At 68.7% G+C, this 40,942-nt stretch carries 34 protein-coding genes and 2 pseudogenes; 15 read left to right on the top strand and 21 right to left on the bottom strand.

Translation table 11 applies throughout. The features are described from left to right. From ON26_RS04045 to ON26_RS04020, 6 genes and pseudogenes are all read right to left on the bottom strand, one after another. Positions 1–293, bottom strand: a pseudogene (locus tag ON26_RS04045) (hypothetical protein); the annotation flags it as partial. Positions 294–410: 117 nt separating this feature from the next. Further along, a complete protein-coding gene (gene glmM / locus ON26_RS04040; RefSeq protein ID WP_040794602.1) occupies positions 411–1,787 on the bottom strand; it encodes a phosphoglucosamine mutase in 1,377 nt (458 codons plus the stop codon). Positions 1,788–1,941: 154 nt separating this feature from the next. Next, on the bottom strand, positions 1,942–2,454 hold the full coding sequence (rpsI, locus tag ON26_RS04035) for a 30S ribosomal protein S9 (RefSeq protein ID WP_040794601.1): 513 nt from the start codon (positions 2,452–2,454) through the stop codon (positions 1,942–1,944). Next, entirely contained in the window at positions 2,451–2,894 is a 444-nt protein-coding gene (gene rplM / locus ON26_RS04030) for a 50S ribosomal protein L13 (protein WP_040794600.1), read from the bottom strand. Before rplM ends, rpsI begins: the two co-directional genes overlap by 4 nt. Before the next feature lie 158 nt (positions 2,895–3,052). Beyond that, entirely contained in the window at positions 3,053–4,447 is a 1,395-nt protein-coding gene (locus tag ON26_RS04025; RefSeq protein ID WP_245545711.1) for a hypothetical protein, read from the bottom strand. 79 nt (positions 4,448–4,526) lie between these two features. Beyond that, positions 4,527–7,109, bottom strand: a complete 2,583-nt coding sequence (locus tag ON26_RS04020; protein WP_040794598.1) for an FHA domain-containing protein — start codon at positions 7,107–7,109, stop codon at positions 4,527–4,529. 111 nt (positions 7,110–7,220) lie between these two features. On the opposite strand from ON26_RS04020, the gene ON26_RS04015 reads away from it, so the two are divergent. Then, positions 7,221–8,660 carry a neutral zinc metallopeptidase gene (locus ON26_RS04015; protein WP_040794597.1) on the top strand — a complete coding sequence of 480 codons (1,440 nt, stop codon included), beginning with the start codon at positions 7,221–7,223 and terminating at the stop codon, positions 8,658–8,660. 29 nt (positions 8,661–8,689) lie between these two features. Here the strand turns inward: ON26_RS04015 and ON26_RS04010 are convergent, their stop codons facing one another. After that, positions 8,690–10,021: an FHA domain-containing protein gene (locus tag ON26_RS04010; RefSeq protein WP_040794596.1), complete on the bottom strand. Its 1,332-nt coding sequence runs from the start codon at positions 10,019–10,021 to the stop codon at positions 8,690–8,692. 163 nt (positions 10,022–10,184) lie between these two features. Between ON26_RS04010 and ON26_RS04005 the strand changes: the two genes are divergently transcribed. The 7 genes from ON26_RS04005 to ON26_RS03975 all read left to right on the top strand — a co-directional run bounded on the left by ON26_RS04005 (position 10,185) and on the right by ON26_RS03975 (position 17,926). Further along, complete coding sequence (locus ON26_RS04005; RefSeq protein WP_040794595.1) at positions 10,185–11,390, top strand: DUF7373 family lipoprotein; 1,206 nt, start codon at positions 10,185–10,187, stop codon at positions 11,388–11,390. A gap of 204 nt (positions 11,391–11,594) precedes the next feature. Continuing rightward, on the top strand, positions 11,595–12,800 hold the full coding sequence (locus ON26_RS04000; RefSeq protein WP_040794594.1) for a DUF7373 family lipoprotein: 1,206 nt from the start codon (positions 11,595–11,597) through the stop codon (positions 12,798–12,800). Beyond that, positions 12,797–13,990, top strand: coding sequence for a DUF7373 family lipoprotein (locus ON26_RS31455; RefSeq protein WP_169333678.1), 1,194 nt, complete (start codon positions 12,797–12,799; stop codon positions 13,988–13,990). The genes ON26_RS04000 and ON26_RS31455 overlap by 4 nt, the downstream gene beginning before the upstream one ends. A 16-nt stretch (positions 13,991–14,006) precedes the next feature. Continuing rightward, positions 14,007–15,224 carry a DUF7373 family lipoprotein gene (locus ON26_RS03990; RefSeq protein WP_083883714.1) on the top strand — a complete coding sequence of 406 codons (1,218 nt, stop codon included), beginning with the start codon at positions 14,007–14,009 and terminating at the stop codon, positions 15,222–15,224. A 137-nt stretch (positions 15,225–15,361) separates the two neighbouring features. Next, positions 15,362–16,927, top strand: coding sequence for a serine/threonine-protein kinase (locus tag ON26_RS03985; protein ID WP_040794592.1), 1,566 nt, complete (start codon positions 15,362–15,364; stop codon positions 16,925–16,927). A gap of 345 nt (positions 16,928–17,272) precedes the next feature. Then, positions 17,273–17,602: a WXG100 family type VII secretion target gene (locus tag ON26_RS03980; RefSeq protein ID WP_040794591.1), complete on the top strand. Its 330-nt coding sequence runs from the start codon at positions 17,273–17,275 to the stop codon at positions 17,600–17,602. A 33-nt stretch (positions 17,603–17,635) separates the two neighbouring features. Further along, on the top strand, positions 17,636–17,926 hold the full coding sequence (locus ON26_RS03975) for a WXG100 family type VII secretion target (protein WP_040794590.1): 291 nt from the start codon (positions 17,636–17,638) through the stop codon (positions 17,924–17,926). Between the two features lie 108 nt (positions 17,927–18,034). Here ON26_RS03975 and ON26_RS03970 read toward each other — a convergent pair whose 3' ends face one another. Together ON26_RS03970 and ON26_RS03965 are read right to left on the bottom strand one after the other, a co-directional pair. After that, entirely contained in the window at positions 18,035–19,489 is a 1,455-nt protein-coding gene (locus ON26_RS03970) for a type VII secretion-associated protein (protein ID WP_040794589.1), read from the bottom strand. Then, positions 19,489–23,532 (bottom strand): type VII secretion protein EccC, encoded by a 4,044-nt coding sequence (locus ON26_RS03965; protein ID WP_040794588.1) that lies wholly within the window; start codon positions 23,530–23,532, stop codon positions 19,489–19,491. The genes ON26_RS03970 and ON26_RS03965 overlap by 1 nt, the downstream gene beginning before the upstream one ends. A gap of 190 nt (positions 23,533–23,722) precedes the next feature. On the opposite strand from ON26_RS03965, the gene eccD reads away from it, so the two are divergent. Both eccD and mycP read left to right on the top strand, forming a co-directional pair. Further along, positions 23,723–25,174 carry a type VII secretion integral membrane protein EccD gene (eccD, locus tag ON26_RS03960; RefSeq protein ID WP_245545710.1) on the top strand — a complete coding sequence of 484 codons (1,452 nt, stop codon included), beginning with the start codon at positions 23,723–23,725 and terminating at the stop codon, positions 25,172–25,174. Positions 25,175–25,215: 41 nt separating this feature from the next. Next, a complete protein-coding gene (gene mycP / locus ON26_RS03955; RefSeq protein ID WP_040794608.1) occupies positions 25,216–26,583 on the top strand; it encodes a type VII secretion-associated serine protease mycosin in 1,368 nt (455 codons plus the stop codon). Between the two features lie 166 nt (positions 26,584–26,749). Here mycP and eccB read toward each other — a convergent pair whose 3' ends face one another. Continuing rightward, entirely contained in the window at positions 26,750–28,237 is a 1,488-nt protein-coding gene (eccB, locus tag ON26_RS03950; protein ID WP_040794586.1) for a type VII secretion protein EccB, read from the bottom strand. Positions 28,238–28,348: 111 nt separating this feature from the next. On the opposite strand from eccB, the gene eccE reads away from it, so the two are divergent. Further along, entirely contained in the window at positions 28,349–29,995 is a 1,647-nt protein-coding gene (eccE, locus tag ON26_RS03945; RefSeq protein ID WP_051026647.1) for a type VII secretion protein EccE, read from the top strand. Between the two features lie 49 nt (positions 29,996–30,044). On the opposite strand, the gene ON26_RS03940 is transcribed toward eccE, so the two are convergent. Together ON26_RS03940 and ON26_RS03935 are read right to left on the bottom strand one after the other, a co-directional pair. Then, positions 30,045–30,605 (bottom strand): NADPH-dependent FMN reductase, encoded by a 561-nt coding sequence (locus ON26_RS03940; protein WP_040794585.1) that lies wholly within the window; start codon positions 30,603–30,605, stop codon positions 30,045–30,047. Positions 30,606–30,622: 17 nt separating this feature from the next. Next, a complete protein-coding gene (locus tag ON26_RS03935) occupies positions 30,623–31,432 on the bottom strand; it encodes an S-methyl-5'-thioadenosine phosphorylase (protein ID WP_040794584.1) in 810 nt (269 codons plus the stop codon). 143 nt (positions 31,433–31,575) lie between these two features. Here ON26_RS03935 and ON26_RS03930 point away from each other — a divergent pair, with 143 nt between their 5' ends. Both ON26_RS03930 and ON26_RS03925 read left to right on the top strand, forming a co-directional pair. Beyond that, positions 31,576–32,523, top strand: coding sequence for an EamA family transporter (locus ON26_RS03930; RefSeq protein ID WP_157171778.1), 948 nt, complete (start codon positions 31,576–31,578; stop codon positions 32,521–32,523). Between the two features lie 68 nt (positions 32,524–32,591). Beyond that, positions 32,592–32,954, top strand: coding sequence for a metal-sensitive transcriptional regulator (locus ON26_RS03925; RefSeq protein WP_040794605.1), 363 nt, complete (start codon positions 32,592–32,594; stop codon positions 32,952–32,954). Between the two features lie 34 nt (positions 32,955–32,988). On the opposite strand, the gene ON26_RS03920 is transcribed toward ON26_RS03925, so the two are convergent. After that, positions 32,989–33,816 (bottom strand): LLM class F420-dependent oxidoreductase, encoded by an 828-nt coding sequence (locus ON26_RS03920; RefSeq protein WP_040794583.1) that lies wholly within the window; start codon positions 33,814–33,816, stop codon positions 32,989–32,991. 224 nt (positions 33,817–34,040) lie between these two features. Between ON26_RS03920 and ON26_RS03915 the strand changes: the two genes are divergently transcribed. Further along, positions 34,041–34,484, top strand: coding sequence for an Hsp20/alpha crystallin family protein (locus ON26_RS03915; protein ID WP_040794604.1), 444 nt, complete (start codon positions 34,041–34,043; stop codon positions 34,482–34,484). 92 nt (positions 34,485–34,576) lie between these two features. Here ON26_RS03915 and truA read toward each other — a convergent pair whose 3' ends face one another. The 8 genes from truA to infA form a co-directional block, all read right to left on the bottom strand. Next, positions 34,577–35,428, bottom strand: a complete 852-nt coding sequence (gene truA, locus ON26_RS03910; RefSeq protein ID WP_040794582.1) for a tRNA pseudouridine(38-40) synthase TruA — start codon at positions 35,426–35,428, stop codon at positions 34,577–34,579. 16 nt (positions 35,429–35,444) lie between these two features. Next, positions 35,445–35,966, bottom strand: a complete 522-nt coding sequence (gene rplQ, locus ON26_RS03905; protein ID WP_040794581.1) for a 50S ribosomal protein L17 — start codon at positions 35,964–35,966, stop codon at positions 35,445–35,447. A 122-nt stretch (positions 35,967–36,088) separates the two neighbouring features. Continuing rightward, positions 36,089–37,147, bottom strand: coding sequence for a DNA-directed RNA polymerase subunit alpha (locus tag ON26_RS03900; RefSeq protein ID WP_040794580.1), 1,059 nt, complete (start codon positions 37,145–37,147; stop codon positions 36,089–36,091). Positions 37,148–37,255: 108 nt separating this feature from the next. Beyond that, positions 37,256–37,861, bottom strand: coding sequence for a 30S ribosomal protein S4 (rpsD, locus tag ON26_RS03895; RefSeq protein WP_040794579.1), 606 nt, complete (start codon positions 37,859–37,861; stop codon positions 37,256–37,258). Positions 37,862–37,881: 20 nt separating this feature from the next. Next, positions 37,882–38,295, bottom strand: coding sequence for a 30S ribosomal protein S11 (rpsK, locus tag ON26_RS03890; protein WP_040794578.1), 414 nt, complete (start codon positions 38,293–38,295; stop codon positions 37,882–37,884). Positions 38,296–38,304: 9 nt separating this feature from the next. After that, a complete protein-coding gene (rpsM, locus tag ON26_RS03885; RefSeq protein WP_040794577.1) occupies positions 38,305–38,676 on the bottom strand; it encodes a 30S ribosomal protein S13 in 372 nt (123 codons plus the stop codon). A 217-nt stretch (positions 38,677–38,893) separates the two neighbouring features. Further along, complete coding sequence (rpmJ, locus tag ON26_RS32050) at positions 38,894–39,007, bottom strand: 50S ribosomal protein L36 (protein ID WP_025347279.1); 114 nt, start codon at positions 39,005–39,007, stop codon at positions 38,894–38,896. A gap of 158 nt (positions 39,008–39,165) precedes the next feature. Continuing rightward, complete coding sequence (infA, locus tag ON26_RS03880) at positions 39,166–39,387, bottom strand: translation initiation factor IF-1 (protein WP_003418601.1); 222 nt, start codon at positions 39,385–39,387, stop codon at positions 39,166–39,168. Positions 39,388–39,736: 349 nt separating this feature from the next. Here infA and ON26_RS03875 point away from each other — a divergent pair. Continuing rightward, positions 39,737–40,942, top strand: a pseudogene (locus ON26_RS03875) (hypothetical protein); the annotation flags it as partial.

Here is a 40,942-nt window from a genome sequence, read left to right as displayed (position 1 = left end):
CCCCCGAGCACATGGGTCACCGGATCGTCGAAGACGGGCAGACCGTGCAATCGCGCGGCGGTGCCGTACGCGGCCACGAGTCCGGGGACCCCGAGGCACAGTCGTGCCGCCTCCACCCGCAGGCGAGCCGTCGGCGGGGTCGGCGCCTCGCGGAAGACACCGCGCAAGACCCGCACCCATAGTCCGCGGTCGATGTGCTCGCGCATCTCGGCCCGGCTGTACTCGCACAGCACCTGCCAGCCGGTGAACACGCCGAACTGTGTGTCGCGCACCTGCGCCAATCCCGGTCTCATGCGTCGAAGCATGCACCGCAACGGATCCGCAGCGGCTCCGCCGACCAGGGCGAACGCCGGACCTGTGGACAACCCGGTGGCTGTGGACAACTCACACCGGGGGCCTCACCGGCCGGATCAGATCGAGGCGACCAGCTTGGCGAGCTCGCCGGCCAACTGCTCGGCCTTCACCTGATCGGTGGCCTCCACCATCACCCGGACCAACTGCTCGGTACCGCTGGGCCGCAACAGAACTCGCCCCGAATCCCCCAGGTCGCGTTCGGCCTCGAGCACCGCCTCGCGTACTTCCCGCGCCGTGGCGACGGCCGCCTTGTCGCTCACCGGAACGTTCAGCAGCACCTGCGGCACCGTGGTCAGCACGCCTGCCAGATCCGCCAGCGAACGACCGGTCTGCGCCATGCGCGCCATCAGTTTCAGGCCGGTCAGCACACCGTCGCCGGTGGTGCCGAACTGCGGCAGGACGACATGCCCGGACTGCTCGCCACCGAGCGTGTATCCGCCCGCGCGCAGATCCTCGAGCACATAACGGTCGCCGACGGCGGTGGTGCGCAGGGTGATTCCGGCCTCGCGCATGGCGATGTGCAGGCCCAGATTGCTCATGACGGTCGCGACCAAGGTGTTCTGCGCCAGCTGTCCGGCTTCCTTCATGGCGATGGCCAGCACCGCCAGGATGGCGTCGCCGTCCACCACGGAACCGTCCGCGGCGATGGCCAGGCAGCGATCGGCGTCACCGTCGTGCGCCAGTCCGAGGTCGGCGCCGTGCTCGACGACAGCGGCGCGTACCTGGTCCAGATGGGTGGAACCGCAGCCCTCGTTGATGTTGAGGCCGTCGGGTTCGGCGTTGATGGCGATGACGGTGGCGCCCGCCTCCCGGTAAGCCGCCGGTCCGACCTCGGCGGCCGCGCCGTTGGCGCAGTCCACCACCACGGTCAGCCCGCTCAGATCCTGTCCGGTCGCTTCCACCAAGTGCTCCACGTAGCGCTCGTGGGTGCCCTCGACGCTGTACTGGTCAGGAATGATCACACCGTGATCGCGGGCGCCGGAGGCATTGAGCACCCGGCCGATCCCGGCGCCGGTCGGGCGAAACGGCTCGTCTGCGGCGACGAGCGCCTCGATGCGGTCCTCGGCGGCGTCGTCGAGCTTGTGCCCGCCCGCGGCGAAGATCTTGATGCCGTTGTCGGGCATCGGATTGTGTGAGGCGGAGATCATCACGCCCAGACACGCGTCGTACAGGCCGGTGAGGTAGGCGACGGCGGGAGTCGGCAGCACGCCCACCGACAGCACGTTCATACCGGCCGCGGTGAGCCCGGCGGTGACGGCGGCCTCCAGCATCTCCCCGGATGCCCGCGGGTCCCGGCCGACCAGCGCCAGTGCGCGTGCCCGGCCGCGACCGAGCACCTGCGCGGCCGCGCCCGCGACGCGCAGCGCCAGTTCCGGACTCAGCGATTCGTTGGCGAGCCCGCGCACGCCATCGGTGCCGAACAACCGTCCCATACCTAGCCCCTATCGCGATGAAGATGCGTCGATACAGAACGAGAGCAGGCGACCAGCGATGCTGGAAGCCTGCTCTCGGACTGCTGTAGGCCGTCGGCCGTGAAGGCATCCGGCACCGCGGGGGTGCCGGACACCGGGGCCACGGACCTGGGAATCAGCGCTTCGAGTACTGAGGCGCCTTACGGGCCTTCTTCAGGCCGTACTTCTTGCGCTCGGTGGCGCGCGGGTCACGCGTCAGGAAGCCGGCGCGCTTGAGGGCGGGGCGGTCCTCCGGGGTGACCTCGATGAGGGCACGCGCGATGGCCAGACGCAGGGCGCCTGCCTGGCCCGAGGGGCCACCGCCGACGAGACGGGCGTGGATGTCGAAGGACTCGGTCCGCTCGACGGTCACCAGCGGCGACTTGACCAGCTGCTGGTGCACCTTGTTCGGGAAGTAGTCCTCGATGGTGCGGCCGTTGAGCACGAAGTTGCCGGAGCCGGGCACCAGGCGGACGCGCACGACGGCTTCCTTGCGGCGGCCGACGGTCTGCACGGGGCGGTCGATGACGACCGGCGCGGCGTAGATCTCGCCGTCGCCCTCGGCCTCGTAGCCGTAGTCCTCGTCCACGACCTCGACGGCCGCGTCCTCGGCCACGAAGTCCTCGTTGAATTCCTCGGGAGCGGTCACTGGGCCACCTGCTTGATCTCGAACGGAACGGGCTGCTGAGCCGCATGCGGATGGTTCGGGCCTGCGTAGACCTTGAGCTTGCCCGCGATGGCGTTACCCAGCTTGTTCTTCGGGATCATGCCCTTGACGGCCTTCTCCACGAGACGCTCGGGACGGGTCTCCAACACCTGGCCGACAGTGCGCGACTTGAGGCCGCCCGGATGCCCGGAGTGGTGGTGGATCAGCTTGTCCTGCCGCTTGTTGCCGCTGATGGCAACCTTCTCGGCGTTGATGATGATGACGAAATCGCCACCATCGACGTGCGGGGCGTAGGTCGGCTTGTTCTTGCCGCGAAGCAGCGTGGCTGCCTGCACGGCGAGACGGCCGAGCACTACGTCAGTGGCGTCGATGACGTACCACTGCCGGGTGACGTCACCCGCCTTGGGGCTGTACGTAGGCACAGTGCATCCCTGTCTGTCGTCGGTGTTGCCGGCCCAGCGTGCGGTCGAGGTGATCCCGGCGGCCGGTTGAGACCCGGGCCCCGATAAGGCCCACACGCCAGCGAGCCACGATACCAGGCGGGTATCGCCGGGAAAGAATCGCCCGCGACAGCGTCCCGCTAGATACGGACCGGCGGCCCGGGATCGGTCGCGCCGGGCGGGCCGGGCACCACGTAGCGCAGCGTGTCCATATTCGGCCGGTTGCATCCCTGATCGGTATCGGTATCGCGCACCGTGGCGATGCCCTGCCGCGACCGGTCCCGCTCGGTCCGCGGGGCGTCGACGCAGGAGTGCTGCGCCTGGCCGACGCTCTGGATCGTCTGTCCCGCTCCCGGCGCAGGCGCCGGCTCACCGGGGGCGGCCACCACCGCCAGCGCCATCGCGCCGAGCACGGCGGGCACCCCGAACAGGCTGTCCTTGAGCGCCGGAAAGAGCCTGCCCCGGTCCTGACCGCCACCCGCGGCCCGCGCGGGCTCCGCGCGCGTGACCCGGGTGGTCGGCGCCTCGCTCGGCGCGGGCGCCGCGGGATATCCCGGACCGTGGGTGACGACCGGCGAGCCGGACGCCTGTGGCGGATGCCCGGGCGCGGGCGGCTGCCGCGGGTCGGCAGGAGCGGGCCGCACCGGCTCGGCCGGATACTGCGGGGCGGGTGCGACGCCGCGCGATTCGTCGTCCTCGCTCTCGGTCACCAGCAGATGGGTGGCGCCGAGCACCAGCGCGTGCATCGGATGCGCGGCGACGTGCAGCCGGTGTCCGAGATGGTTCTGGAAGGCCAGCCGCAGCGCCTCGTTGAAGCAGGCGTTGCCGCTGAGCAGCACCGTCGAGGTATCCGCCCCGATCGAGCGGGCAGCGGCCATCGCCTCGATCACCACGTTGTCGGCCGAGCGGGCGTCGCGCATGGCCTCGGTGGTGACGGGCACCTCGATCGATTCGGTGGGCTGCTCGTCGTCGCCGTGTACCGCGACCACCAGCATGGTGCGGCCGTCGCAGTACACCCCGGCCGCGCCGATACCGCGCGGATCGCGCCCGTCCGGCGGACGCACGAGTCCCAGCGCCCGTACGTACCCCGACAGTGCGACGCTCTCCGGCAGCGGCTCCACCACGACGTCGAGCTTCTCCACGAGATCGGCGTAGAGCTCGACCTTCTCGTCGGGCCAGCCGTCCGGGAACGGCAGCGCGATCACTTCGGGCTTGCCGCGCAGGAAGGCGCCGATGGCCGCCAGCGGGTTGTACATCCTGGCGTGGAAGACCAGTTCCGCGGGCCAGGTCGCCCCCGCGACGACGATCTGTGGATAGCCGAGGATGTCGCGCACATCGGAGATGGCCATTCCCAGATCGGGCCTGCTCCGTTCGGCTCCGGCGGTGTGCAATCTGCCCGACGCGTCGGCCAGCAGATACGCGGGCGGCGTATAGGTGCCCTCCACCTTCACCGGACGGATCGGGGTGCCGCCCCCGCCCGCCGCCACGGACACCACATCCCAGCCGAGATGTACTGCCCCTACTCGCACTGTCACAGGCTCAAGTGTGCCTGGTGCGTGCGCGGCGCGCGCGGGATGGCCGCCCACAGCACACCGCCGCGGTTCGGCGCGGCGCTCATCCGGCCGACCTCTTCAGCCGCAGGTTGCGCCGGACGATCACCGCGAGCACCAGGGTGATGACGACCATCGCCGCGATATCGATCGCCCACCACTGCACGGTGTGCTGCCACAGCGTGTCGGGTTCGGCCTTCACGAACAGGGTGGTCAGCTCGACCGTCGAAGCACCGGACGCGAAGCCCCAGCGCGCCGGGAACAGCCACGAGAGTTGTTCGAGGCCGGGCCGTCCCGCCACCGGGATGAAGCTGCCCATCATCACGAGCTGCACGATGATCGCCAGGATGAGCACCGCCATCATCTGCTCGTTGGATTTCACCAACGACGAGATCAGCAGACCCAGCACCACGCTGGATATCGCGAGCAGGGTGATATCGAGGAACAATTCGACCGCGCCCGGAGGGATGACCACGCCCTCGCGCGGCCCCGCCTTGCCGACCAGCACGATCGCGAGCATCACCGCGACCTGATAGACCGCGGCCAGGCTGAACACCAGAATCTTGGCCATCAGGTACGACGAGGGCGACAGTCCGACGGCGCGCTCGCGCAGGAAGATCGTCCGCTCGCCGACCAGGTCGCGCACGCTCAGCGAGATGCCCATGAAGCAGGCGCCGATCACCAGGAACGACAGCAGCGTCTGGGCTTCGGAGCTGATCGCGGGACCGATACCCTCCGAGGTCTGTACCAGCGGCGGCGGCTGGAAGCCGTTCTTGCCCGGCGCGGTCAGGGTCACCGCGCCGACCACGATCGGCAACAGCAGCAGCGTCAGCGAGTACACCCGATCCGAGGCGATGAGCCGCAACTGCCTGCGCACGAGGGTCGAGAACTGCTTGATCGAACTGGTCTGCGGCGGTGAGCCCGTGGATCCGTAGTTCGACGGCGGAGGCGGTGGCGGTGCGAAGGCCTGCCGCGAACGATAGGCGGCGAACGCCTGGTCGGGGTTGGCGGCGACCTCGGCGAAGATCTCGGCCCAGTCGCTGGTGCCCATGGCCGCGCCGACGCCGGCCGGGTGACCGCAGAAGGCGGTCTTGCCGCCGGGCGCGAGCAGCAGCACCTGGTCGCACATGTCCAGGCAGGCGACCGAGTGGGTGACCACGATGACCACGCGCCCCGCGTCGGCGAGCTCGCGCAGCATGACCATGACCTGGCGATCCAGCGCGGGGTCGAGGCCGGAGGTCGGCTCGTCCAGGATCAGCAGCGACGGGCCGGTCAGCAGCTCCAGCGCCACGGAAGCCCGCTTGCGCTGACCGCCGGAGAGCCGGTCGACCCGGGTGTCGGCGTGCTCGGTGAGCGAGAGCTCCTGCAGCACACCGTCGATGACCTGCTTGCGATCGGCCTTGGTGGTGTCCGGCGGCAGCCGCAGCTCGGCCGCGTAGCCGAGCGCCTGGCGCACGGTCAGCTGCCGGTGCAGCACGTCGTCCTGGGGCACCATGCCGATACGCGAGCGCAGCGCCTCGTACTCGGCGTGCAGATTGCGGCCCTCGAAGGTGACCACACCGCCGGAGGGCTGGGTGTTGCCCGCGATCAGTTTCGACAGCGTCGATTTGCCCGCGCCGGACGGGCCGATCAGCGCGGTCAGTGTGCCGCGGCCCGCCTGCATGTTCACGTCGACGAGCAGCTGCTTGTTGTTCTCGACGGTGAACCCGACGCCGTGCACGTGCAGGCCCTGTTCGGTGACCGGCTTCTGGCGCAGCACCAGGGTGCCCTGCTGGACGGCGAAGTCGATATTGCCGATGGTGATGACGTCGCCCTCGCGCAGCACCGAGCGCTGCTGGCGGGTGCCGTTGACGAAGGTGCCGTTGGCCGAGCCGAGATCCTCGATGGTGAGGCCCTCGGGGCCGGCCACCAGACGCGCGTGCTTGCGCGAGGCCAGCGGATCGTTGACGACGATCTGGTTGTCGGTGGTCCGGCCGATCGCCAGGCCGCCGGGCGGAAGCCGATCGGCCCGCGCGATCGCCGCGGTGGAGTTGCGCGCCCGCAGCGGGGGCAGGGCCGAGGTGTCGGCCTTGGTGGTCATGTTGACATTGGGCTGTTGCGCCGATGGCGGCGGCTGTTGCTGCGCCTGCTGCGGAACGTGCGGCGCGTGCTGGGCAGGCACCTGCGGACGCGCGCCGGAATACTGTCCGGCGACGGGCTGCTGCCCCGAGCCGGGGCCGGGCTGGTGCTGCTGGAACGGCGGAGCGGGCGGGCGTTGATAACTCGGCCGTTGCGGCGGTGGCGCCGACCTGCCCTGGTGTGGCAGCGGCCCCGACGGCGGCTGCGGCCGTGGCGGTGCGCTGGGAAGCAGGTGCAGCAACGGCCCACTGATCGCGTCGCCCAGCCGTACCTGCGTCGGACGGTCGATGGTGACCGGCTGACTCAGGCGGCGCGCGTCCACGAAAACGCCGTTCGTGCTTCCGTTGTCGGTAAGGACCCAGCCGCTCCCCTGCCAGGTCAATGTCGCGTGCACCCGCGACACCAACGGACTGTCGACGAACAGCGTCACTTCCGGGGCACGCCCCAGGGTGATCGGCTGGTTCGAATCGAAGGTCCGTTCCGTTCCATCATGGCGCACGGTGATGGTCTGCGCCCCCGGTAAAGACATGCAGCGGATACTATGCCATCGACCGGACATCGGGAGTGCCCCGGAAGCTCGTCTCTACCCCCTGATCCGGCCCACGATCCGAACCGCTGAACAGGCCGACGAGGGGGAGCCTTGGCCACACTCCGAGCGACGAGCGTTCTCGCCGTCGTCCTGTGCGCGGTCGCCCTGCTCGCCGGCTGCACCCGCTTCGTCGACGGGCGGGCGGTCTCGGTCTACGACGACCCTTTCAAGGTCGCCGGTCTGCCCACCACCAGCGGCCCCAGCGGACCGCGTGAGGGCGTCGCCGATGCCGCCCTCACCGCGGCCAACGGCGACGGCGGGGAGATCGACACCCTGGCGCTCAACGCCGTCGAGGACATCCAGAGCTACTGGCGGGTGGAGTACGGCAAGGCGTTCGGGGGAGAATTCCAACCGGTCGACCGGCTGATCTCGTGGAGCGCCAAGGACCGTCGCTCGCAGGGCCCGGAGTTCTGCAAGGAATCGACCTACCGTCTGGTGAACGCGGCCTACTGCCGGCTGGACAAGTCGATCGGCTGGGACCGCGCGGTACTGCTGCCCACCATGGCCGACACCTTCGGTCAGATGGCCGTGGTCATGGTGCTCGCCCACGAGTACGGCCACTCCATCCAGGACCAGTCCGGGATCGTGGGCAGCAAGGATCCGGTGCTCGTGAAGGAGCAGCAGGCGGACTGCTTCGCCGGGGCGTTCATCCGCCATGTCGCCGAAGGGAAGTCGGCGCACTTCACCATCAACACCTCCGACGGGCTGAACTCGGTGCTGGCCGCGACTGTCGCCATCCGCGACACCGATCCCGACGACCCCGCCAGCGTGCACGGCTCGGCCTTCGAACGGGTGACGGCGGTGCAGATCGGCTTCACCGACGGACCGGTGGCCTGCAAGAGCATCGACATCGACGAGATCAACCAGCGGCGCGGCAATCTGCCGCAGACGCTCGGCGGTCAGGACGGCGAGTACCCGATCGACAAGGACAGCCTCATCGAGCTGAGCAAAGCGCTCGCGGCCATCCTGCCACTGGACGACCCGCCCACCTACGACTACTCCGGCGCCACCGTCGAGTGCGCCGACGGCGTCACCACCGCGCCGGTGTCCTACTGCCCGGCCGATAACACCATCGCCACCGACATCCCGCTACTGGCCGAACGCGGCACCGACGACAGCGACCCCGACGACCCGCTGCCGATGAAGGTCTCCGGCGATTACAACGGCTATGTCGTCTTCATCGCCCGCTACGCCCTCGCCGTGCAGCGCAATCACGGGCAGTCGCTCAGCGGCGCCAAGACCGGCCTGCGCGCGGCCTGCCTGGCGGGCGTGGTGACCGGCGAGCTCGCCGACCCGAATCGGCAACGCTCCGAGGGCAATATCTCGCTGGCGGCGGGCGACCTGGACGAGGCGGTCTCCGGCCTGCTCACCGACGGCCTGGCCGCCAGCGACGTGCAGGGCAAGACGGTGCCCAGTGGATTCGCCCGGGTCGACGCCTTCCGCGCGGGCGTGCTCTACGGCGAGAACACCTGCATGTCGCGGTACTCCTGACCCGCTGCCGGATCCGCGACCGCCGGACTTCAGCCGCCGAACGGTGGCGGGGCGACCGGTTCCAGGCGCAGCATCCGGTTGCCGAGCATGATTTCGGAGCCGGGGATCAGCGTCATCGGCTGATACGGATTGAGCCGGATCCAGTCACGGTAGCCGGGCAGCCGGATCCTGGTGCCGTTGGTCGAGCCGCGATCGACCACCGTGACATCCCAGTTCAGCAAGCGGATCTCCGCGTGCGCGCGCGACATTCCGCCGGAGGCGTCGTCGACCTTCAACGGCACCAGTCCCTGCCGGGCGGCATCCGAATGCTCCGGATCACGGCCGAGCACGGCATCGGCGGCCAGCATGTAGGTCATGCCGTCGTCGAGGACCAGCATGCCCAGCGGCGGGCGGACCACCTCGATGAGCGCCTGCGTCTGGTCGACCGGCATGCCGCACACCGTGCAGAACGCCGAGCGCGGGTCGCTGGGATGGGCTCGCGCGCATTTGAATCCGAGCACCTTGACCGTCAGCGCGGTCGCCCTCGCGGTGGCTTCCAGCCTGCGCTGGAGTTCGGGATCGGGCCGCGGTGCGGGATTGGTCCCGGTGGTCGGCTTCGGCGTGGCCGAGGGCCGGTCGTCGACGGAGTCCATCATCGACGTCGGTGCGGAGGTCCTGGTGGGGTCGTCCGGGTCGCCGGGGGCGGCGGCCGCGGCTTCGCGGGCAGGCGGGATGTCGCGTTCGGTGAGGGCGTGGGCGCGCGGCTCCTGCGCGATGCGCGCGGTCGGCACCGGTGGCGCGTCGGCGATCTGCTCGCGCGGCCCGGCGACGGACGCCGACGAGCCGCCGCCGGTCCACAGGATCGCGCCGCCCGCCTGCGCCACACCGTCGACCAGCCGGCCGATCCCCGGCGCGGCGGGCAACTCGGGCAACCGGACGCCCACCTCGTCGACGTACAGTGCCACCGCGCGGGCGGGCACCGCGACGACCCGGTCGACGGTGAACGCCGCGTCGCTGCCGCGCAACTGCTCGACGCCACCGGCGCCGGCCAGCACAGCGGTGACGCCGCCGTGCAGGAAGATCGCGAGACCGCTCTCCTCGGCGGACGAGACGATGCCGAAATCGATGGGCACACCCGGGCTGATCCGCTCGGCGTGCTTCATCAACCAGCGGGTGGCTTCCCGCGCGACCAGCGGCCCCGGACCGGACGGCTGGTACCGGTTGGCGTCACGCACCAGCTCGCCGAGCGCGTGTAGCGCCACCGCCGCGGGCGACTCGGGCGTGACCGGTCCCTGCCCCCGGTGGGCCACCACCAGCAGCGCACCGCAGACGCGGGCAACCGCATGATCACCGGCGACGATCTCGACCTGACGATCCTGCACCGCTATCGGTCTCCGCCTGCCGGGTGATCACGGGTCGTCGCCATGTCGTCCAGGGTATTGCACGCCAGGAACCGGCGTCGCGATCCCGGTGATCATCCATGGCTGCGCACGGCCCGATTCGGGTAACTTCTTCGACAGGAACGGGAGGAACGAGGGGCACGTCATGGCACGTACTTCAGGCGTCACGACGGTGGCGGTCGCGTTGGCAGCGGTGGCGGCTCTCGCCGGATGCGGCGCGCTCGGCGGCACCGCGCTACCCGCCGAGCCGGACGTCCGCACTCTCGAGGTCGGGCCCTACCAGGTCACGAAGTACCGCTACGACCAGGAATCCGGTGGCCGGGGCGCATTGCTGGAGGGCATGCGCATGTCCGAGGCCGTCGTGCCGACCGTACAGATCGACCCCTCGCTGAAGTACGGACGCGGCTCCAAGGTCCTCGCCGACAGCAACGAGGCGCTGAGTTTCCTGGCGCAGGTGTCCAAGCCGGTGCTCGACACCCGCAAGTTCGTCACCGGATTCGCCGCGGCGGGCGCGGACGAGGCCGACCCGCCGGGTCAGACCAGGCCGGCGCCCGACACCACCGCGATCACCAATGTGGTGCTGCGCTTTCCGGACGAGGCGGTCGCCAAGCTGGCGGCCCGCGAACTCGAGGACGCCGACATCGGGGTCTCCCCGGAGAACCAGCGCCTCGGCTCCACGAAATACCCCGACGCCTATATCCATTGGCGGCCCGGCATCGCGAATGTCGGCGCCTTCATCGCCCATCGCGAGTTCGTCATCTCGCTGTTCATCCAGCGCCCGACCGCCGACAGCGCCGATCTGGTGAAGTGGATCGACAAGACGCTCGACGCGCAATTGCCCGCACTGGACGCATTCCAGATCACCCCGGTCGACCGGTTCGACTCCTTGCAGGTCGATCCGGACGACCTGCTGGCCCGCGTCGTGGTGGAGGATCGCGACGGCCGGGTGCCCGACGCGTCGAATTTCACGATCGTGGCCGCCGACGACGCCGTGCACAACTCCGACGACCAATCCGTGGCGCGGCAGCTGATCGAGCGGACCGGCGCGGACCGCATCGCCGTGGTCGACGCCGACTCGCTCTTCCGCGTTCGCGACGAGGACGCCGGACGCGCCCTCATCGACGGACTGATCGACGCGGCGGGCGAGCAGTACGACCCGATCGAGGCGCCCAAGGACGTCCCCGGCGCGAAGTGCCTGCAGCTCAACGACCGCGGCGATCCGGAGCGCGAGTACAAGTACCGCTGCTACGTGCCGTACAAGCGCTACGTCGGCATCGTCGTCAGCGACAAGGAACCCGATGTTCGCCAGAAGATCGCCGCGCAGTACGCCTTGCTGGCGAACAGCCTGTAAAAGCGTCGGCCGCGGTCGGTAAGATCCGCGGCGGGCGGATCACGGCGAAACTGGGGGGATGAACCGGTGGCGAGCGACGGCTTCTCACGAACACTGCGGTCGGCGCTGCTCGCGCTCGCCTCGATCGCCGTGTCCGGGGTCTCGGGGGGACCGAGCGGTTCGCCGTCGAGGGGAGCCATCCGGCAGTACCGAGGAGGGGACGGCATGAGGCTCGGAAGAACCGTGCTCGCTGTGGCGACGGTGAGTGTTCTGGCGGGATGCGGCGCGGAGATTCCGGGCAATCCCCAGCCGGGGCAATCGCCGGTCGACATCGCCACGTTGAACACCGGCGCGTATTCACCACAGCCGACCGCCCACGACTTCGACATCTCGACGATCGGCGAATTGCGCCTGGTCGAATCCCGACGACTGCTCGAATACCTCGTCAGCCCGTCCGAGATCGACAGCGATATCTCGGTCGCCGGTCCGTTCGCGTTGTTCTCGGGCCCGGATATCGTCGGCGAGAAGACTTTTCCTCCGCAGTACGAAGCCGCCGCGGTGGACAACAACATGCTGCTCGGCGTCTATCTGTCGCGCATCAACGGCGACCTTCGCAAGCGGAAGAAATTGATCATCTCGATCCTGCGCTTTCCCACCGCAGACGCGAGCAGGCAGGCTAGCGAGCAGTTCGACCGGATCACCAACGCCGAGCCCGGCCGTCACCCGCTTGCCGTGTCGGCATACCCGCAGGCCCGGGTTTCCTCCGCCGACGACATCACCGCTGTGGGATTCCTGGCACACGGGCCGTACGTCATCATGGTCAACACCGGGGTGCCCGAGCCCGATGCCGGTGCGCTGACCTCGATCGTCGGCAGCACGCTCGAGGCCCAGACCGCACGTCTCGACGAAACGACGCCGACCCCGCTGGACGACGTTCTGGATTTGCCGCTCGATCCCGACAGCATCATGCGCCGAACGCTGCCGAAGTCCTCCGACTACAGCGACCCGTTCTACGGGGAATCGGATATCGGGGTGTACCCACCGGCCGCCGCATTGCATTTCGAACGCGATCCCGAACGGATGCGCAAGGCGTTCGAGGACTCCGGTGTCGACCTCGTCGCACGGCGCGGCGGAATACTCTATCGCGCACGCGATCTCGCCGGCGCATTCCGGTTGCAGAACGCGTTGATGACGGCCGGGCGCAAAGACGAGGAGCTACCGCCACCGCCGGGGCTCGGCGATGCCCGATGCCTGAAACTCGATGTCGCGGACGAGACGAGGAATTTCGACCTGTTCTGCACCGTGGTCTTCGATCGCTATGTGGGAGTGGTCATCTCGAGATCCTCGCTGACCGGAAGCATCGACGGCGCTCTGTATCAACGAGCGGCGGCCCAGTACGCCATTCTGGCGAACAGCGAGGGTACGCGATGAGACCTCTGCGCCGCCTCGCTCTCGCCCTAGCCGCCCTGGCCGCTGTCGCCGGTTGCGGAACCTCCGGAGGCAACACCGGTGTACCGGAGATAAATGTTGCAGCACTGAATTCGGGGAACTTTCCGACCGTACCGTGGACTGTCGAGGCCGTGCCGGGGACTGGGCGTTATCTCGAGGCCATACGCATCGCGAACGTCACGCCCCTCGTGGTCGACATCGACCCGCGGTACTCGTTTCAACGGCATCAATACCGAGCCGACCGCCGCAACACTCCCGATTCGCCGCCGATCCTCTACAGCATCTCGGACGAGGCGAATTTCGCCGAGCTCGCGGAGGGATTCGTCGCCGGATGGCAGAGCAATGGTGAGCGACGCGCTCAGCCCCTGCTGGGTCGTGAGGCGACGCTCTACACCTTGCGCTTCGAGACCGCAGCACAGGCACAGACGGCGGCCGGCCGGATTGCCGACCGCCAAGCCGCGGACTTCCCGGGCGAACCCGTGGCTCTCGAAGGCTTCGCCGACGCGCGCTCGAAATGGTCGACGAGCAAGAGATACCTCGATACCTGGCTGGCCGACGGCATCATGCTGATCGGCGTGCACATCGACGATCCGGTGAGCGAACCGGCCGATCCGGCGCCGCTGGTCGACTTCACCCGCCGGGCATTGAGCATGCAACTGGAGATGCTGCGCGACTTCCAACCAACAGCTGTCGCCGACTTGGATTCGCTCCCCGCCGATACCGACGGATTGCTCGGACGTACGCTCCCCATCGAGGACAGGGATCGGCCCGCCGACGGAGTCGACCGATCATGGGTCGGTCCGGCGCATGCTGCACTACATCCGGAGAGCCGTCCCGCGCAGGCCTCGGCCGCATTCACCGACGCGGGGGTCGATCTGGTGGCCGCCGCGGGGTCACGCCTCTACCGCGCCCGTGATGCCGATGGCGCGATCCGCTTGCGGGCAGCGCTCGCCCGGACCGAAGCGGATCGCTATCTGCCGGCCCAGGCCCCGCCGGATATGCCGGACGCGCAGTGCTACCAGGTCGCGGACGAATCGGACAACCTCATGTATCCGCCGTTCTGCTACATCGCCTACGGGCGAATCGTTGCCCGTGTACACGGCTCGAACACCCAAGAGCTGCACCAGAAGACCGCCGCGCAGTACAAACTGCTCGCCCATGGCGGCAGCTGACCGGCAAGGAGAGCCCATGCGAAAGATGACACCGGCACGAACCGCGCTCTCGCTGGCAGCCGCCGCCGCACTGGTGATCACGATGTCCGGCTGTGGCTCGGACATCGACGGCACACCGGTTCGCGAGCAGGTCGACCTGTCGACATTGAACGTCGGCAACTTTCAGACCACGCCCCGGCAAGTGGGCAACGCCGCGAACGAACGCAACGCCAGGATCCGGGAGTCCCAGCGCCTGGGCGACTATGTGGCCCTGCCTTTCGAAGCCGACCCGGCCTACAGCGAGGACGTCTGGTTACTGGAGCCGCATGTCGTCCTGGATCAGGATGCGCTGGGCCACCTCATCATCAACGACACCTTCGACGAGGTGGCCGAGGATCTGGTGGCCGGCTGGGTGAACGGGTGGTCCACCGGTGGTGATCCGGGAACCCCGCGGCGCACGATGAACATCGCGGTGCTGATGTTCCCCGATGCGGCGACGGCGCAAGAGGTCGGACCGGCACTCGAACACGACGACTTCACCTACAACCCGGGCAACGAGCCGGTCACCATCGGAAAGCATCCGGGTTCCAAGGCGCACTGGCGGCCCACGGTCTCCTCGATCGGTTCATGGACGGTGCACGACCGCTACGTCGTCTTCGTGAAAGTCGATGACGAGATCTCCCCGCCCGATCTGCCTGCGCTGACATCGCAGGTGGAGAAGATACTCGATGTGCAGCTACCGCTGCTCGACGAGTTCGAGCCGACCCCGGCCGATCAATTGCCCCGGATCCCGCTGGACCCCGAAGGACTGCTCGGCCGCACTCTTCCCACCGATCCGACCACCCCGATCCGGGCTGATCCGGACGGGCTCTACACCGGCCGCGCGATTCTGTCGTTGTTGCAGGCCGAGCCCGGCGATCTGGACATGCTGCGCGAACATGGAGTCGACTTGGTGGCCTTCGGAGACGCGGTGGTCTTCCGCAGCAAGGATGCCGAGAACGCGACGGCACTGTGGCAGCGGTGGCGACCTTCGGCGGACCCGAAACCGGAGCAGCGGATCGTCGAATCCCCGTCGGGGCTCGGTGACAACATCGAGTGCTATGCCGACCTGTACCTCATCGAAGGAACCGAGCGGGTCCGCGGGCACCTCTGCGTACTGCAGGTCGACCGTTACACCGTGCAGGCCTACGCCCTGCAGTTGCAGGTGCTGCACCAGAAGATCTCCGCGCAGTACGCGCTGTTGACCGCGCAATGAGACGGCGTCATCATCGTCCGGCCGCGGGCGAGGCGGCGGTGGCGGGCGGTACGACAGAGGTCGAACGCCCGGCGAAGGCTTGCTAGATTCTCGTGGAGGCTCGTGGCCCGGGCGTTCGACGGCTGGAGGAGGACCGAATGGCGTTGCGGCCCGGAGCGATCGTGGGGGGCTACCGGGTGATCCAGGTGCTGGGTAGCGGCGGCATGGGCACCGTCTATCTCGCGCAGAACCCGATCCTGCCCCGCCGCGACGCGCTGAAAGTACTGAGCTCCGATCTGTCCACCGACGACGAGTTCCGCGCCCGGTTCGAGCGCGAGGCCAATCTCGCCGCCGGCCTGGACCATCCGAACATCGTGGCGGTGTACAACCGCGGCGAAGAAGACGGTCAGCTCTGGATCGCCATGCAGTACGTGGACGGCACGGACGCATCCGAGGAGGCGGCCAAAGGCCCCGCGGTGATGACGCCGCAACGGGCGCTGCGCATCGTCTCCGAGGTGGGCAAGGGCCTCGACTACGCCCATCGCCGCGGACTGCTGCATCGCGACATCAAGCCCGCCAACTTTCTGCTCTCCGCTGCCGAGGCCGACGACGAGGAGCGGGTCCTGCTCACCGATTTCGGTGTCGCCAAGTCGGCCGAGGACGGCCAGGATCTCACCGCCACCGGCAACTTCATGGCGACGGTCGCCTACGCCTCGCCGGAACAGCTGCTCGGCGGACGGCTCGACCACCGGTCCGACATCTACAGTCTCGGCTGTTCGTTCTACCGGATGCTCACGGGTCAGAACCCCTACCCGTCGACCGTGCCCGCGGTGGTCATGATGGGCCATCTGCACGAAGCGCCGCCCAAACCGTCCGCGGTGCGCTACGGACTTCCCGTCGCACTGGACGCTGTCATGGCCAAGGTACTGGCCAAGAACCCCGCCGACCGCTACGCCACCTGCCGGGAATTCGTCCAAGACGCCGAAGCCGCCCTCTACGGCAGGCCACCGGCGCGAACATCGGTCGGTGCACCGCAGATTCCGCCGCGACAGTTCCCCTCCGAACCGCGGATCCCGACGGCGGTCCACCCGACCGCCGCCTCCTACACACCGACGGTCTCGCCTTATGAGCAGACCGATCAGCACCTGGTCGACACGTTGCGCAACGGCACGACCGCCCGGTCCAAGGGTCAGGCCCTACTGCTACCAGCGATCGTCGGACTGGTGGTCGCCGTCGTGGTGGCCGCAGGGACCTACTTCCTCACCAGACCTGGCGCAGCCGAGGGCGGCGGGAACCTGCTCGCCACCGTTCGCAACGAGCATCCACAGTTCGCCGGGAAGTCGGTGACCGCGTTCAACTTCGGTGACGCTTCGTTGTCCGCGGTCCTGACCCCGAGTTCCCAGGCACGATTCCTGCAGGACATCGGTTTCACCTACAGCAGCACGTACAAGGCTGTCGGGCAGGAGGAATCGCCCCGCCAGCTCTCGCTGGCCTCCTACGCGAACGAGGTCGACTCCGAGGTCGTCATCGTCCTGCGCACCGACAAGGAGGCCGGAAACGGCGGACTGCGTGGACTGCCCGGCTCGATCCTCAACAGCGGAGCCCAGATAGTCGTGGTCGATGACCTGGCCACGGTGCAGGCCTTCCAGGTGTGGACCGACCAGTCGCCCGCCACCTTGGTGGAGAAAATGGTCCCGGTGATCAGCAAGGTCGTCACCGGCTAGGCGAACAATGCTGGCGCCGTGGGGTGCCCATTCGGTAGGGTATTTCGAGCCAGCCCACTTGCCGCAGGGGGAAGGAGGGGAGCAGTGGCGTTGGCGACCCTACAGCGTGGTGATGTCGCGCTCCGAGCGCCTCAGCCGAATGCGGCGTTCCGCCGGTCGAGCAGCAGTGCCGCCGAGAACTGGCCATCGCCGGCCCTACCCGGGGATCAGGGGCTTCGCAGAATCAGGGGTTCGAAAATCTCTCCGATCCGATGGAACCGATCGGACACCGGACACGTCCAACTATATGAATCGGTCAGCTGACACTTGGCATGTTGACCATGACGAGAAGCAGGAGCAACCGCGATGGCGAACAATTTCGTTGCAGATACCGGTGCAATCAATGCCAAGGCGAAAGAGTTCTTGGATCAGCACAGCGCTCTGATGGCGTCCATCCGTCAGCTGAAGACCGACGAGGACAACGTCACCAACGGCGCGAACTGGCAGGGCGCTGCGCGCGACGCCTTCAACGCGTTCATGGAGCGGTACTACTTCCAGGCCGACAAGATGAACGACAAGCTGATGGAAACCGCGCAGAACCTGATGAAGGTGAGCGGTCAGGTCTCCGACCACGACACGGATTTCGCCTCCCAGGTCCAGACCCAGGTCTCCAGCCTCGACCTGCCGGCACTCTGACCAACCTTCTACTTCACGAACAGGAGTTCCGCTATGGATCGCAATATCTCAGCGAATTTCGACGGCGTCGCCGACGGTGCGCAGACCATCATCAAGCGCGCAGAGGGCATCCGTGACGAACTGAACGCCTTCCACCAGAAAGTCAAGGAGTTCGCGGAGACCCAGGGCGGCGCGGCGAACGAAGCGTTCATCGCCTTCCAGACCCAGTGGCAGCAGCACGTCGAGCAGCTGAACACCACGCTGACCGGCGCCGGTCAGCTGGTCAGCAGCGGCAACTCGGAGCTGCAGAGCACCGACAAGGCGCTGGCGAACCTCTTCAACTGAGTTCCGCCGAAACCACTTCGGGCCCCCGTTCTGCGCGCGGGGGCCCGAAGCTCTGTCAAGGTCGAAATATTCGGAGTCACCACAGCTACCAGAGGTGACCGGACTCCCTCAAGGCTGCACGTCGACCGACGCCGCGAGCTCCTCACAGCTCGGTTCGACAGTGCTCCAATCGGTTTCGGCGACGTACTGACACCCGATGCTGACCTGCGTGCCGTGTTCGAGCAGGACATGCCAGCGGACGGTGGAACCGCCCTCGGGACGCTCGAGGTAGGACAGGCCGGAACGGCCCGCGAAGACCACGTCGCGGCGCAGGTCGCCGAGAGAGGGCTTCTCGCGCATCTGGGCCTCCAGGTCCGCCGCGATCCTGGCGTAGCCGGCGTCGGCGGCGACCGGGGTCTGGATGACGGTGAGCCGGAGGCGGGAGCCGTCCTCGGGACTGAGATCGACGCGGCTGCCCTGGGGGCTCCGGGAGCTCACTCGCCAGCCGTCCGGTATCCGGAAGGTGAGGCGCCCGAGGGATTCCGTAGCCGTATCCGGTGTGCCGGGGATCGTCGATGTGCTCGGTGCGGCGCTGGTCGGGCGTGTGGAGATCGGTGCCGAAGTGGTCGGTGCGGCGGCGACTTCCGGGGGATCGTCCGAGCCACCGAAGGCGAAGACCGCGCCCACGGCGGCTGCGGCGAGAACCACGACCGCGGCGGCCGCCGCCGCGTACACAGCCGTATTACGCTCGGGCGCACGGGCAGCGGCGCGTTGGCGCAGTGGCTGCAACCATTCGGTGTCGGGCATGGCGCGCACCGGGTCGGGGACGTAACCGGATCTCGGCTCCGGGCGACGCAGCAGGTCGACGCCGGAGATGGGACGGACCTCCACGTCCGCGCCGCAGACCTGGCGGGCCACCTGGTCGATGAGGTCGAGTTTCGCGGGATCGGAGGCGCCGAACACCTGGATCACGTCGGCGCGTCCGCCGTCGAGTAGCCGGCTGAGGACTGCGCTCAGACCTTCTTCCGCACCGGGGTCGACGCCGAGGTCGTCGAGGGCGAGATCTGGTTCGTACTCGCAGGATTCCACCTGAGCGCCCTCGTGCGCGCGCACGACGGTGGCGGCGGTAGTGGTGAGTGCGCCGAATTCCAGTACCGCGACGCGGCGGGCGCGCAAGGTCGCCTCGTCGGCGGCGACCGAGCGGGCGGCGAGCGGTTCGAAGACCACCTCGTCGGCGAATCGGCGGGCGGCCACGGCGACCGATTCGCGGCGGCGCGTGCCCCACTCGGTGGGGCAGACAACGGTGAAGCGTTCGCACGGACTGCCGAGTCCGAGATTGTCCAGGACGGTGGCGAACAGCGCCGCGAGCGCCTCGGTGAGTTCGGGCACGCGCGGTAACAATGCGATCCGCTCGGCGGCGACGAACTGCACCGTCGAGCTGACCTGGCCGAGGGGCGTGAGCGGCTCGCCGGCGACCAGGCTTCCGTTGCCGCCCAGCACCACCGACGGCACGCCGTCCCAATGCGTCGAGGGACCGCGCGCCCAGATCCTGGTGTCGGTGAGGACCAGTTCGACCTGCGCCATCACTCGGCCGCCGGCATCCAGCCGAGCTGGATCAACTCCTGGGTATTACGGGTCACGAAGGTGCCGCGGCCGGGCGGGAGCTGGCTCGGGCGCACGCTGCCCATCAGCACACCCTCGTCCTTCGGGCAGCTCATGATCAGGCCCGCCGCGCCGAAATCCTTCATCCGCGCCAAGGTCGACTCGTACATCGCGCGGCTGGCGCCACCGGACCGGCGCGCGATGATCAGATGAAAGCCGAGATCACGCGCGTGCGGGAGGTGTTCGACCAGCGGTGCGGTCGGGTTGCCCATCGAAGTGGCGACCATGTCGTAGTCGTCGACGATCACATACAGCTCGGGCCCGGTCAGCCAGGCTCGATCGCGCACTTCCTGGGGCGTCACGTCGGGGCCGGGGCCGCGCTTGGCGACATAGGCCGCCAGGTCGTTCATGTTCTTGGTGAACTGCGGGCCGGTGGAGCCGTATCCGGCCTGGTAGCCCTCGGGGATCATGCCGAGCATGGTGCGCCGGTAGTCGCCGATGATGAACCGCGCCTCGTTGGGCGTGTTCGACGCGGCGATGCCCTCGATGATCGAGCGCAGCAGCGTCGTCTTCCCGGCCTCGCCGTCGCCGATGATGATGAAGTGCGGGGACTCGTTGAAGTCCAGGTAGACCGGGGCGAGTTCGGATTCGTTGATGCCGATGGGGATGCGCAGGTTCCTGGTGCCGCGCGGCACCTGCGTCGGCCAGTTGCCCGCCAGGCGCAGCAACTGCTCACGCGGCAGCATCTCCGGGAGCATGCGGGCCGCCGGCGCGGGCCTGCCGGGAGTGAGCCGGGCGATGGTGGCGACGGCTTCGGCGACAGCCTGGCCCAGAGTGTTCGGGTCGGCGCTGCCGTCGATGCGGGGCAGGCCGGTGAGCATGTGCAGGCAGTCGGGGGTCATACCGCGACCGGGGCGGCCCTGCGGGACCAGGGCGGCGAACTTGCGGCCCAGGTCGGAGTCCATCGGATCGCCCAGGCGCAGTTCGATTCTGGTGCCGATCTGATCCTTGAGAGCGGGGCGGGCCTCGGCCCAGCGAGCCAGTGCGATCACCACGTGCACGCCGTAGGACAGGCCCTGCACGGCGAGATTCATGATGGTCTGCTCGAGCGGGTCGAAATCCTGGCGGATCGAGCCGAAACCGTCGATGACCAGGAACACGTCGCCGAACGGGTCCTCGTGCGCGCCCGCGGCGGCATGGCTGCTCGCCGGATCCATCGACCGCAGCCGGCGGAATTCCGCCATCGATTCGATGCCGAGCTGGCGGAACCTGGCCTCGCGCGTGCGCACGATGGTGGTCATCTCGGCGACGGTGCGGCGGACCTTGTCCGCGTCGAGGCGACCGGCCACCGAGCCGACATGCGGCAGGCCTTCGAGGCTGGCCAGCGTGCCGCCGCCGAAGTCGAGGCAGTAGAACTGCACCTGTTCGGCGGTGTGGGTCATCGACATCGCCATGATCAGGGTGCGCAGCGCGGTGGACTTACCGGACTGCGGGCCGCCGACGATGGCGACGTTGCCGCGCGAGCCGGACAGGTCGACCACCATCGGATCGCGGCGCTGGTCGTAGGGACGGTCGACGATGCCGATGGGCGCGCGCAAGGTCGCGATCGCCGAATACTCGCCGGTCAGCACCGAGCGCGGGATGAGCTGGTCGAGGCTCATCGCCTCGTCCAGCGGCGGCAGCCAGATCTCGTGCGCGGGCCTGCCGTGGCCGCGGATGCGCGAGACCAGCATGTCCAGGTTGGACAGCTTCTCGCCGTCCTCGCCGTGATGCTCCACCGGCTCGGCCGAGGAAGCGGTGGGCAGCGGCAGGCGGTCGATGGCGCGGAAGTCGACGTGGTGTGCCGTGAAGGGGCGTGCTTTGACGTCGATCTCGCCGCCCGCGACGCCGGCCTGGGTGACCTCGCGCTGGGAACCGCCACCGACATAGGGGCCCGAGACGTAGGACGCCTGGAACCGCTGGATCTCGCCGGAATCGGACTTGAGGTAGCCGCCGCCGGGGATGTTGGGCAGGTTGTAGGCGTCGGGTACACCGAGCACCTGGCGGGATTCGTTGGCGGAGAAGGTCTTCAGGCCGATCCGATAGGAGAGGTGGCTTTCCAGGCCCTTGAGCTTGCCTTCCTCGAGGCGCTGGGAGGCCAGCAGCAGGTGCACGTGCAGCGAGCGGCCGAGGCGGCCGATCATGACGAACAACTCGGCGAAATCCGGATGCTGGGTGAGCAGTTCGGAGAACTCGTCGAGCACCACGAACAGCGCGGGCAGTGGATCGAGGTCGGCGCCCGCGGCGCGTGCCTTCTCGTATTCGGAGACGTTGGCGAAGTTGCCCGCCTGGCGCAGCACTTCCTGGCGGCGGTTCATCTCGCCCGCCAGCGCGTCCTTCATACGGTCGACGAGGTCGGCCTCTTCCTCGAGGTTGGTGATGACGGCCGCGACGTGCGGGACGCCTTCCAGCCCGAGGAAGGTCGCGCCGCCCTTGAAGTCGACCAGCACCAGATTCAACTGGTCGGGGGAATGGGTGGCCAGCAGGCTCAGCACCAGGGTGCGCAGGAATTCGGACTTACCGGAACCGGTGGCGCCGATGCACAGACCGTGCGGGCCCATGCCGCTCTCGGCGGCTTCCTTGATGTCCAGCTCGATGGGCATGCCCTCGGGACCCACGCCGAAGGGCACGCGCAGTCGCTCGCGGCCGTAGCGCGGGCGCCACGCGCTCTCCGGGTTGAAGGCGCCGATGTCACCGAGGCTCATCAGCTGCGCCCACGACGAGATGACCTCGGTCTCGTCGGTCTCCACATCGCTGCTGCGCTGGGTCGCCGCGCGATAGGGCGCCAGGCGGCGCGCGGCCTGCTGAGCCTGATGGGTGCTGATGCGGTCGACGGTGGCGAAGCGCTCCAGATTGCCGGTGGCGCCGCGGCCGACGCACTCGCCGTTCTCCACCACCATCTTGATGCCGCGCGAAACGGCCAGGCGCGGCGCGTATCCGCACAGGTCGATGATGGTGACGCCCTCGTAGCCGGACTCGCGCAGCTGATCGTCCTCGGATTCGAGCAGACCGCCGTCCACCACGATGACGACTTGGACGAGCCCCGGATTGGCGGGCTGGTTACGCGAATACCGCACCCGGTTGTTCAACAGCGGGTGCAGGCTCGCGGTGGCTTCCCGGATGGACCCGAAGAACATGCGCTGGGTGCCGATGCCGTCCTGGGAATCGGGATGCTGGGTGTGCGGCAGCCACTTGGTCCATTCCCACTCACGCGCGGTGTCCGGGCCTGCGACGATGGCGACGAGCACCTGGTCGGGTCCCTGGAACATGCACAGCTGCAACAACATCGCGCGGACCATGTCGCGCGCCTGGGCGCGGTCGCCGTCCAGGGCGATGGTGGCGAAGCCCTTCACCGCGATCGCGGTCGGCAGATCGGGCACGGTGGAGTGCGCGCGCACGAACCGGCGCAGCGACACCGCCGCGATGGGCTCGAGCTCCTCGACCGGGCCGGTCTCCGGAGCCACCAATCTGGTCGCCAGCCGCTGCGGGCCGATGCCGATACGGGCGTGGCAGAAATCCTTGTCGCCCGCGCGCCGCTCCCACATGCGGCTGGTGCCGGCCAGCATCCAGATCAGGCCGGGCTCGGGATGACTCCACTCGACCGAAGCGCGCTGCTGACGGGCGGTTTCGTCGACGTCCCTGCGGACCTGGTCGAGGTAGCGGAGATAATCCTTGCGGTCCTCGTTGGCCTCGGCGGCCTTCTGCCCCTTGCCGCCGCCCTGCCCGGCGAACATGGTGACCATCGAGACCATCATCATGACCGGGAACATCAGCATCATCGGGTTCTGCGCGATGCCGGTGCCCATCGTGAACATCAGCCCGACCATGCCCAGCATGGCGACGATCATGACGACCGGCATCAGCTTCATGAGCAGATTGCCCGGTGTGACCCTGGGGATCTCGGGCGGCGGCTGGAGGGTGACCTCGCCGCCGGGAGTACGTGGCATCTCCCGGCGCGCACGACGCTGGAACCGGACAGTGCTCATCGCCGAGAATCCCCCTACCTCGCATGCGGCAACTCCGGGCTCAGTGTAGAGGCACCGGCCGACATGTCGTACAGTTCGTCCTGCATTCTGCTGCCCGGACGTCAGGGTTCGCAAACCCACCCGGCGACGCGTGGCTCAGCGGAATTCCGAGGTAGAGCACCAGGTTGGGGGAATCTTGACGCACGCGCGAATGGACCACATCGACGAAGATGCTTCACGTGGCATCGTACGCGCACCGGACCTGGCCCGGGTGACGATCCTCGCCAAACACACCCAGGTCGACATGGCCATTCCGGTCGATGTCCCGGTGGCGCTCGTGATTCCCAGCGTCGTGGACATGGTCGCCCAGCACAGCCGCAGCAACGACTTCGACAACGAGGGCGAACGTTTCGAGCCCGCCGAATGGGTGCTGGCCAGGATCGGCCATCCGCCCTTCTCCAACTCGCTGTCGCTGGGGGAACACGGCGTGCGCGACGGCGAGTTGCTCATGCTCGAAAGCGCCTCGCACACCGCGCCGACGCCGCTGTTCGACGACATCATGTACAACGTCGCGATCGCCGATGCCGACCACTTCCGCGGCTGGACGCCCCGCACCGCGCGGCTGACCGGCTCGATCCTGGCCGCGTTGACCATGCTCGTGGGCTGCCTCGGACTGCTGACCGCGCCGGAGGCGCTGCCCGTGTGGGTCAGCGGTTCGGTGGCGCTGGCGGTGGCGATCCTGCTGGTGGTAGCGGGCATGGTGCTGAGCAGGATGTACGGCGACACCGCCACCGCGCTCGTACTCGCCGGCTGCGCCCTGCCCGCCGCGTTCACAGCCGGAATGCTCTACGTACCGGATCATTACGGCTGGGCGCATCTGCTGCTCGCCTCCAGCCTGCTCGGCGCGACGTCGATCCTGGCGTGGCGGGTCACCGGCGTCGGGCTCGCGCTGTTCATCGGCGCCGCCGCTGTCGCGGTCTACGCCATACCGGCCTCGCTGGTCGGCCTGCTCACCGACCAGTCGGTGCGCGCCATCGGGGCGGTCGCCGCGGCGCTCGGCCTGCTCGGTCTGTCCCTCTCGCCCCGGGTCTCCATGCTGCTGGCGAAACTGCCGCTGCCGCCGGTCCCCTCCCCCGGCACCCCGATCGATCCGACCGAGGACGATCCGGACGACCACCGCGCCCTGCCCACCCTCGACGTGCTGCGCGCCAAGTCCGAGCACGCCAGGAAGTACCTGGCGGGCCTGGTGTCGGCGACGACGCTGGTGACCGTCGTGGGCGCGCTGGCCTCCGTCGATCCCCAGGCCGACGACCCGTACTGGCAGGGCGTCGCGCTCGCGCTGGTGTGCGCGGTGGTGCTGATGTTCCGCAGCCGTACCTACGCAGGCGCCGAACAGGCGGTCGTGCTGGTCGCCGGCGGCGCCGCGATCGTGCTGATCATGCTGATCGGCATGGCACTGACCATGGAACTGCCGCTGGCCGTGTTCGGCGTGGCGATGCTGATCCTGGTATCGGCGCTGATCCTGGGCACCATCATCCCGAACCAGTCGGCGACTCCGCCGATGCGCCGGGCCGTGGAACTGCTGGAATACGGGTTCGTGGCCGCGGTGCTGCCGCTGGTGTTCTGGGTGACCTCGCTCTACTCCATCGTCCGCGGGCTGTGAGCGGGCGGTGGCGCGTCGCCGCCGCTGCGGTGACGCTGGGGATGAGCGCGTCGTTCGGAGTCGGCGCGAACGGCGGTGTGGCGCTGGCGGATCGGCCGCCCGCGGTGGATCCCGGCCTGAAACCGGCGGGTGATCCGGCCGCGCCGCCGGAGAAGACCGAGCGTCCGTCGAATTCGCACTGCGCCGACATCCTGACCGGCGGCGAGGGTCCGACGATCCCGGACGCCCAGCGCGCTCTCGATCTCGAACGCGCCTGGCAGTTCTCCAAGGGCGCGGGTCAGCGCATCGCGGTCATCGATACCGGCGTGGCCCCTCATCCACGCCTGCCCGGCCTGGAAGCCGGCGGTGACTTCGTCGCGAATGTCGGTGACGGCACCGAGGACTGCGACGGTCACGGCACCCTCGTGGCGGGCATCATCGCCGCCGCGCAGGTCCCCGGCCAGGGATTCGCCGGGGTGGCGCCGGAGGCGCAGATCGTCACGATCCGCCAGACCAGCAAGATGTATCAGAAGGAAGGGCGCTCGGCGGAGAAGGCACCCGAAGATCTTCCCGACAGCTACGGCAATCTGCACACGATGGCCTCGGCGATCGTGCGCGCCGCCGACATGAACGTCTCGGTCATCAATATCTCCGAGGTCTGGTGCGGCACCGGCAGTCCCGACGCGGACAACAAGGTGGGCGCCGCGCTGCGCTACGCGGCGATCGAGAAGAACGTCGTCGTGGTGGTCGCCGCCGGCAACAAGGACGACTCCTGCAAGGGCGAGAACCAGGTCATCGACCCGCTCGACCCGACCGCGGACCCGTGGAGCAACATCACCTACAACATCAGCCCGGCCCGCTGGGACGACTACGTGCTCGCCGTCGGCTCGATCGACGCCAACGGCGCACCGTCGAGCTTCACCATCCCCGGGCCATGGGTGGGCGTGGCCGCGACGGGCGAGAACATGGTCTCCCTCGATCCGCGCGGCACCGGCACCGCGGTCGGCACCGTCGACCAGCGCGGTCAGCAGGGCTACATCAACGGCACCAGCTTCGCGACGCCGATCGTCGCCGGCGTCGCCGCGCTCGTGCGGGCGCGGTTCCCCGAGCTGAGCGCGCTCGAGGTCATCAAACGCATCCAGGCCACCGCCCACGCGCCGGCCGAGGGCTGGAATCCCTACATCGGTTACGGCGCAGTCGATCCCGTCGCCGCGCTGACCAACGCCGTGCCGGATACGTTGCCGCCCAAGGAACCCGCCCCGGCCAGGAGCCGGCAGCTCGCGGTGCCCGCGCCGCCGACGCCGCCGGACCACACCGCCCGCAATGTGGCACTGATCGGCACCGGAGTGATCGCGACCGCCTCGATCCTCGGCTACCTGGCCTCGTTCCCGATCCGCCGCCGCTTCGGCGTCGCCTCCGACGACATGTGAGCCGCTCCGGGGCCGGTGCGCGTACCCGACCCGGCCCCGGACAACGGCACAGCCGATGCCGCACGGCGAAACCGGTTCGGACTCGACCGGTCTGCGGCGTCACACGCTGAGACGACCGACACGCCGACTATCGGACGACCGGGCGCGATCGGATTCGCCTGCGCGGTCAGTTGGTGTTGCCGACGGTGTTCGCGGCGGGCGAGGCGTCCGGCGCGATGCCGTCGTGGGCGACCATCGCCTCTTCGCGGCCCAGCGTCGGGCCGTTGGCGAGCAGTCCCACGATCGGCCACGGCGCCGGTTCCGGTTTCACGCCGGACTCGATGTCCAGCCCGAGCGCCTTCTGGGCATCGGCGTTCTTGATGCCGAACCGCACTCCGGTGTCGGCGACATAGAACATCGAATCCTTGCGGGTGCTGTCCGGCTCGATACCGGTGGACTGCACGAACGCGCCGGTGCCCGGCGGAATGTAGGTGGAGTCGGCGTTCGGCCCGTCGCCGTCCGCCTGGGCCAGCGGCACCAGCTTCGCGTTGTCGGGGATCGGCAGCGCGAGACCGGTGACGACCGACAGTTCGGCCTGCTTGCCGCCCTCGTTGTGTTCGGCGGCGACCGGGTTCGGCGTCCAGGACATGCAGCTGACCGGCTCGTCCTTCAGCGCGACGATGCTCATCTGCCGCTGCGGGTAGGTGGCGACCGGCAGCGTGTCCACCAGATCCACCGCGACCCGGTCGGCCTGGTCGATGGTGGAGTCCGAGCCCGAGGAACGGTAGGTGTTGCGGATGATGTCGGCGGTCAGTGGGGACACTTCCTGCAGACCGTCGGTGAGCACGACGTAGTTCTTGTCCGGTTCGGTCGACACCTGCACCACGTCGCCGACGCGGTGGTTGCCGATCTGGTAGCTCACGCTCGCGCCGGGATCGTTGATCTTGGGCGGAACGATCGGCAGCACTTCGGGAATCGCGTTGAGCAGGCCCTCGCCGACCGGGCGCGGCGTCATCCCGGTGATGCCGAGTGCATCGGTGACCTTGCGATCGTTCATGTCGACGCGAGCGCGGGTGTTGTTGTAGACGAGGTAGTCCTTGTTCTGAGCGGTCACCAGCAGCGCGCGGCCGGAGTCCATCACCGAGGCCTTGTCGCCGAGTTCGAGATCGCCCGCGATCACCGAGGTCGTCAGGTCGTTGCTGCCGTCGATGGCGAGCACATCGCACACCGTCCAGGTGCGGCCGGAGCCCTTGGCGTCGTAGTGCAGCGCGGCGGGGGCGCCGGGAATGCCGATCAGCTGGCCGCGCGGCTTCTTGGTCAGCTCGGATTCCTTGATGATGGCGGCTTTTCCGCTCTCCCCCGAGGCCAGCCGGGCCGAGGCGATGTTCAGCGCCGGATGCACGACATCGTCGATGACGACATAGACGCCGCCGCTCTCCTTGCCGATGAGCAGGATGTTGTCGCCGATCTTGTCCTGCGGGCGGAACAGCGCGAGAATGCCGCAGCCGGCCAGCACCACGACGCCGAGCACCAGGCCTACGGCGTAGGCGCGCGATTGCGACCGCATCGGGTCGTGCAGCATCCGCACATCGCGGCGGACCAGCGCGTGTTCCATCCTGCGCACCAGGAATCGATAGCCGCTCACCTGCCAGCGCGTGGTGGGCTTTGAAGGCATGGTTCCTCCCCCGAACAGTGCTCACATCCGCGCAACACAGTACAGTTCCGGGGGACTGTTGTTGAGTTCGGCCGGGTGGATTCGGCCGGCACCGGTTACTTGGGGGACGTGATGGCCGAAGCCACCGGAGCGGGGCCGCGCCCGCTGTTCGGACGCATCTCGATGCCGAATCTGCTCACCGCACAGGTCATCGCTCTCCTCGCCGGAACCGCCTCGTTGCTCGCGGGTCTGCCTGCCCTCTATGCGCTGCTCGTGGCGCTGGCCGCGCTGGTGCTTCCACTGATCCCGATCGCCCAGCGCACCGTGCTGGACTGGTCGATCACGCTGTGGCGCTTCAAGACCCGCCGCGAGTACGAACTCGGCGACACGGTCGACTATCGCGGTCCCGACGACCGCTCGCTCGGTTTGTACTGGGACGGGACCCGGGTGGTCACGGTGGTCGAGGTACTGCCGCCGCGCGGCGGACTGACCCGCATCTCCAGCAGCACCGTGCTCGCCTCGCACCTGCTGCCGCTGCCGGAACTGGCGAAATGCCTGAACCAGCACGACATCCTGCTCAGCGGTATCGATATCGTCAGCCACGGCCATCGCAGCCGCGCGGGCACCCCGGCGGGCAAGATCTACGAGTCGCTGCTGGGCCCGCTGCCCGCCACCGCACACCGCTCCGTCTGGCTGGCCATCGGTTTCGACGCGGTCGCCGGAGCGGGCGCGGCGGCTCGCCGCGGCGGTGGCACCGAAGGCGCCTCCCGCGCGGTGACCATCGCGACCCAGCGCATCATGCGTGCGCTCGAGGACGCCGACTGCAACGCCCGCATCCTCACCGCGCCGGAGATCCGCAAGGCCGTCCTGCAGATCACCGCCGGATACGACCCGCGCGAACTCACCCACACCTGGCGCTACGCGGAGCTGGGCAACGCGATCAATATCGGCAGCGCCGTCGATCCCGAGCATCTCGGCTCGGATCTGCTGGCCCAGCTGTGGGTCGCGCCGTCACGCGGCACCACCATGACGGTGCGGCTGCGGCCGGGCAGTTCCGCGGAATCGGTGAACATCGGCGCCTCCTGGCGGCTGACCACCCGTGAGCTGCCCGAGGGCGGCAAGCTCGACGGCATGATCTCGATGAACGGCCGCCACCGCGAGGGGCTGCTGGCCAATCTGCCGCTGGCGGTGCCGGATGTCGACGATGTGGTGCCGATGACCGAGTATCCGATCGACGTCATCGGCGCGCTGCACCTGCCGTCCTCCGGCTGCGGTCAGCTGATCGGCTCGGACGAGAACAATCAGGGCGTCGCGGTGCGGATCATCGGTCAGGGCATCTCGACGGTCTATGTGGCCGGTGAGCTGTATCTGGCCCAGCAGCTGGTGTTCCGCGCGCTCGCGGTCGGCGAGCGCATCCTCATCCGTACCGATCGCCCGCAGGCCTGGGACCAGCTGGTGCAGACCATCGGCAATCCGGAGCGGCTGGCGATCGCGGTGGAGACCCACCAGTCCGACGCCGGGTTCACCGCCGCCGTGGTCGACGGTGTGCTCGCACCCGCGCCGCACGCGGGCGTCACCACCATCTATGTCACCGGCGACCCGATGGGCTGGCCGGCCACCAGGCCGGACCTGTCGATCCACCAGCCCGGCGCGATCGGCAACCGCGTGATCGTGCGCACCGGCACCACCCAGGTCGATCTGACACTGGTCTCGATCGCCAAAGAAGCCACCTATATCGGCAATCCGCGCGGCCGCCGCCCGATGGCAGCGGCGCACTGACATCACCCCGGTGACCGTGCCGCCCTGTCCGGGGCGCGGTCCGGGATCACTACCCGGGATAGGGCTCTGCGGCCCGGGCGTCTCGTAAAGCTCTTCCCCACCAGGACAATTGGCCCAGCATTCGCTCGGCGGCATCGATCGCGGCGGCGTCGCGGGTATGTCCGTCGGCGTCGAATTGCCGCTTGGCGCGGTGGAATCCGACGCTCTCGCGCAGCGACACCATGTGCAGTTCGGCGACCACCTGACGCAATTGCTCGACCGCGCGCAGCCCGCCGGACATCCCGCCGTAGGACACGAATCCGATGGGCTTGGCCCGCCATTCGTGCTTGGCCGAGTCGAACGCGGTCTTCAACGAGGCCGGATATCCGTGGTTGTACTCGGAGGTGATCGCGACGAACGCGTCCGCGGCGGCCAGCCTGGCGCGGAAGTCCAGGACTTCCGCGGTTTCGGTCAGGTCGGCGGGCAGCGCGGTGTCGAGCAGATCGATGACGCCGGTGTCGAATTCGGCGCGTGCGCGCACCGTCGCCAGGAACCAGTCCGCCACGACCGGAGCGAACCGCTCCGGTCGCACGCTGGCCACGATCACCTCGAGTCGCAACGGTGTCTGCACGGCTGCGAGCGTATCCGTCAGGGCAGCGCGAAGGGCAGCGCGACGCCCTCGTGCGGGCGGCAGTGTTCGCAGGTCTCGATGCTCTCCACAGCCGCGATCGCCTTGCGGACCATTTCCTTGAACGGCTCGATATTGCGCTTGAATTCGGCGAACACGTCGATCGCGTGCACACCGTCACCGCTTTCCAGGCCGGCGTCGAGATCGGTGACCAGCGCGATGGCGGAGTAGCACATCTCCAGTTCGCGGGCGAGCACCGCTTCCGGGTAACCGGTCATGTTCACCAGATCCCAGCCCTGCCCGGCGAACCAGCGGCTCTCCGCGCGGGTGGAGAAGCGCGGACCCTGCACGACGACCATGGTGCCGCCCGCCTGGACGGGCAGTTCCTCGACCTCCGCGCCGACAGCGGCGATGCGCAACTCCCGGCAGTAGGGGTCGGCGAAGGAGACGTGGACGCCGCCGCCGTCGAAGTAGGTCTGTACCCGTCCGGAGGTGCGGTCCACGAGCTGGTCGGGCACCGCGACCGTACCGGGGCCCCAGTCCGCGCGCAGGCTGCCGACGGCGCAGGGCGCGAAGACCCGCCGCACGCCCAGCGAGCGCAGCGCCCACATGTTCGCCAGGTACGGCAGCGTGTGCGGAGCGTATTCGTGCTTCTTGCCGTGGCGGGGCACGAAGGCGACCGGCCTGCCCGCCACGTCACCGACGGCGATGGGCGCGCTGGGCTTGCCGTAGGGGGTGTCGATATCGATCTCGTGCGTCTCGGCGTCGAAGAAGTCGTAGAACCCGGTGCCGCCGATGACGGCCAGGGCGGGACGGGGAAGCTCGCTCATGGCCGGTCATTCTTCCCGAGCCACCGCGGTGGCGCGCAACTCGCCCCGCCATCTCACCCCGCCGCCCGATCGCCCGGTCCTGTCGCGCATGCTTGTCCAGGACACAGGTGGGACGACTGGAGAGCAAGCGTGGAGGAGGTGCGGTGTCGCGCGCACGGTCCGGGGTGTGGCTGACCGTGGCGAGCGGGCTGGCGTTCGCGAGTTCGGGTCCGCTGGCCAAATCGGTGCTGGCGGCGCAGTGGTCGCCCGGTGCGATCCTCGCCGTCCGCCTGACCGGCGCCGCCGCGGTGGTGCTGCTGGTCGCGGCGCTCGCCGATTTCCGTGAACTGCGCGAGAGTCCACGGCATCTGCGCACCATCACCGCGTTCGGTGTCGTCGCGGTGGCGGGTGTGCAGGCCACCTTCTTTCTGTCCCTACAGTATCTGCAGGTGGGCGTCGCGCTGATGATCCAGTTCCTGGCGCCGGTCGTGGTCATCGTCTGGGACTGGGCCGTTCGGCGTCGCAGACCGGGTGCGCGCACGCTCGCCGGCGCGGCGACGGCGCTGGTCGGCGCGGCTCTCGTGATCGATGTCTGCCACAGCGAGGGACTGAGTGTGGCCGGGCTGGGCTGGGCCGCACTGTCGATGCTGTGCAACGCGGCGTTCTTCCTGCTGTCGGCGCGCACGTCCGACAGCCTGAGCCCGGTGACGCTCCTCGGCGCGGGGCTCGGCGTGGCGGCGCTGACCGCGTGGGCACTGGGCCTGGCGACGGTGCTGCCACTGCGGTTCGGTGCGAGTACGGCGGTGATGGCGGAGCGTCAGTTGCCGGTGTGGGTGGCGCTGACCCTGTTGATCGCGATCAGCACAGTGGTGGCTTATCTGTGCGGGGTGGCGGGTGCGGCGCGGATCGGATCGACGCTGATGTCCCTGGTGTTGTTGAGCGAGGTGTTGTTCGCGGTCGTGCTGGCCCGGATACTGCTGGGCGAGGCGATCGCGCCGGTGCAGATGGCAGGCGGCGTGCTGCTGGTGGGCGGCATCGCGCTGGCTCGCTCCGGCGCGGGCGAGCCGGTCGGCTCGCCGGCGCGGACGACGGCGAGTTCGCCCTCGGCTTGACAGACACTTCCCCTGTACCCTAGGGGGGTATGGACGGCCGACCGGCAGCCCAGAGCGAGGAGATAGTGGTGACCACCCCGGACGCGGCCGAGAACCGAGAAACCCCCGTACACGACCCCGCGGCACACGACCACGCCGCACACGACCACGCGGCGCACGGCTACATCACGAACAAGGACGACTACCTCAAGCGGCTGCGCCGCATCGAAGGTCAGTCCCGCGGCCTGCAGCGCATGGTCGAGGAGGAAAAGTACTGCATCGACATCCTCACCCAGGTCTCGGCGATGACCAAGGCGCTGCAGGCCGTGGCGATGGGGCTGCTCGAGGACCACATCAGTCATTGCGTGGTCGATGCCGCGCTGGCGGGCGGCCCCGAGGCGGAGGCGAAGATCAAGGAAGCGACCGACGCCATCGCCCGGTTCGTGCGGTGACGGCCCGATCCGATGACGGATCGGCCGTCCGCCATCAGTCCCGCAGCAGAGGGGCCAGTTCCCGCAGCGGCGTCAGGTAGTCCTCGCCCAGCGCTTGCAGCGCCACATGGTCGGCGCCCGCGTCCAGATGTGCCGTCAGCTGCTCGGCCACCCGCGCCGCGGTCCCGTGCACGGCGAGCGCGTCGATGAGCCGGTCGCTGCCCGCGCCCGCGACGTCGGACTCCTCGTAGCCGAGCCTGCGCAGGTTGTTCACATAGTTCGCCAGGCCCAGATACCGCTCGACCACCGGACGGCCCAGCGCGCGAGCTCGTTCCGGGTCGCCGTCGACCACCAGCTTCTGCTCCACGGCCAGCAACGACCTGGCGCCGAGCACCTCGCGCGCGCGGCGGGTGTGTTCCGGCGTGCCGAGATAGGGCAGTGCGCCCAGCGAGCGGTCCCGAGCCAGTTCCAGCACCCGCGGTCCGAGCGCCGCGACGGCTCGCCGCGACCGGGGCACGCCGGCGGCATCGAGAGCGTCGAGGTATTCGACGAGCGCGTCGTAGGGCTTACGGTAGGCGCTGACGGCTTCGGGGTGACCCACGCCGATGCCGAGCAGGAAGCGACCGGGATAGCGGTCCTCGATGCGATGGAACGACTCGGCGAGTTCCCGCACCGGCGCGGTCCAGATATTGACGATGCTGGTTCCCACGGTGAGCGTGCCGGTCGCCGCGAGCAGCGGCTCCACCGTCTCGAGTGCCGCAGGCGGCGACCCACCGAGCCAGAGCGTGCCGTAGCCGAGCTCCTCCAGCTCGGCGGCCTGCTCCGGCTCGAACCCCTTGTACCCCCGCCACACACCGAAACGTCCGAGTCCGTATTCCGTCATGCCGGAACCAACCTCCGCCTAGTCATATGCATTCCGGATCACGGCATTCCCCGTGGAGAACCCTTCGAACCCTTTCGTCCCCACGGCAACTCCGGCGGCCCACATCTTCCTCGGAGCAACAATGCTGGCACTCTCAACTAGAGAGTGCTAATATCGGCGGTGCACAGCTTCCGGCGCTCATCGAGGAAGTGGGCGTCGCAGTGATCGAGTGGGAGGTGATTGCTGTGCTGCGATTCGATCCATTCCATGACATCGACACCGTCGCACGCCAGCTGCTCGGCGAGGGCGCCGGAACCGCACGCGCGCCCCGTTTCATGCCGATGGATCTGTTCAAGGCGGGCGACCATTACGTCCTCAACGCCGACCTTCCCGGCGTCGATCCGGGCTCGGTCGACGTGAGCGTGGACAACGGCACCCTGACGCTGCGCGCCCAGCGCAGCCTTCCCAGCGACGAAGGCGTCCAGTGGATCGCCTCGGAACGCTTCGCGGGCACCTACATGCGTCAGCTGTCGCTCGGCGACAACGTCGACACCGACAAGATCAGCGCCACCTACAACAACGGTGTGCTGTCGGTGACCATCCCCGTCGCCGAACGGGCCAAGCCGCGCCGCATCGAGATCACCGGCGGCTCCGAGCCGAAGACCATCGAGGCCGGTACCGGCGACTGACCCGTCCCACGCCTTGCCCGCATCGGATCCACGACCACGACGCGCGTCGCCGAAATCGGCGGCGCGCGTCGGTCGTTCGGCGGACGGCGAGATCAGTCCCCGCAGCAGCCTTCCGGCGCGGGCACGGTCCGCATCTCCCTGGTCTGCGCATTGCGGGCGGCCAGATCCTGGTCCGCCGGATAGTCCACGGCGACGAGGCTGAGACCGTGCGCGGGCGCGACGGTGACCGCGCTCGAGCGCTGCGACTCGCGCAGCAGTCCGCCGGCCCAATCCGGGGTGCGCCTGCCCTCCCCCACCGCGAGCACCGCGCCGACCAGGCTGCGCACCATCGACCAGCAGAAGGCGTCCGCGCTGACGTGCGCGACCAGCAGATCACCCTGTCGTTCCCAGTCGTAGCGCTGGAGCTCACGCACCGTCGTGGCGCCCTCGCGCCTGCGGCAGAACGCCGCGAAATCGTGCAGCCCCAACAGCTTTCGCGACGCCGCGCGCATCGCCTCGAGATCCACTCCCGGCTTGCACGGGACCACACTGCGGGCCGCGAGCGGCTCTGCCCCGTAGGGCGCGGTGGTCAGACGATAGACGTAGTGCCGCCGGATCGCCGAGAACCGGGCATCGAACTCGGGCGGCGCCACCCTGGCGTCGGTGACCCGCACATCTTTCGGCAGGAACCTGGCCAGCCGGTGCACCAGCTTCGGCCCGTCGAATTCGGCCGCGGTGTCGAAATGCGCGACCTGTCCCTCCGCGTGCACGCCCGCATCCGTCCGGCCCGCGACGGTCAGCTGGATCGGCTCACGGAACACCTTGGACAGCGACTCCTCCAGCACGCCCTGCACGGTGCGCAGCCCGGGCTGCCTGGCCCAGCCGGTGAAATCGGTGCCGTCGTAGGAGATGTCGAGCCGCACGCGAATGAGCCCGCCACCCCGGAGGGCGGCGGGCTCATCCATGGAATCCCGAGTCAGCTCAGGCTTCCTTCTTGTCCTCGGCGGACTCTTCGGCCGGAGCCTCGTCAGCCTTGGCCTCGGCAGCCGGGGCCTCGGTGGTCTCGGCGGTCTCCTCGGCGGGAGCCTCTTCGGCCTTCTTGGAGGCGGCCACGCGGCGGGCGCGATCGGCTTCGTTGGTCACGGTCTTCTCCCGGACCAGCTCGATGATCGCCATCGGCGCATTGTCACCCTTGCGGGGCAGCGTCTTGGTGATGCGGGTGTAGCCACCCTCACGACCCTCGAACGACGGCCCGATCTCGGCGAAGAGCGCGTGCACGACGTCCTTGTTGCGGATCACCTTCAGCACCTCACGACGATCGGCGAGCGTGCCGCCCTTCGCCTTGGTGATGAGCTTCTCGGCGTAGGGACGCACGGCCTTGGCCTTGGATTCGGTCGTGGTGATCCGGCCGTGCTCGAAGAGCGCCGTCGCCAGATTGGCGAAGATCGCCTTCTGGTGCGACGCCGACCCGCCGAAGCGGGCACCCTTCTTGGGCTTAGGCATTGTTGTTCTCCTTGTTGGATTGCGGCGATCGCGGGGCCCTGCGCGGTGACGCTTCGCTACCGCCTACGGGCCCGTCGCTCACGCCGCGGGTCAAGGCAGACCTGGGTGCCTACCCCGGCCGCCTAGAGCTGTTCGGTCTCGGCGTAGTCCTGCTCGCCGCCGTCGTTGTCGCTGAAAGTGCCGCTGTCGCTCCACGTTCCGGTGCTCGCGTCGTAACCCACCACGGAGGACGGGTCGAACGACGCCGGGCTGTCCTTGAGCGAGAGGCCCAGCGCGTGCAGCTTGACCTTCACCTCGTCGATGGACTTCTGGCCGAAGTTGCGGATGTCCAGCAGGTCCGACTCGGTGCGGGCCACCAGCTCGCCCACCGTGTGCACACCCTCGCGCTTGAGGCAGTTGTAGGACCGGACGGTGAGGTCCAGGTCCTCGATCGGCAGACCGAACGAGGCGATGTGATCCGCCTCGGCCGGCGAGGGGCCGATCTCGATGCCTTCGGCTTCGACGTTCAGTTCACGGGCCAGGCCGAACAGTTCGACCAGGGTCTTGCCCGCCGAGGCGAGCGCGTCCCGCGCGCTGATGGAGTTCTTGGTCTCCACGTCCAGGATGAGCCGGTCGAAGTCGGTGCGCTGCTCGACACGGGTCGCCTCGACCTTGTAGGTCACCTTGAGCACCGGCGAGTAGATCGAGTCCACCGGGATCCGGCCGATCTCCGCGCCGGACGCCTTGTTCTGCACGGCGGGCACGTAGCCGCGGCCCCGCTCGACGACGAGCTCGATCTCGAGCTTGCCCTTGTCGTTCAGGGTGGCGATGTGCATGTCCGGGTTGTGCACGACGACACCGGCAGGCGGCACGATGTCACCGGCGGTGACGGTGCCCGGACCCTGCTTGCGCACGTACATGGTGACCGGCTCGTCCTCCTCCGAGGACACGACCAGGCCCTTGAGGTTCAGGATGATGTCGGTGACATCCTCCTTCACGCCGGGGACGGTGGTGAACTCGTGCAGAACGCCGTCGATGCGGATGCTCGTGACCGCGGCCCCCGGAATCGAGGACAGCAGGGTGCGCCGCAGCGAGTTGCCGAGGGTGTAGCCGAAGCCCGGCTCGAGGGGCTCGATGGTGAACTTCGACCGGTTCTCGGCGACGACCTCTTCGGTCAGCGTCGGTCGCTGGGAAATCAGCATGAGGATCTTCCTCCTTCTAGGGCGCCCGCTATTTGACGCCACGTTTCAGGGGTTGCGTGTGGCCGCTCGTCGTCGAACGGCCACACACCAGCGGCACAGCGCGCTGAATTACTTCGAGTAGTACTCGACGATCAGCTGTTCCTGCAGCGGCACATCGATCTGCGCGCGCTCGGGCTCCTGGTGGACCAGGATCCGCAGACGACCGGGGATCACCTGCAGCCAGCCGGGAACCGGCCGGTCGCCGATGGTCTCGCGAGCCACCTGGAAGGGCAGGGTCGGCAGCGACTTCTCCTTGACATCGATGATGTCGTACTGGGAGACGCGGTAGCTGGGCACGTCGACCTTCACGCCGTTGACCAGGAAGTGGCCGTGGCTGACGAGCTGACGAGCCTGGCGGCGGGTGCGAGCCAGACCGGCGCGGTACACCACGTTGTCGAGGCGGGTCTCCAGCAGGCGGAGCAGGTTGTCACCCGTCTTGCCCTTCTGGCGGTTGGCCTCTTCGTAGTAGCGACGGAACTGCTTCTCCATCACGCCGTAGGAGAAGCGGGCCTTCTGCTTCTCCTGCAGCTGGAGCAGGTACTCGCTCTCCTTGATCCGCGCGCGGCCGTGCTGGCCCGGCGGGTAGGGGCGACGTTCGAACGCCTGGTCACCACCGACCAGGTCGACGCGCAGACGACGCGACTTGCGGGTGATAGGGCCTGTGTAACGAGCCATTGTTCGCTATTCCTTTCCCGCTAGACGCGACGCCGCTTGGGCGGACGGCAGCCGTTGTGCGGCTGCGGGGTGACATCGGAGATCGTGCCCACTTCCAGGCCCGCGGCCTGCAGCGAACGGATCGCGGTCTCGCGGCCCGAACCCGGGCCCTTGACGAACACGTCGACCTTCTTGACGCCGTGCTCCTGCGCCTTGCGGGCCGCGTTCTCGGCGGCCAGCTGAGCGGCGAAGGGGGTCGACTTGCGCGAACCCTTGAAGCCGACGTGACCCGAGGACGCCCAGGAGATGACGTTGCCGTTGGGGTCGGTGATCGACACGATCGTGTTGTTGAACGTGCTCTTGATGTGCGCGTTGCCGTGCGGGACGTTCTTCTTGTCCCTGCGACGCGCCTTCTGGGTCTTCTTCGGGCCGGTGGCCCGACTCTTCGGAGGCATCGGTTATCCCTACTTCTTCTTGCCGGCGACGGTCTTCTTCGGACCCTTGCGCGTACGCGCGTTGGTCTTGGTGCGCTGGCCGCGCACCGGCAGACCGCGACGGTGCCGCAGACCCTGGTAGCAGCCGATCTCGATCTTGCGACGGATGTCGGCCTGCACCTCACGGCGCAGATCGCCTTCGACCTTGAACTCCGAGGCCTCGATGTAGTCGCGGAGCTTGGTCAGGTCGTCGTCGCTCAGATCCTTCGAGCGCAGGTCCGGGCTGACGCCGGTGGCCTCGAGGATCTCCTTGGAGCGGGTACGGCCGATGCCGAAAATGTAGGTCAGTGCGATCTCCATGCGCTTTTCGCGCGGGAGATCGACGCCCATCAGACGTGCCATGGTGGCAGTTCCTTATCGTTGTCGGAGGTCTGCTCCCTGTCCGTCCCCGCGTCTGTTGATTCGGGGCATCGGCCTCCGGACCGATGGTTGGCGTGCACGCCCCGGGTTGTCCTCCGCAGGGGAAGAGCCCGAATTTCCACAGCGTGCAGCTGGAGCTGGGAGTTCTTCTTTGTTGGCCAAGCCGATCAGGCGATCGGTGCCCGGCGGTGGTTCGCGATCAGCCCTGGCGCTGCTTGTGGCGCAGGTTGTCGCAGATCACCATGACCCGCCCGTTACGGCGGATCACCTTGCACTTTTCGCAGATCTTCTTGACGCTCGGCTGAACCTTCACGTCTGTCCAATCTGTTGCGGGTTCACAGGGGTGTGAACACAGTTTTTCCCCAGTCGACGACTGGGGAAGTCTCTTTATGGGATTCCGGGCGCAGCGCATCGCTGCGCCGCCGGCCCGGACTCACCGTGCCGCGCCCCGGTGCGATCCGGGACCCGACCTCACTTGTAGCGGTAAACGATGCGGCCGCGGGACAGGTCGTAGGGCGAGAGCTCGACGACCACGCGGTCTTCGGGGAGGATGCGAATGTAGTGCTGCCGCATCTTCCCGCTGATGTGCGCGAGAACCTTGTGTCCGTTCTCGAGCTCGATCCGGAACATCGCATTGGGCAGCGGTTCGACAACCCGACCCTCGACCTCGATGGCCCCGTCTTTCTTCGCCATGTCCTCCGCGCTCCCGGCCCGGAGGCGGCCGGAGCCGCTCGAACCTGGTTTGTTTGCCTGGGTTGTTGTCCGCGTGCTTGCCGTTCGCAGGGTTCTGCTTGGATGTACTCGTCGGGGATCACCCGGCGGGACACCGAACAGGTGGCACGCAGAACAATCGGCGCATGGGTGCACCGCCGCTCAAGCTTACCGACCGCTGGACGATCAGGCAAAAGCCCCCTCGGGTAGACGGGGCGACCGCGCTCCCTGTGACACCCGGGGCCGGTGGGGTCCCGTAAACTGAACCGGTCCGGACATCGGTCGAGAAGTTCTACCAGGGGGACGTCGTGAGGCAGCGCAGGGAGCGCTCGTGAGTCGCATCGACGACGGCCTGCCCATGCTGCCGCCGTGGCTGTCGGAAAGCGATGCCGGCGACAGCTACGACGCCCCGCCGGTCCAGAACCTTCCGCACGACGAACTCATCGACGACGAGCCCGCCCCGAGGCGCAGGCGCGGCCGTTCCTCGGGCGACCAGGATTCCGGCCGCAAGGACAAGAAGCGCCGTTTCTTCGGCGGCCGCGACAAGGACGAGCGTTCCGCCGCCCCTGCCGCCGAGCCCGCCCTTTCTCCCGACGCCGACGACCCCGCGCTCCGCGATTCCCGGTCCACGCCGCCCACCGCGGCCGAACAACCTCCGCATGCTCCCGCGCCGTGGGGGATGCGCCCGGATGCCTCCGCTCCCGGAACTTCGCCTGCGCCCCCGGCACCGGCACCGGCGGACCAGCGCGCTCCGTGGGACGCGGCGCCGGAGAACCGGCTGCCTGCACGCGCGCCGGAACAGGACACCGGTTCCCGCCTGCCCACCCGGCAGCCCACCACGCCGTCGGCCGGATTCCGCCCGCTGGGCTCCGCCGCGGATGCCCCGCCCCCGACGTCCCCGCCTTTCCCACCGGCCGCCCCGGCTTTGCCGCCCGCGGGCACCGTTGTGCCGTCGAGCCCACCCGGTGCCCCACCGGCCGCGCCCGGATCCGCGCCTGCCTCCGCCGCCCAACCGCCGCTGCCCGATCCCCCCGCCGGCACACCGCCCGCGCTCCCGCCGCACCGGTCCGGTGAACTGCCGATCCCACCGCGGGCCCAGCGGTCACCGCTGGCCGACCCCGCCATCGGCACGCCCACACCTCCCGCGCGGGATACCGGCGACCTGCGCCCGGCCCCGCCGACGCCACAGCCGCCGCTGCCGAACCCGTCGATCGGCACGCCCACACCCACCCCGACGTCGCCCGCACGCGCATCCGGCGACCTGCCCGCACCGCCACAGACTCACGGGCAGGCATTCCCCAACCCCTCGATCGGGACACCCACGCCGACACCCCGCTCCGGCGAGACCCCCGGCACTCCGCAACCCCCGCGCCCGACCGGCCCGAACCCCGCCATCGGCACCCCGACGTCGACGACCGGACCCGGCGGGACCTCCGCTCCGCCCGAAACACTGCGCCCGACCGGCCCGAATCCCGCCATCGGCACACCCACGCCGACGCCAGGACCCGGTGCGATCCCGACCTCACCGGAAGCGTTG

It is taken from the genome of Nocardia higoensis NBRC 100133 (genome assembly GCF_000308595.1).
GTDB lineage: Bacteria > Actinomycetota > Actinomycetes > Mycobacteriales > Mycobacteriaceae > Nocardia > Nocardia higoensis.
Note: the sequence above shows the minus strand (reverse complement) of the source record. Positions and strands in the feature narration are given on the sequence as shown.

Bases quoted from the DNA above. Each gene is read 5' to 3' on its own strand.
- eccB (WP_040794586.1), bottom strand. From the start codon at position 28,237: ATGCCTTCAAAGCCCACCACGCGCTGGCAGGTGAGCGGCTATCGATTC.
- mycP (WP_040794608.1), top strand. From the start codon at position 25,216: ATGAGCGCGTCGTTCGGAGTCGGCGCGAACGGCGGTGTGGCGCTGGCG.
- rplQ (WP_040794581.1), bottom strand. From the start codon at position 35,966: ATGCCTAAGCCCAAGAAGGGTGCCCGCTTCGGCGGGTCGGCGTCGCAC.
- ON26_RS04005 (WP_040794595.1), top strand. From the start codon at position 10,185: ATGGCACGTACTTCAGGCGTCACGACGGTGGCGGTCGCGTTGGCAGCG.
- ON26_RS04000 (WP_040794594.1), top strand. From the start codon at position 11,595: ATGAGGCTCGGAAGAACCGTGCTCGCTGTGGCGACGGTGAGTGTTCTG.
- glmM (WP_040794602.1), bottom strand. From the start codon at position 1,787: ATGGGACGGTTGTTCGGCACCGATGGCGTGCGCGGGCTCGCCAACGAA.
- eccE (WP_051026647.1), top strand. From the start codon at position 28,349: ATGGCCGAAGCCACCGGAGCGGGGCCGCGCCCGCTGTTCGGACGCATC.
- ON26_RS04020 (WP_040794598.1), bottom strand. From the start codon at position 7,109: ATGTCTTTACCGGGGGCGCAGACCATCACCGTGCGCCATGATGGAACG.
- ON26_RS03935 (WP_040794584.1), bottom strand. From the start codon at position 31,432: ATGAGCGAGCTTCCCCGTCCCGCCCTGGCCGTCATCGGCGGCACCGGG.
- truA (WP_040794582.1), bottom strand. From the start codon at position 35,428: ATGGATGAGCCCGCCGCCCTCCGGGGTGGCGGGCTCATTCGCGTGCGG.
- infA (WP_003418601.1), bottom strand. From the start codon at position 39,387: ATGGCGAAGAAAGACGGGGCCATCGAGGTCGAGGGTCGGGTTGTCGAA.
- ON26_RS03920 (WP_040794583.1), bottom strand. From the start codon at position 33,816: ATGACGGAATACGGACTCGGACGTTTCGGTGTGTGGCGGGGGTACAAG.
- rpsM (WP_040794577.1), bottom strand. From the start codon at position 38,676: ATGGCACGTCTGATGGGCGTCGATCTCCCGCGCGAAAAGCGCATGGAG.
- ON26_RS03965 (WP_040794588.1), bottom strand. From the start codon at position 23,532: ATGAGCACTGTCCGGTTCCAGCGTCGTGCGCGCCGGGAGATGCCACGT.
- ON26_RS03970 (WP_040794589.1), bottom strand. From the start codon at position 19,489: ATGGCGCAGGTCGAACTGGTCCTCACCGACACCAGGATCTGGGCGCGC.
- rpsD (WP_040794579.1), bottom strand. From the start codon at position 37,861: ATGGCTCGTTACACAGGCCCTATCACCCGCAAGTCGCGTCGTCTGCGC.
- ON26_RS03985 (WP_040794592.1), top strand. From the start codon at position 15,362: ATGGCGTTGCGGCCCGGAGCGATCGTGGGGGGCTACCGGGTGATCCAG.
- eccD (WP_245545710.1), top strand. From the start codon at position 23,723: ATGGACCACATCGACGAAGATGCTTCACGTGGCATCGTACGCGCACCG.
- rpsK (WP_040794578.1), bottom strand. From the start codon at position 38,295: ATGCCTCCGAAGAGTCGGGCCACCGGCCCGAAGAAGACCCAGAAGGCG.
- ON26_RS31455 (WP_169333678.1), top strand. From the start codon at position 12,797: ATGAGACCTCTGCGCCGCCTCGCTCTCGCCCTAGCCGCCCTGGCCGCT.
- ON26_RS03980 (WP_040794591.1), top strand. From the start codon at position 17,273: ATGGCGAACAATTTCGTTGCAGATACCGGTGCAATCAATGCCAAGGCG.
- ON26_RS03990 (WP_083883714.1), top strand. From the start codon at position 14,007: ATGCGAAAGATGACACCGGCACGAACCGCGCTCTCGCTGGCAGCCGCC.
- ON26_RS03975 (WP_040794590.1), top strand. From the start codon at position 17,636: ATGGATCGCAATATCTCAGCGAATTTCGACGGCGTCGCCGACGGTGCG.
- ON26_RS03900 (WP_040794580.1), bottom strand. From the start codon at position 37,147: ATGCTGATTTCCCAGCGACCGACGCTGACCGAAGAGGTCGTCGCCGAG.